Annotated in this window: 43 protein-coding genes, 1 tRNA gene and 4 pseudogenes (1 of these 48 cut by a window edge); 17 read left to right on the top strand and 31 right to left on the bottom strand. The window is 61.6% G+C overall.

Translation table 11 applies throughout. The features are described 5' to 3' along the window. Positions 1-71: 71 nt before the first annotated feature. Positions 72-758, bottom strand: a pseudogene (locus tag NKJ23_RS04940) (sugar phosphate isomerase/epimerase family protein); the annotation flags it as partial. Positions 759-1,523: 765 nt separating this feature from the next. On the opposite strand from NKJ23_RS04940, the gene NKJ23_RS04935 reads away from it, so the two are divergent. From NKJ23_RS04935 to NKJ23_RS04905, 7 genes and pseudogenes are all read left to right on the top strand, one after another. Continuing rightward, entirely contained in the window at positions 1,524-2,711 is a 1,188-nt protein-coding gene (locus tag NKJ23_RS04935; protein WP_352678694.1) for a magnesium transporter, read from the top strand. A gap of 490 nt (positions 2,712-3,201) precedes the next feature. After that, positions 3,202-4,476, top strand: a complete 1,275-nt coding sequence (locus NKJ23_RS04930; RefSeq protein ID WP_352678691.1) for a tetratricopeptide repeat protein — start codon at positions 3,202-3,204, stop codon at positions 4,474-4,476. Beyond that, the gene (locus tag NKJ23_RS04925) at positions 4,473-5,297 is read left to right on the top strand and encodes a FecR family protein (protein ID WP_352678689.1); all 825 of its coding nucleotides are present in this window, start codon (positions 4,473-4,475) and stop codon (positions 5,295-5,297) included. Before NKJ23_RS04930 ends, NKJ23_RS04925 begins: the two co-directional genes overlap by 4 nt. Before the next feature lie 15 nt (positions 5,298-5,312). Further along, positions 5,313-7,361 carry a CHASE2 domain-containing protein gene (locus tag NKJ23_RS04920; RefSeq protein WP_352678687.1) on the top strand — a complete coding sequence of 683 codons (2,049 nt, stop codon included), beginning with the start codon at positions 5,313-5,315 and terminating at the stop codon, positions 7,359-7,361. A 731-nt stretch (positions 7,362-8,092) separates the two neighbouring features. Then, on the top strand, positions 8,093-8,338 hold the full coding sequence (locus NKJ23_RS04915) for a type II toxin-antitoxin system VapB family antitoxin (protein ID WP_023678723.1): 246 nt from the start codon (positions 8,093-8,095) through the stop codon (positions 8,336-8,338). Further along, positions 8,338-8,766: a type II toxin-antitoxin system VapC family toxin gene (locus NKJ23_RS04910; protein WP_352451707.1), complete on the top strand. Its 429-nt coding sequence runs from the start codon at positions 8,338-8,340 to the stop codon at positions 8,764-8,766. Before NKJ23_RS04915 ends, NKJ23_RS04910 begins: the two co-directional genes overlap by 1 nt. A gap of 157 nt (positions 8,767-8,923) precedes the next feature. Further along, a pseudogene (locus NKJ23_RS04905) lies at positions 8,924-9,552 on the top strand (IS5 family transposase); the annotation flags it as partial. Between the two features lie 51 nt (positions 9,553-9,603). Here the strand turns inward: NKJ23_RS04905 and NKJ23_RS04900 are convergent. The 3 genes from NKJ23_RS04900 to NKJ23_RS04890 are packed head-to-tail and all read right to left on the bottom strand — an operon-like array spanning position 9,604 to position 12,074. Beyond that, a complete protein-coding gene (locus NKJ23_RS04900) occupies positions 9,604-10,395 on the bottom strand; it encodes a sugar isomerase domain-containing protein (RefSeq protein ID WP_023722251.1) in 792 nt (263 codons plus the stop codon). Positions 10,396-10,431: 36 nt separating this feature from the next. Next, a complete protein-coding gene (locus tag NKJ23_RS04895) occupies positions 10,432-11,202 on the bottom strand; it encodes a GntR family transcriptional regulator (RefSeq protein ID WP_352678684.1) in 771 nt (256 codons plus the stop codon). Continuing rightward, a complete protein-coding gene (locus tag NKJ23_RS04890) occupies positions 11,199-12,074 on the bottom strand; it encodes an ROK family protein (protein ID WP_352678681.1) in 876 nt (291 codons plus the stop codon). Before NKJ23_RS04890 ends, NKJ23_RS04895 begins: the two co-directional genes overlap by 4 nt. 447 nt (positions 12,075-12,521) lie before the next feature. Between NKJ23_RS04890 and NKJ23_RS04885 the strand changes: the two genes are divergently transcribed. From NKJ23_RS04885 to NKJ23_RS04875, 3 genes are read left to right on the top strand one after another with little or no spacing between them, the layout of a single operon-like run. Beyond that, a complete protein-coding gene (locus NKJ23_RS04885; protein WP_352678679.1) occupies positions 12,522-13,814 on the top strand; it encodes an ABC transporter substrate-binding protein in 1,293 nt (430 codons plus the stop codon). Between the two features lie 42 nt (positions 13,815-13,856). Continuing rightward, positions 13,857-14,747: a carbohydrate ABC transporter permease gene (locus NKJ23_RS04880; RefSeq protein WP_352678677.1), complete on the top strand. Its 891-nt coding sequence runs from the start codon at positions 13,857-13,859 to the stop codon at positions 14,745-14,747. After that, positions 14,744-15,616 (top strand): carbohydrate ABC transporter permease, encoded by an 873-nt coding sequence (locus tag NKJ23_RS04875; protein WP_352451702.1) that lies wholly within the window; start codon positions 14,744-14,746, stop codon positions 15,614-15,616. The genes NKJ23_RS04880 and NKJ23_RS04875 overlap by 4 nt, the downstream gene beginning before the upstream one ends. Before the next feature lie 631 nt (positions 15,617-16,247). Here the strand turns inward: NKJ23_RS04875 and NKJ23_RS04870 are convergent. After that, the gene (locus NKJ23_RS04870) at positions 16,248-16,397 is read right to left on the bottom strand and encodes a hypothetical protein (protein WP_352451701.1); all 150 of its coding nucleotides are present in this window, start codon (positions 16,395-16,397) and stop codon (positions 16,248-16,250) included. Here NKJ23_RS04870 and NKJ23_RS04865 point away from each other — a divergent pair. Further along, a complete protein-coding gene (locus NKJ23_RS04865; protein WP_352451700.1) occupies positions 16,397-16,579 on the top strand; it encodes a hypothetical protein in 183 nt (60 codons plus the stop codon). The two genes, NKJ23_RS04870 and NKJ23_RS04865, sit on opposite strands and share 1 nt — an antisense overlap. A gap of 179 nt (positions 16,580-16,758) precedes the next feature. On the opposite strand, the gene NKJ23_RS04860 is transcribed toward NKJ23_RS04865, so the two are convergent. The 3 genes from NKJ23_RS04860 to NKJ23_RS04850 form a co-directional block, all read right to left on the bottom strand. Continuing rightward, positions 16,759-17,190 (bottom strand): plasmid maintenance toxin (PemK-like), encoded by a 432-nt coding sequence (locus NKJ23_RS04860; RefSeq protein ID WP_352678674.1) that lies wholly within the window; start codon positions 17,188-17,190, stop codon positions 16,759-16,761. 8 nt (positions 17,191-17,198) lie between these two features. Continuing rightward, on the bottom strand, positions 17,199-17,498 hold the full coding sequence (locus tag NKJ23_RS04855) for a type II toxin-antitoxin system Phd/YefM family antitoxin (RefSeq protein ID WP_352678672.1): 300 nt from the start codon (positions 17,496-17,498) through the stop codon (positions 17,199-17,201). Between the two features lie 288 nt (positions 17,499-17,786). Then, entirely contained in the window at positions 17,787-18,689 is a 903-nt protein-coding gene (locus NKJ23_RS04850) for a LysR family transcriptional regulator (protein WP_352678670.1), read from the bottom strand. A gap of 97 nt (positions 18,690-18,786) precedes the next feature. Here NKJ23_RS04850 and NKJ23_RS04845 point away from each other — a divergent pair, with 97 nt between their 5' ends. Both NKJ23_RS04845 and NKJ23_RS04840 read left to right on the top strand, forming a co-directional pair. Continuing rightward, a complete protein-coding gene (locus NKJ23_RS04845; RefSeq protein ID WP_352678667.1) occupies positions 18,787-19,635 on the top strand; it encodes an SDR family oxidoreductase in 849 nt (282 codons plus the stop codon). A 59-nt stretch (positions 19,636-19,694) separates the two neighbouring features. Beyond that, positions 19,695-20,117 (top strand): RidA family protein, encoded by a 423-nt coding sequence (locus tag NKJ23_RS04840; RefSeq protein ID WP_352678726.1) that lies wholly within the window; start codon positions 19,695-19,697, stop codon positions 20,115-20,117. A gap of 186 nt (positions 20,118-20,303) precedes the next feature. Here the strand turns inward: NKJ23_RS04840 and NKJ23_RS34630 are convergent, their stop codons facing one another. The 20 genes and pseudogenes from NKJ23_RS34630 to fdnG form a co-directional block, all read right to left on the bottom strand. Further along, positions 20,304-20,576, bottom strand: coding sequence for a 3-methyl-2-oxobutanoate hydroxymethyltransferase (locus tag NKJ23_RS34630; protein ID WP_502902490.1), 273 nt, complete (start codon positions 20,574-20,576; stop codon positions 20,304-20,306). 207 nt (positions 20,577-20,783) lie between these two features. Continuing rightward, positions 20,784-20,936, bottom strand: a complete 153-nt coding sequence (locus NKJ23_RS34625; RefSeq protein WP_502902494.1) for a hypothetical protein — start codon at positions 20,934-20,936, stop codon at positions 20,784-20,786. Positions 20,937-21,184: 248 nt separating this feature from the next. Then, complete coding sequence (locus NKJ23_RS04830) at positions 21,185-22,417, bottom strand: MalY/PatB family protein (RefSeq protein WP_352678665.1); 1,233 nt, start codon at positions 22,415-22,417, stop codon at positions 21,185-21,187. A 62-nt stretch (positions 22,418-22,479) separates the two neighbouring features. Then, positions 22,480-23,207 (bottom strand): annotated as a pseudogene (locus NKJ23_RS04825) (amino acid ABC transporter ATP-binding protein). A gap of 63 nt (positions 23,208-23,270) precedes the next feature. Beyond that, on the bottom strand, positions 23,271-24,410 hold the full coding sequence (locus NKJ23_RS04820; RefSeq protein ID WP_352678662.1) for an amino acid ABC transporter permease: 1,140 nt from the start codon (positions 24,408-24,410) through the stop codon (positions 23,271-23,273). Positions 24,411-24,413: 3 nt separating this feature from the next. Next, the gene (locus NKJ23_RS04815; RefSeq protein ID WP_352678658.1) at positions 24,414-25,541 is read right to left on the bottom strand and encodes an amino acid ABC transporter permease; all 1,128 of its coding nucleotides are present in this window, start codon (positions 25,539-25,541) and stop codon (positions 24,414-24,416) included. A 130-nt stretch (positions 25,542-25,671) separates the two neighbouring features. Next, on the bottom strand, positions 25,672-26,685 hold the full coding sequence (locus NKJ23_RS04810) for an amino acid ABC transporter substrate-binding protein (RefSeq protein ID WP_352451692.1): 1,014 nt from the start codon (positions 26,683-26,685) through the stop codon (positions 25,672-25,674). A gap of 196 nt (positions 26,686-26,881) precedes the next feature. Beyond that, positions 26,882-27,844, bottom strand: coding sequence for a LysR family transcriptional regulator (locus tag NKJ23_RS04805; protein WP_352678655.1), 963 nt, complete (start codon positions 27,842-27,844; stop codon positions 26,882-26,884). 221 nt (positions 27,845-28,065) lie between these two features. Further along, positions 28,066-28,761, bottom strand: a complete 696-nt coding sequence (gene msuE / locus NKJ23_RS04800; protein ID WP_352678652.1) for an FMN reductase — start codon at positions 28,759-28,761, stop codon at positions 28,066-28,068. Next, positions 28,727-29,206 carry a transposase gene (locus NKJ23_RS04795; RefSeq protein ID WP_502902489.1) on the bottom strand — a complete coding sequence of 160 codons (480 nt, stop codon included), beginning with the start codon at positions 29,204-29,206 and terminating at the stop codon, positions 28,727-28,729. The genes msuE and NKJ23_RS04795 overlap by 35 nt, the downstream gene beginning before the upstream one ends. A gap of 1,097 nt (positions 29,207-30,303) precedes the next feature. After that, positions 30,304-30,771 carry a Ros/MucR family transcriptional regulator gene (locus tag NKJ23_RS04790; RefSeq protein WP_352678649.1) on the bottom strand — a complete coding sequence of 156 codons (468 nt, stop codon included), beginning with the start codon at positions 30,769-30,771 and terminating at the stop codon, positions 30,304-30,306. A 715-nt stretch (positions 30,772-31,486) separates the two neighbouring features. Next, complete coding sequence (locus tag NKJ23_RS04785; protein ID WP_352579372.1) at positions 31,487-31,942, bottom strand: hypothetical protein; 456 nt, start codon at positions 31,940-31,942, stop codon at positions 31,487-31,489. A 15-nt stretch (positions 31,943-31,957) separates the two neighbouring features. Beyond that, positions 31,958-32,053 (bottom strand) — tRNA-Sec (locus NKJ23_RS04780). Positions 32,054-32,176: 123 nt separating this feature from the next. After that, positions 32,177-34,012, bottom strand: a pseudogene (selB, locus tag NKJ23_RS04775) (selenocysteine-specific translation elongation factor); the annotation flags it as partial. Continuing rightward, entirely contained in the window at positions 34,009-34,797 is a 789-nt protein-coding gene (locus NKJ23_RS04770) for a tetratricopeptide repeat protein (RefSeq protein ID WP_352678646.1), read from the bottom strand. The pseudogene selB and the gene NKJ23_RS04770, both read right to left, overlap by 4 nt. Beyond that, positions 34,784-36,205 carry an L-seryl-tRNA(Sec) selenium transferase gene (selA, locus tag NKJ23_RS04765; protein WP_352678643.1) on the bottom strand — a complete coding sequence of 474 codons (1,422 nt, stop codon included), beginning with the start codon at positions 36,203-36,205 and terminating at the stop codon, positions 34,784-34,786. Before selA ends, NKJ23_RS04770 begins: the two co-directional genes overlap by 14 nt. 7 nt (positions 36,206-36,212) lie before the next feature. Beyond that, the gene (gene fdhE, locus NKJ23_RS04760) at positions 36,213-37,133 is read right to left on the bottom strand and encodes a formate dehydrogenase accessory protein FdhE (RefSeq protein ID WP_352678640.1); all 921 of its coding nucleotides are present in this window, start codon (positions 37,131-37,133) and stop codon (positions 36,213-36,215) included. A 114-nt stretch (positions 37,134-37,247) separates the two neighbouring features. After that, a complete protein-coding gene (locus NKJ23_RS04755; RefSeq protein WP_352451684.1) occupies positions 37,248-37,946 on the bottom strand; it encodes a formate dehydrogenase subunit gamma in 699 nt (232 codons plus the stop codon). Next, complete coding sequence (gene fdxH, locus NKJ23_RS04750) at positions 37,933-38,883, bottom strand: formate dehydrogenase subunit beta (protein WP_352644295.1); 951 nt, start codon at positions 38,881-38,883, stop codon at positions 37,933-37,935. The genes NKJ23_RS04755 and fdxH overlap by 14 nt, the downstream gene beginning before the upstream one ends. 12 nt (positions 38,884-38,895) lie before the next feature. Next, positions 38,896-41,982, bottom strand: a complete 3,087-nt coding sequence (gene fdnG / locus NKJ23_RS04745) for a formate dehydrogenase-N subunit alpha (RefSeq protein ID WP_352678636.1) — start codon at positions 41,980-41,982, stop codon at positions 38,896-38,898. 479 nt (positions 41,983-42,461) lie between these two features. Between fdnG and selD the strand changes: the two genes are divergently transcribed. The 4 genes from selD (at position 42,462) to NKJ23_RS04725 (ending at position 46,201) form a co-directional block, all read left to right on the top strand. Next, on the top strand, positions 42,462-43,538 hold the full coding sequence (selD, locus tag NKJ23_RS04740; RefSeq protein ID WP_352678633.1) for a selenide, water dikinase SelD: 1,077 nt from the start codon (positions 42,462-42,464) through the stop codon (positions 43,536-43,538). A gap of 341 nt (positions 43,539-43,879) precedes the next feature. Continuing rightward, positions 43,880-44,041 carry a spore coat protein U domain-containing protein gene (locus NKJ23_RS04735; protein WP_352678630.1) on the top strand — a complete coding sequence of 54 codons (162 nt, stop codon included), beginning with the start codon at positions 43,880-43,882 and terminating at the stop codon, positions 44,039-44,041. Between the two features lie 330 nt (positions 44,042-44,371). After that, positions 44,372-45,061 carry a DUF899 family protein gene (locus NKJ23_RS04730; RefSeq protein WP_352644303.1) on the top strand — a complete coding sequence of 230 codons (690 nt, stop codon included), beginning with the start codon at positions 44,372-44,374 and terminating at the stop codon, positions 45,059-45,061. A gap of 132 nt (positions 45,062-45,193) precedes the next feature. Continuing rightward, entirely contained in the window at positions 45,194-46,201 is a 1,008-nt protein-coding gene (locus NKJ23_RS04725; protein ID WP_352678627.1) for a hypothetical protein, read from the top strand. Here NKJ23_RS04725 and NKJ23_RS04720 read toward each other — a convergent pair. The 3 genes from NKJ23_RS04720 to NKJ23_RS04710 form a co-directional block, all read right to left on the bottom strand. Further along, positions 46,123-47,202, bottom strand: coding sequence for a cysteine desulfurase family protein (locus NKJ23_RS04720; RefSeq protein ID WP_352678624.1), 1,080 nt, complete (start codon positions 47,200-47,202; stop codon positions 46,123-46,125). The two genes, NKJ23_RS04725 and NKJ23_RS04720, sit on opposite strands and share 79 nt — an antisense overlap. 4 nt (positions 47,203-47,206) lie before the next feature. Continuing rightward, positions 47,207-47,560 carry a DsrE/DsrF/TusD sulfur relay family protein gene (locus NKJ23_RS04715; protein WP_352678622.1) on the bottom strand — a complete coding sequence of 118 codons (354 nt, stop codon included), beginning with the start codon at positions 47,558-47,560 and terminating at the stop codon, positions 47,207-47,209. A gap of 493 nt (positions 47,561-48,053) precedes the next feature. Continuing rightward, on the bottom strand, positions 48,054-48,124 hold the 3' end of the coding sequence (locus tag NKJ23_RS04710) for an EF-hand domain-containing protein (RefSeq protein WP_352678619.1). The gene runs 382 nt beyond the window's last position; the window shows 71 of its 453 coding nt (coding positions 383-453); the start codon falls outside the window, past its right edge — the gene reads right to left on this strand; its stop codon occupies positions 48,054-48,056.

Genomic DNA, 48,124 nt, shown 5'->3' with positions numbered 1-48,124 from the left:
CACCACCGTGCCATGGCCGCTCGCCCCTCAGAGCAGGCGCCGTTCTCTCTCCAAAACTTTTTGCAGAACCTTCAGCACACTATCTTTTTTGCCCCGGCCAGGCATCCGGGCTGCCCATTGCAATAACGGGGTCCGATTTCCATGATGAGGACGGTCCCCGGCAAGAATACCAACTCGCTGAAGATGTCATCCATTCGATATCGCCCCAGCCGAGAGGCATGTGCAGGTCACCTATACCCAGCGCTGCATCCTCCTGCGGAAGGTAGGTTCCGTGGAAGCCCTTCCGGCGCCCGAAGAGTCATGGACATGCAGGTGCCCTGCCACCGACGCCATGGCCCGCAGCTGGTCGCGGAAGTTCAGGCCGCGATGGGTGGATAAATCGATGAAAGCCACAAGGTTGGGATGGCCGACCGTCTTCACCCTCTGCGCCACCTCGGCCGGGCTCTGCCGGCACTGACTTGGTTCCATGGCGAAGAGGTTCTCAAAGGCGATATAGGCCTTGCAGAACTCGGCAAGCGCGAACAACGCTTCGCGTTCGCGTTCCTCGAAACCGGCACGATCGAGAACCTGACCGGCGCGAAAATGCCCACTATGCTGGACAAGCACCCGCGCATCGATCCGATCGCACAGTTCGACCAAGGCCTTGGCGGCATCAATCTGGTAGGTCAGCCCGCCGGGTCCATGAGGTTCGATGAGACGACGCCGTGAACCGCATAGAGGAAATCGAATTGGCTGGTCAGCACGACGAGCTTTTCGGCTCACTCAGGGATGAGCGAGACTCTCCGACCCGCCAATGGCAGAGATTGAGTAAAACCTGTGGCGATAATGTTGCTCATATGCGTCCCCGATGACGGGCGGCCAAGAATACCGGGCCGGTCCGGATCACTATAGGTTAGATGGCAATTGCTGAACGGATGTCACTTTCGAAACGAGTCTTCGTTCGCCCCCAGGTGCGATCGAGCGGTCTACCGCTGTGATCAGTGGGCCTACATTAACTCGGATCGGACCGCGACGAGTTCGAGTCTCATAAATCAGACTGCCTGCCCTCAAACCTGCAAGCTCTCAAGAGCACCTCTCGTTCCTGACACACTTCATACAGAGAATCCCTTTCTCAGGCTAAATTACGGTTTCACGCAAATCACCTTGTCATCGTGGCGAATTAATCAGCCTCCAGAGCTGGAGGAACTGGCAAGATGCGCGGCATTAGGCAAATCAATTCGACCGCCGGAGGCCCTGCCGTTGCAGAGTTTCCGGGTTTGAGTTTCATTGCTGCAGCGTGCTCGCAGATCCCAGGAAAAGACCAGTGAAGTTCGCAACACGTTGAATTCTCGGCGACACGCAGAGGTTACAGCCCGCCTTTATGTACGCCGCAACGGCTCAGATCTGTCTGGGTTCGGTCCACTCGGCGCCCGAGAGGCGAAGATTTCGGGATCAAGGCGCTTGAGCCACTGCGCGCCAGACAGAGCGATCCGATCCGTGTCATACTGTCAGGCAAGACACTAGCAAATTGGGGGCGGCGGCAGATGAAAGAAGAGGACGACGTTCAGAAGCTGGTACGCACGCTGCGTGCTCGAGCACCTGATGACGCGGCTGAATTGCTGGCCCGAGAATCTCCCGAGTTCATCCGGGACACACTAAAGTTGTTGCCGGACAGGCACGCCCGTAAGGTGGCGGAGCATTTGCCGCCGCATATGCGGCCTGTCAAGCCTGATGCCGGTGGCAAGGACCTTGCGATCCCGGAGTCGCTCGTGGAACTGATGGACCCGATTCCCGCCAGCGTTCCTGTCGGGACGACGGTTGCTGCCGCAGTGGAGGCCGTCAGACGCACCCAGGTGCCAACCGAGCTCACTTATCTCTATGTTACGGAGAGGGGCGACAAACTGGTTGGCCTGGTGGTCCTGCGCGATCTGATGCTGAGCGAACCGGACGCGACGGTCGATCAGATCATGCTGCCCAGGCCGTTCGCCCTTAATGTCGGTCTCTCTTTGAGCGATGCATGCAAGGCGGCGGTACGCCGTCACTACCCTGTCTATCCTGTGGTAGACGCAGAGAACCGGCTGCTCGGGCAGGTTCGCGGCTGGCGGCTGTTCGAGCAGCAAATCATCGAGATTTCCGCCCAGTCTGGCCAGATGGTGGGCGTCCAGAAGGAGGAGCGTTCTTTTACGCCGCTGTTTTCAGCCTTCTTGAAGCGGCATCCGTGGCTGCAGCTGAACCTGCTGACGGCCTTCATGGCCGCTTTCGTGGTCAGTTCGTTCACAGGCACGATCGAGAAGATCGTCGCACTGGCGGCGTTCCTCCCGGTCTTGGCCGGGCAGAGCGGAAACACCGGCTGCCAGGCACTGGCTATGACGCTGCGTGGCCTTGCCCTGGGGGATGTGGACAAACGACCGAAGCTGCACCTGGTGATGCGGGAGGGCGCGCTCGGGATTGCCAACGGCGTGCTCGTCGGTCTTGTGGCGGCTGCGGCGATGTGGTTCTACGCCTCGCGGCAACCGGAGTCGGCGGGCCAGGCGCCCATGCTGGCACTTGTGATCCTGCTTGCCATGTCCGGATCGTGCCTCATGTCCGGAATCTCCGGCGTGCTGATCCCGTTGGGCCTGCGCCGGGTCGGCGCCGATCCGGCGGTCGCTTCGGCGATCTTCCTCACCACCGTGACCGATATCGTAGGCATGGGCCTGATGCTGGGGCTGGCCACCATGCTCGTGCTGTAGCAAGGGCGGGTCCGGTGACGCGTCCCTGGGGGTCGGGGGCGATAAGCTGACCTCGTCGCGTTCAACGAAATTGCGAAGGCCAGCACGCAATCGCCCAGGCCATTGCGGAAAGCACCTTCCGGCAGCTCTCCGTCCGCTTGCGCAACGCGACGGAAGACCTTTGGATGAGCCGTGGGTGACCTTGAAGCCTCATTCGGTGACCAGATACGCGCAGAATCGCGCAAACAATATTAATCTTGTCGGCTGTGCGATCCGCCACTGATGATGATTTGAGTTAGTTGCCACTGGTGCCGAATACTTAAATTATGTACAGCAACGCTGAGAAGATGTTTTGACAGCCAGCGCAGCCGAAATACGAATTAACCCGATAGTTTGTTGCGCCGCTGCAACAGCTGCTGAGACTCGCATGGTCTGGTGACAGTTCAGTCGCCTTTTTCTTGGAGTCGTGCTAAATCCTTCGCACTAGTCGGGTTTGGGGTGGGTTCTCGGCATGCAATCTTCGTTTCGAACGATCTTCGGCTTCGCCGCGGCGCTGCTTTGTACCGGCGTATTGCCGGCCGGCGCACAAGGTCTTTTTACGGCCTATGACGATGCGTTTTCGGCCCGCATCGCCAGTCCGGCCGACAATGGAACGCTCGCTCAATTCGTCACGGTTGCCGTCAACGCGGGACAATACGATCAGGCGATCTCCTCGATCGAGCAGTATCTGATCAAATATCCCCGCGATGCGCGCGCCCGACTGGCGGCCAGCCGATTGTACTATCATGTCGGCTCCTATGAATTGGCCCGGCGGCAGGTGCAGTACGGCATCGAAGTCGGCGGCCTGAGCGCAAGTGAGCAGCAGGAAGCCGTTCGCCTGCTCGCCCGCATCGAGCGCGCGTTGCGTGGCGTCACCTGGGAACTCGCCCTGACCGGCGGCGTGTTCAGCGCATTTACCGATTTTGAGCCCGGCGGGGCGCAGGACGACGACAGCTTCGTCTCCCCCTATGGGCGGGCGGAAGGCTTTGTCCGGTGGGACCTCGGCACGCCAAGCGCCGACGCTCTCGTTCTTTCAGGGTCGTTGACGGCGACACAGCGCTTTTTCACGGAAGACCTGTCGGTTCCGGGTAGCGAGGAGACCTTCATCCACGGCAACGCCGCGATCACCTGGGACAAGGGGCTGCCGAACAGTGGGATCGATTCGCTGCGCCTGTTGCTTTCGGCGTTCACAGTTACGGATCGTTTCGACAGCGATATCCACGAGACCGGCATCGGCGTCAGTGGGCGCTTTCTTGTGCGCCCGACGGTCGAAATGACGCTTTTCGCAGGCGGCGGCTACATCGATCTAAGCGCCTCGCAAGGCATTTTCGCCGATAGCAGGGTTTTCTATGAGGCGGGCGGCAGCTACCGCTTCCGCAATGGCCAGGCGCTCGGACTGCGGCTGGTCGGCTCGAATGACTTCGCCTCCGGATCTGGCGAAATCGGCCACAGTTACACGGGCGAGGTCCGCTATGGCGGCCTGTTGATGAACGTACCGGATCTTTTCGCATGGTCGCACCAGATCGCCTTTTCGGCCGGCCACAGCAACACTCCAGATCTGTCCGTCGGCATCGGCACAAATATCAAGAGCGACTTCTGGCGCATTGCCTCGGAAAGCGATTTTCAGCTGTCGGAGGCGCAGAAGATCAGCGTCGATCTCGCCTATCGTGAAACCAACTTCGACATCGCCAACCGCGACCGAAAATCGTTCGAAATGCTCATGAGCTATACGTTGACGCTCAATTGAAAGAGGCCGCGATGAGGACCCCGTACCGTCAGATCGCCATTTTTATCGCCTGCCTTGCCTTCGCGGCACCATCCGCCGCTGAGACGGTCGGGTCGATGACGGCCTATCAGACCAACATCGTCCGCAACAACGCCGGGACAATGAACGTGGGTGCCGGCGTCGAACTCGGCGACCAGCTGCGCAGCAATCCCACCGGTCTTGGAATGCTGGTGTTCCGGGATGAATCGAGCGCCAAGATTGGTCCGAACACCAGCCTGACGATCGATGAATTCGTCTACAATCCGGGCTCCGGATCGGGAAAGATCGACATCGGGATGAACAGCGGCCTGGCCCGTTTCTATGGCGGCCAGGTTTCGAAAGGCGGCGTCATGCAGGTCGCGACGCCGCATATGGTGCTCGGGGCCAGAGGCGGCATCATCGAAGTGCTGGTGGCAGCCGGCCAGACCGTGGGCATTCTGCGCGCCGGCCGCATGACCTGCACGATCAATGGCAAACGGCTGGTCATCACAAACCCGGGCTACGCCTGCACATCGGAAGATGGCAAGCTGCTGACCGGCTACGGCGGAATCGACACCTTTCCGATATTGGACAGCATCGACCGGATTGCCGGCACCGGCCTGCCAGGCGCACCGGGTCCGGGACTGGATGTAAGCGCGCTTTGTGCGTCGGCACTCGGCGGCTCGCTCAAAATCTGCGACTCCACCGACGGCGCATTGCCAGGAGTGGTCATGGAGTTCCCCGACACCCCAACGCCACCTGTGGGCGGCGGCGTGAATAAGGGCGAGTGTGAGGGTGAGGGTTGCTGCTACTACTGCGAATAGGCCTGGCCGCACGACATGAGCCTCTTGGTCGGTTGGCGCTGGGCTGATTGGCGGCAAGCTGCCAGGAGTAAAATATCCGGCCTTTTGGTCGTGCTCCTGCTGCTCGCTTGCCATTTGGCTTTTGACGGGCCGCTGTCGCGCCTGCGTGAGCGGACGTACGACTTCTACCAGTTTCTCGCTCCGCGCCAGGCGACGAGCAATCCTGTCGTGATCGTCTCGATAGACGACGCCAGCCTCAAGGCACATGGGCGATGGCCCTGGAACCGGGGCCTCTTGGCCGATCTGGTCGATGGAATCACCAAGTCCGGCGCCGCGGTCATCGGGCTTGCGCTGGTGCTGCCCGAGGCCGACACCTCGCCTGAGGGCATCGCCGGAGACAAGCGCCTGGCAGCGGCGCTGGCCAAAAATCGAACGGCGCTTGCTGTCAGCCTGGGCAACGAGGCGACGGTTTCAGAAGCAGGGCCCAAAGCCGGCTGGTCGATCGTCGGACAGGTACCCGACACACTTCCCGGCTTCGCCGGCCTGACCGGCTCGCTTGCCGAATTCTCCAACGCCGCCGCTGGCCTCGGCGTAATTCGCACCTTGCCCGATCCCGACGGCGTACTGCGCCATGTGCCGCTGCTGTGGCTTCGCAATACCGCTCAAGGCGTGCAGCTGTGGCCGTCCTTCGCGCTCGAGCTTCTGCGCCTTTACGCCGGGCAGGACGGCTACATAGCCCGGATGAATGCCGCCGGGTTCGACGCACTCAGGATGGCCGGCGCCATCGTGCCGCTCGAGCCGGAGGGGAGCATCCGCCTCTGGGAAACCGCCACGGATACGCCCCGTATATCTGCCAGCACTATCCTTTCGGGCGGCAGTGATCCGCGGCTGCGGGACGCCATCGCCATTGTCGATCTGTCGGCCGTGGGACTGACGCAGTACCTGCCCACCCCGACGCGTCCAGCGCGACCAGGCGCGGACATCCACGCCGATGCAATCGCCCAGTTGCTTGCCGGGCGCTACCTGGCAGAGCCAACGCACGCGCGTACGGTGGAGCGGCTCTGGTTTGTCCTCAGTGCCGTCATTTTCATCGGACTTTCCGGAGTGCTCGCCGGGCGTGTCGTGCTTGGTGCCCTGGCTCTCGTGCTGCTTGCCGTCACGCCGTTCGTGTTCGGCGCTCTCGAATACAGCCTGCAGGGTGCACTCTATGACCCGCTGCAGCCGGCGCTTGCGACGATCCTGGTAGCCGGCTTCGAAGGCTATGTTCTCTACAGGCGCAGCGAGCAGCGCCGGTCCACCCTGGCACGGCAGTTCGCCCAGTATCTGTCGCCTTCCGTGGTGCAGCGCCTCGCAAGCTCAGACACCGAAGCGATCCTGTCCGGCGAGAAGCGCGAGATCACAATCCTGCTCAGCGACATACGCGGCTTCACGACGATGAGCGAACAACTCGATACCCAGGAAATCGCAAAGGTGGTCAACCACTTCCTCGGCATTGCGACCGATGAGATCCTCAAGCGCGACGGCACCATCGACAAGTTCATGGGCGACGCGGTGCTCGCTTTCTGGAACGCGCCGCTTGATCAGCCGGACCATCGCGAGCGCGCGCTCGACGCGGGCCTTGCCCTGATCGAACGGGTGAAGCGTGAAGACGCCGCCTTCAGCGCGGACGGCCACCCCTCCATCGCAATCGGCGTCGCCATCGAGACCGGCATTTGCTCGGTAGGCAATTTCGGCTCCGAACGGCGCTTCGATTACACCGCGATCGGTTCGCCGGTGAACCGCACGGCACGGCTCGAGTCGACGACCAAGAAGCTGGGCATCCCCCTGGTGCTTGGTCCCGGCTTTGCGGCAGGAGCGCCGATGCCGGTCGTCCAGGCGGGCGCCTTTGAGCTCCAGGGTTTCAAGGGCGAGGTGCCGGTTTTCACCGTTCCGGAGATGCAAGCTGCTCACCAAAGTATGAGCCGCGAAAAAGAAGAGAGCCAACGTGGTGAGCAATCTGGCGCCCCTGCCGTGGTGGTTGGTTCGCCGCCATCCGTGCAAATGGCACCGCCTGATCTTGCACCCCGAACCCGAAGCACACGCTGACCGGATCCAGCGGATCGCAGGGGTGCCGACCTGCTTTGTGGACTAATACTGCTGGGGAGGCCTAGGTGTCATCAAACGGCCCTTTAATTGCGGGTGGCTGTCAATCCGGATCAGCGCGACAGCCGATGAGACGCGGATAGACGGCGAAGGGATCCGTCGAGGTAACCCCGGCAATGATTGTCGAGGCCGCCGAATTTTCGAGCGAGAAGATAGGCGGTGTTATCCAGTTCACCACGAATGGTTCGCCGGCGCCATCATGTGGAGGCAGCGCGTGGTTCAGATTGTTTATCCTCGCCGCCGGATCATGCTTCGGGATGTTCCCAAGAGCATCCAGCCGTAGCACTCCCCGAGCTGCCCTAACGAGTGAGTTCGCTGGGCCGGGATTATGGCCGTTATGACCTGACGCAATCGATGCAGCTGGCGCTGGCCTCGTCGGGCGCGTGGGCGGTCTATCGACATCAATCGGTCGCCGCGGATGTTGGGATGCGCATGCGTCGGCGCACGCAGCGTCGATACGCCTTGGGCATGTGGGCGTTGACAGTGACATGGCCGGAGCGACGTGTTTCAGACGCCGAGCAATTCCAAGGACTGAGCACCAGAACCGAACCTCCCGACGGATTTTCGCGAGCTGCATTCCTCCATCCCCTCCTTATCAAAACCGCCGCTCGCGAATTCGCTGGCGAGTATATCTCCGGTATGATATACATATATCACTCATGAGGATATACAAAATGCCGCTCTTCATTCGCGATCCCGACGTCGACGCCATGGCCGTCGAGCTGCAGCACATTACCAATGCGCGCAGCAAGACCGAGGCCGTCAGAACCGCCTTGCGCCATGAGATCGAGCGCAACCGCGGCAGCGTCCCGCTGCGCGAGAGACTTGCCAAAGTCAAGGAAATGGCGCGGCGGATCGGGCCGGCCAACCCTGATTTCGATATGAAGAAATTCACCGACCAAATGTGGAGCGACGACTGATGTTCGTCGATGCCTCGGTGATCGTTGCCATCCTGAACGAGGAACCTGGCGCGGAAGAACTGGAAAAGCGGCTCGCGGCCGCGACCAAGCCGCTGTATATCTCCCCGCTCGTCCGGTTCGAGGCAGTCCAGGGTCTCGCGCGAGCATCGGCCGAAGCCATCAAAAAGAACGCCAAGCCCACGGCCGACATGCTGGCGCAAGCCCGTGATACCGTCGACGCCTTTTTGATCGAGATCGCCGGCAAAGAAATCATGATATCCGGCGACATCGGCGACCGGGCGATCGAAGCCAGCATGAAATACGGCAAAGCAGTCGGGCACAAAGCCGATCTCAATTTCGGCGATTGTTTTGCCTATGCTTGCGCGAAGGCTCACCGGCTTGCCCTGCTTTACAAGGGCAATGACTTTTCACAAACTGATCTGGCGTAAGGCTTTCCAGGCCTTGCATCGCGGCGCGAGAGCCGATGGGCCCTTTTGCATGCTCTGGGCGAATCGTCGTCTTTCATGGTTAAACGCAATATTACGAGGAACGTTCGCTGCAGCACTGGTTTTCTTCGGCACGATCACCGTCCAGGCACAGCGGGCAGACGGCATCTTCTGGGTGCTGCGATCGGGTGCGCCATGGCGCGATCTGCCAGGGGGGCGATACGGCCCACGCACCACCTGCTACAATCGCTTCGTTCGATGGCGGAAAGCAGGTGTGTGGGACCGCCTCATGGACGACATTACCAAAGCCCATGACGACAAAGTGCAGATGATCGACACCTCCGTTGTTCGCGTCCATCAGCAAGGCGCCACGGCCGAGATCATTGTCTCGGTCGTTCACGAGACGGGCTTACAACCAAAATCCGTGCTCTTGTCGACGCCCAAGGCAGGCCGATCAAGCTGCCGCTCACGGCAGGTCAATTGAGTGACATCGCCTACGCAGCGGACTTGATCAAGGATTTGCCCGAGGGTGCCATGCTGCTCGCCGACAAGGGCTATGATGCCAACGCCTTGCGCAATGCCGTCACCGAGCAAAAGGCATGGGCCAACATCCCGGCCCAAGGCCAACCGCAAGGACCCGATGTGCTTCAGCCCCTTCCTCTACAGGGCCCGCAACCTCGTCGAACGCTTCTTCAACAAGGCCAAGCAGTTCCGTCGCATCGCAACTCGATATGACAAGCTGGCAGAAACTACCTCGCTGCCCTCAAACTCGTCTCCGCCCGTATCTGGCTACGCGGTGATGAGTCTACGTCCTGGCGTTTTGCGTGCCCTCCCCGGTTGTCATTCGCCGCGCATGGTCGCCTGGAAGGTCGGCAGATGCTTCTTCTGTGCCTCGAGCATTTTCTCGCGATAGACGCCATAGATGACGTCGGTGTCGTGCAGTGTGACGCCGGCAATTGTCGGCGAGGCAAAAACCGGCAGTTCGATGCCGCGTTTCGACAGCGCCTCGGCGGTGCGGGCGATCAGCTCATGCGCCAGGATCATGGCAAGCACGGTCGACGAACCAGAGACCGGCCGGCTCCAGCCCTCGACCGGCACGATGGCATCCTCGATCGGCGAGCAGGTGTCGATGACAAGGTCGGCGGCATCGGCAAGCCGTTTGCCGGAAGAGTGCGTCGCCGGCTTGTCGAGATTGTTCTTGCTAGTTATCGCAACGACGAAGATGCCGCGTTTTTTCGCATAAAGCGCGGTGTCGATGCCGGACGAATTGCGGCCGCTGTGGCCAAAGATGATGATCGAATCGCCTTTGTTCAGCGGCTGGTGGTCGAGGAATTTCTCGGCGTATTTCTCGGTCCGCTCCAGCCACAGAAGTTCGCGCACGCCGCCGGCGCCGAGCACGTTATGCCACATGACACGCGGGTCGGTCAGCGGATTGAAGCCGACATAGCTGCCGTAGCGCGGAAACACTTCCTGGACCGGCAACACCGAGTGGCCCGAGCCGTAAAGATGAACCAACCCGCCGCTCTCGAGCGTGTCGGCAAAGCGGCTGGCCGCTTCGCCAAAGGCTTCGGCATTGGCTTTCGAGGCCTGTTCGATGAGGGCGGCAAGGCGAGGTATGTAAAGATCGGACACGTCGGTACTCCTGTTATGGGTCGGCTTGGGTATGGCTCAGCTTCTTGCGGTTGGCGCGGCGCGACCGGCACGCAGCGTCGAGCGGATTTCGTAGCGGTCGCCCCGCATCACGGAGACGGTGAATTCGAATGGGCCACGCTCGTCGGTGGTGATGCGCTCGACCACGAAAGCGGGGCTCCCCGCAGGCAGATCGAGCAACTCGGCATCCGCCGCCCCGACAGCGCCAACACGGTAGTTTTCGCGCGCCGCGACCGGCACGATGCCGTAATGGCGTTCCAACGCTTCGTAGAGCGAGCCCTGCAACAGGCCGGCATCGAGAAAGCCGGGCACGCGCGCGGCCGAGAGTTGCGCCGTCTGAATACCGATCGGTTCGTTGTTGCCGAGCCTGAGCCGCCGGATGCGCACGACCGGGTCGCCCTCCTCGATCTCCAGCGCTCCGGCCGCAGCGGCATTGGCGGTGGTCAGGCTGCAGTCGAGCAAGCGCGAGCCGGCGACCACGCCCATATTGCCCATTTCCTGCGTGAAGCTGGTGAGTTCGCGGGTGCCGGCGACCAGCGTGGTGGAGCGCACGAAGGTGCCACGGCCATGTTCGCGCCTGAGCAGCCCGTGCTCCTCCAGATTGCGCAGCGCGTGGCGCAGCGTGATGCGGCTCACCCCAAACAGCGCGCACAGTCTGTCTTCGGCCGGAATCTGGTCGCCAGTCGCCCACTCGCCACTCTTGACGATGGCGCGGATGGCCTCTTCCACCTGATACCAGAGCGGCTCGGGCCTTCGGCGGTCGGGCAGCTGGAAACTGACTTGGCTCATCTTATCTGCCTCCACTGTGCTCCGGCGAGACCGGCCAGCGAGGCGCCGACGAGACCGGCGCGGGAGCCGAATTCGCCGGACCGCAGCACGACATCGCGCAGATGCGGCGGCAACTGACGCCGCAATGCCGTAAGCAGCGGCGGCCCTATCACGTCCAGCGCATCGGCAAGCCCGCCGGAAATCAGGATCGCCTGCGGATCGAGCAGCGCGACCGCACCCGCAAGGGCAGTGCCCAGCCGGCGCGCCGGCAGCTCCAAGGCGTCAAGTGCGGCCGTCTTGCCAGCCCGCGCGGCCTCGACAAGCCTGCCGCCATTGGCCAGCCCGATCTGGCGCGCCGCGGCGTCGAACGCCCGCCCGGAAGCGAAGCGCTCCAGCCAGCCGCTGCGGTCCTCGCCTTCATCCTCGATATCGGCGCAGGCCCAGCCGAATGAGCAGGCGCCGCCCCGTGCGCCTGCAACGATGCGGTTGTTGGCCAGAACGGCGGAGCCGATGCCGGTGCCGATCGCCAGCAGGATGGCATCGGACAGGCCTTTTGCGGCACCTTCGACCGACTCGGCCAGCATGGCGATCTGCGCGTCATTGCCAACGGCGACGCGCAGACGAGGAAACAATGCCGCGATGTCGATACCGTCGAGATAGGGCAGGTTCGGAACCCAACGGCAGACGGAGCCCTCGACAAGCCCCGGCACCGCCAGGCCAAGTGCCTCGACCGGACCGGCCTCGGCACGCAACGCGCCGATACGGGCGACGAAGGCATCAAGGCTTGCCGGCGCAGGCTCGCGGCTCAGCATCTCCAGCCAGCGAACATCGCCGCTATGGATTGCGGCGCGCAAATTGGTGCCGCCGAGATCAATGGCGAGAACGCGTGTCATCGAGAGCGGCTCCGACTGGCCACCGCCCGGTCCTCGGAGCACCAGATCCACGACGCCACGGTGTCGTCGGCTCTGGTCGGCAGTGCGGTACAGACCCCGGTGCACGCGGCGCCAAAGCCGATCGGGCTGAGCGCAGCGTGTCGATGAACCATGCTCCGTCTCCCATTCGACATCGGCATTCTTTGCAGCGGCTCATTGTCATTATAACGACATGACTTCGACCGCAAGTGCCTTGCAGTATGTTCGGGCATGGCCAGCAGGGGAGTATCAGCTCGAACTGTATCAGCTAATTAATTGTTTTTGCAATGCAATGTCGCAGGCTTTGTGGACCGCAGTGAGAAAACGTCGCAACACCGGCAGGAGCTCTCGACGAAGATAGCGCTTGCATCGTTGCTTCAAGTTGTCATAACGTCATTGATATCGCTGTGCGGCTATGCGGAGGGTCGGATGTCTTTGGCTTGGATTTCGAAACTGGCACTGGCTGCAGGGTTGGTGGCCTCGCCCACCATTGGTTGGGCCCAATCGGTCAACATCTCCTATCTGACCCACTGGTCGCCCGAAACGGTCGCTTTGCTGGACGCCGCGGCCAAGGACTACGCCAAGAGCAATCCGGATGTGACCGTCACCGTGCGCGCCGTTCCCTTCGGCGATCTCCTGACGACACTGCGTTCCCAGGGCGGCAGTTCGGACGGGCCGACGATCGGCGGCATCTATGATTTGTGGCTGCCCGAACTGGCGCGAGACAAGCTGGTCGCGCCGGCCCCCGATGCGGTTGCCGGCGAGGTCAAGAGTGCGTGGCCGGCCGGTGTCGTCAGTGCGGCCTCTGTTGGCGCCACGCTTTACGGCATTCCAAACGAGATCGACGTCTATGCGCTGAACTACAACAAGGAGCTGTTCAAACGGGCAGGCATCACAGCCGCGCCGAAGACCTGGTCCGAATTGAAGGATGCGGCCCAGAAGCTGACCAGGAAAGATGCCGGCCAGCAAGGCTTCGGCATGATCAATTCCTGGGCGGCGGGCGTCGTCCATCCCTTCGCCTCGCTGCTGGTCTCCAATGGCGGCGAGCTGGTCAAGGACGGCAAACCGATGCTCGACACTCCTCAAGCCGGCGAGACTTTCCAGCTTTATGAGGACCTGATCAAGTCCGGCGCCAGCGATCCGGCGATGGCCACGGCCGACGCCAATACAACCGGCCCCTTCCTAGACAATTTCGTCTCCGGCAAGACCGGCATGATCATCATGGCCAACTGGTGGGAAAGCGCATTGAAGGGCGGCATGGGCGACAAGTTCTCCAATATCGCCACCGCACCCATCCCGGTCGGTCCGAGCGGCGACAAGCCGCACTCGATCTCCTATTCATGGATGACCGTCGTCAACGCCAATGCCGGTCAGGCCGAACAAAAAGCGGCATGGGATTTCCTGGTATGGCTGAACAGTCCGAAGTCCGGCAAGAACGGCGCATCGGCAATGTCGGATATTCTGATGTCGATGGGCATCCTGCCGACGCGGACCTCCGACATCGAAGCCCATAAGGACAAGCTCGGTTCCGAGTTCCTGTCCGGCTATGTCAGCGTGCTTGCCGACGCCAAGCCCTTCCCTGTCGTCCCGGGCGGCCAGGAGTTCAGCGAATCGCTGCAGCAGACGCTCGAGGCGTTGCAGTATGGGCAGCTCTCGGCCAAGGATGCGCAGGCGAACGCGCAGGCCGATGCCGTCTCGATCCTGGAGCGTGCCGCCAAATAGCGAAGGCGCTGTTTCGAGAGCCCGACGCTTGGAAGCAGAGCGATGATCAAGACCTATCGTGCCTCGGCGGGCATCATGCTGGCACCCGCCGTGACACTGATCGGCGTTTTCATCCTGCTGCCGATGCTGCTCACCATCTGGCTGTCATTCCAGGACTGGTCGACGCAGACGCCTTTTTCCAATGCGAGCTTCATCGGCTTCGACAATTTTCGCGAAATATTCGGGCCGACCTCGGTCGGGCGGGATTTCAAGCGAGCGCTGCTCAACACCGCCATCTACACGGCATTGTCGGTGATGCTCATCCTGCCCCTTTCGGTAGTGTTCGGCTCGATCGTCCACCAGCGCGATGTCGCAGGCGGCACGGCGCTGCGGACTGTGTTGTTTTCGACCTACATGGTGCCGATGATCGCCGTGACGCTGGTCTGGTCGAAGCTCTATTCGCCGAGCGAGGGGCCGCTCAACCAGGTGCTCGGTCTCGCCGGCATCGGCCCGCAACTCTGGTTGTCCTCGCCAAGATCGGCGTTGATCTCGATCGTCGTCCTCAATGTCTGGCAGCAGATCGGCTATTTTACGGTGCTGGCCGTTGCCGGGCTGACCCAGATCCCGGGCAGTCTTTACGAGGCGGCGACGCTTGACGGCGCCAACCGGCGCGAACAGTTCCGCTTCATCACCTTGCCGCTATTGAGCCGCACGCTCTTGTTCAGCGCCGTCATTGCCATCATCAACGCCGTGCAGGTGTTCGAGCCGGTGGCGCTGATCACCCAAGGCGGGCCGGTCGGCTCGACCAACGTGCTGACCTACCATATCCGCCGAGTCGGCATCGAGCGGGCACAAGGCGGGCTGGGCTCGGCCATGGCAGTGATGCTGATGCTGGCGCTGATCGTCATTGTATGTGCGCTGTTTGCATTCGCCAACCGGAAGGATGACGAATGAGCGCGCCGGGCCGCTCAGCATCGAGCCAGTTGGCGCGCAAACGCCTGGCGGGCCGCAGAGCGCTGCTCGCCACGCTGATGCTGGTGGTTGCCGTGGCGTCCGCCTTCCCGCTGTTGTGGATGGTGCTCTCCAGCCTGAAAACGCCGGCCGAAACCATGCAGGTGCCGCCGGTGTGGATACCGCGCACGCCGAGCCTCGAAGCGTATGAGAAAGTGTCCGGCGTCATCAATGTCGGCCGCTCGATGTGGAATTCGCTCGTGATCGCCACGATCACCACCGCCGGCATTCTGGTCACCAGCATGATGGCTGGCTACGCCTTCGCCAAGCATCACTTTCCCGGCCGCTCACTGCTGTTTTCGGTGCTGATCGCCACCATGTTCCTGCCGCCGATCGTCACGCTGATCCCGCTTTACCGTCTCGTCGGATCAATCGGCCTGAACGCCAGCCTTGCCGGTATTATCGTGCCAAATCTCGCCAATGCGTTCGGCATTTTCCTGATGCGCCAGTTCATAGCCGGCGTGCCCGACGATCTGATCGACGCAGCGCGGATGGATGGGGCGTCGGAACTCCTGATCCTGTTCAAGATCGTCGCGCCGAGCGTGGCGCCGGCAATCGCGGCACTGGCGCTGTTTGCCTTCGTCTATCACTGGAATAGCTATCTCTGGCCGCTGACCGTTCTACAGGGCAATGCACACGAATATCCGATCGTCATCAGCCTTAGTCGCCTGCTCAGCTACAATCGAGGCGCTCTCAACACGGGACTGGTGATGGCTGGCGCGACGCTTGCCGTGCTTCCGCCACTGGTGCTCTTCGTCTTCCTGCAGCGCTTCTTTGTGGATTCGATCGTCGGCTCGGCGGTCAAGGGATAGCGTCGGCGGCACTGCCGGCATCCGTGTGGCTGTCATCGGGACGCGCTGGTGCGCTGAACGGAGCTAAGCAGATGACCGCGTTCTGAGAGCCATCAGTTCATCAGTAAACTGGCCGCGAATGCCTCCACCGTGTTAGCTGCAACTAGTGAATCTCACGCTTGGTACCCGCCCCAGGCCGTTTTCACAGCTGCCAGAAAAGCGGCGCGGCCCTGCTCGTTTGCAGACGTTCGGAAGGTCACGGGAAGGTAGTGATTGGACGCTGCGTTTAACCGGAGTCGGACCGTCTCGTCAGATCTGGCGAATATTTTCGTACCGCACCTTTTCGACGCAGTGCGTCCTGCTTGCCGAGCAGGCGGTAAGGGAGGCGCTGTTCCAGTGAGCAAGAATGTGATCCCCCACCCTTCGACGACTATCGCGGGAAGGACGTGCTGACCCAGCCGATGGTCGAGCTCTAACGTATCATCGCCGGCATCTACACCGATCTGGCGGCATCGCCCGATGCGGGCGGTGACCTGCCTCATCTCGGGAAGCTAGCCCCGATCGAGGAATTTGCGCCCCCGCGAGAAGCTCTCGCTCGAATAGTTGCTCGAACTCATGCGACGCGAGCTGGGTCAGAGCAGGACCGCGATCTTCAGCTGTTCGCTTCGCCCCGCCTGGCGATCATCGGCCGCTCGACAAGCCTGTCGAGGTGGACGACCCGCATGAGGACGCCGTCTATCGCTCGACCGAGCGCATGCCCCTGCCCGATCCGGCAGACTATCAAAAGCGCATCGATTTTCATTGAATCGCTCGGCGCTCGGCCAGCCTCCCCATCTGATGCGGCTAACCGGACCGGTCATGCCGCTGGTGGTGCCGGCCCAGATCAACCTCGGCGATCGTGACTTGTCGGTGCGCTGGGCGAATGACGGCGTCGAAACCGAACGCGACGTGCTCCCCCAACGCGGACCGCGCTCACCGGCGTAGCGTCAGCCGAAGCCACGCGATGCGTCGCTGCTGGAGGGCGGCTGGCTGCGGGCGTCGGACGACCGGTTCGCGCTGGTGCAGATGGATATCGACGGTGAGGCCTCAACCTGCCTGGAAGATGCCCTGATGGAGACTGCCATTGCCTCACGCTGCTCGGCATGCCGCAGCACCTGCCGACGTCACGCCGTACGCGACGTGCTCGTATGCGCCTGGCCTGTCGCGATGGCGACAAACCGGCGCTTGACCGCGGCAAACAACGCCGGTGGCAGCGGCCCGTAGTAGCCGCTCTCCGTCTCCAGCGGCCGGATGTCAGGCCCCGGCCAGGCGAACCGGTTACTTTCCGTCAAAACGATCCACGACCGCTCACCGTCAAGGCGCAAACGCAGCTTGACCGCAGCCGGAATCTCGATGGCATCATCGGGATCGGACGGCGGCGTATGAGTGATCGGCAGGACCCGGACGACCGGCGAGCCGTCCTCCTGCATGGCGACCAGCGCGAGCACGAGGCAGGGCCGGTCCTTGTCGCCTTCCTCGCGGCCTTCGCGGTGTTGCCAATGCCAGAGGTAGGAGTAACGGAAGACGTAGCCGACCTTGATTTCAGCCGGTAGCATTTTTGCCGTCAGGCCTTTTGCCCCGTGGGGTTTCGACCCGAGGGTTTTGACCCAGAGAGCTCGTCGTTGAGATGGTCGAGATCCGGCTCCATTTCAGAGGCTTCGACCGCGGCGATCTCGTCCGAGCCGAGCTCCGCTGTCAGATCGACCCGCCGGTCGCGCTTCGACAGCCGGACAAAATCCTCATAGGCCAGCAGCACCGTGCGCGGGCGACCGTTCTTGGTGATGATTACCGGGTCGCGGACCGCGGCATCCTGATAGGCGCCAAAATTTTTCGAGACGGCGGCGGCAGTGACGGTGGTGCTCATCGGCGAGACTCCTTTATTCCGGAATATACGGGCTTTCCGGGCTTTCCGCAAATGTCGGGCAACATCTTCGAACTGATGCAGCCAGTCACCGCCTGATTATCGGCCAAGGAGTTAGTGTCAAAGGCGTCCTTTCCTGCGCCATGTCTAACGCAGTGGGTAGGCGCCCACACAGCCCAGCTCAGACGCACGGACTAACTTCAGACGCGCATGGCCAAGGAACCGGTGGCGAGGGCAGCTTTGTCCGGAGAGCGGCTGTTCCGCGCGAGGGCGTCGGCTTCGTTGATCTGGTTAGGGTTCTTTCTTCAGCAGGTCCTTTACAACATCGAGAAAAGCCCGCAGGGCGGGCGGCACGGCTCGATGTCCGGGGTAGTAGACCGCAACTTCTTCCGGTGCTGGCCTCCACGCGGTCAGGACCTTGCGCAGCCGGCCATCGGACAACGCCGCTTCGGCGGCCCAATCCGCCACATAGGCGATGCCCAGACCCTCTATTGCGGCTTCGACCATCAGTTCCTCGTCATCAAGGACGATGGGGCCGTTTGCCCCGATCACCAGTTCCTGGCCTGCGCGTTCGAACTCCCATCTATAGAGCTTGCCGCTGGGCATACGGTGGCCGATGCAATGGTGGCGTTGCAATTCCTCGGGCGTTCCCGGCGCCCCGAAGCGATCGAGATAGGCGGGCGACGCGATACAGATGAACGTCAACGCGCGTGCAAACGGCACGGCGGTCATGTCTTTGGGAATTGATGTGATGAGGCGCACGCCGGCATCGAACCCGCTGGACACGATATCGATGAGCCGTCCCTCCACGACGATGTCCACGGTCACGTTCGGATGGCGCTCCGCCATCCGCGGAAGAACCGCGCGAACGAGAAGCCCGGCCACCAATCGCGGTGCGTTGAGGCGGACCGTTCCTGCGACATTGCCCCGGAACCCCGCGACGCTGTCGAGCGCCTCGTCCAGCGAGGCGAGCGCCGGCTGAAGACGGTCGAGCAACCGGAACCCGGCTTCTGTCGGCGAGACGCTGCGTGTGGTGCGGTTCAGAAGTCGCACGCCCATGCGTTCCTCGAGCGCACGCATCGCATGGCTCAATGTGGAAGGTGCCGTGCCGATCTCGTCCGCTGCGCGGCGGAAGCTGCGGTGTGTGGCAACGGCGACGAAGGCGGTGAGATCGTTGAGCGACGGGCGGGGCATTGATGGGGATTTTGCATTATCCCATGCCGATTTCAACGGCTAATGCGCGCAATGCGATTGCCCTATCTCCTGCTGGGATCAATTGGAGAAATGAGAAATGGAAAAGACCTGGCTCATAACGGGTGTGTCTTCCGGTCTAGGCCGGCTGCTGGCGGAGAAGACCCTGATCAGGGGAGACCGCGCCGTCGGTGCCAGCCGCAGCGAGGACGCACTTCCCGACCTGCGTGCAAGTTACCCCGAACGGCTCCGCATCGTCGCAATGGACCTCAAGGACCAGAGCTCGGTCCGCGCCGCGGTCGACCGGGCCTTCGCGGCATCCGCTCGGATCGACATCGTCGTCAGCAATGCTGGCTATGGCCTGCTCGGCGCGGCTGAAGAGGCTGGCGATGTGCAGGTTCGGGACATCATCGACACCAATCTCATCGGCTCGATCACGCTCATCCAGGCGGCGTTGCCGCATCTGCGCAGCCAGGGTGGTGGTCGGATTCTACAGGTATCGAGCGAGGGAGGCCAGATCGCCTATCCGGCTTTCAGCCTCTATCACGCGACCAAGTGGGGTATCGAGGGGTTCGTCGAGTCCGTGGCGCAGGAGGCTGCTCCCTTCGGCATCGAATTCAGCCTTGTGGAACCCGGGCCGGCGCGGACCGGGTTCGGCGGCAATCTCGCGCGGACCAAGCCGCTCGCGGCCTATGAGGGAACACCCGCCGGTCAGATCCGCGAGGCGCTGGGTGTCTCATGGGTGATCAAGGGCGACCCCGACCGCATGACGGACGCAATGATCAGGCTTGCCGATCAGGATGGTCCGCTCCCGAAACGGCTGGTGCTCGGTGCCGAGGCCTATGCCGGCATCCGCAAGGCACTCGGCGGACGCATCGAGGAGCTCGACCGGCAGAATGACATCGCGGTTGCGGCGGATTTCACAGACGAGGAGTTGGCGCGGCTGTGACCCCCGGCTCCGGCCCGCTGCTCGTGCCCACCTCTTATCAAGACAGAAAGGAACATGAGATGCCTACACGTGACGCCGTCTACCCGGCCAACCGGCACGCGTTATACGATATCCACCGCTATTCCGCAGCCATTCGGTCCGGCGATCTTCTCTTCGTGTCGGGTCAGGTCGGGAGCCGTGAGGACGGCTCGCCTGAGCCCGTATTCGAGGATCAGGTTCGACGGGCCTTCGCCAATCTGCGCGCGGTCTTGGCGGCCGCCGGGTGCAGCTTCGACGACCTCGTCGACGTCACAACGTTCCACACCAACCCGGACGAACAGATCGAGACAGTTCTGGCCGTCCGAGCGGAAGAAATCGGTGCACCTCCCTACCCGAACTGGACCGCAGTGGGCGTCAATTGGCTTGCGGGCTTCGATTTCGAGATCAAGGTCATCGCCCGCATCTCTTCGACGACGAGCAGCCAGCCGGCGGACAAGCGCTGATCGCTCGCCCTGCAGTTCTGTATTGGCTATTTGGGGCCGAAGGCAGCCTGTCAGCTTCTGTGTCCGGAGCGGAGATAGCTGACCTCCACCTGCGAGAACCGAGGTCGTGAACTGACCAAACAGATTAGGTTCGTTTGGTCAGCGTACCGCAAGGGAATCTCGCAGCCTGTTGTGTATCTTGGCTTTCTAAAGTTCGAGAGAGGTGCTGAAGGTCGAGAACTCTTCATCTGTGATCGGGACCACGTGCTGCGGCTCGGGATAAGCGCCCGTCTGCACGTCGGTTATGAGCTCGCGATAGGCGGCAATACGCTCGCGTTGCAGCCGCTCATATTCGGCGGCGAAGTTGCGGTAGGTCTTGGCGTGGCGCAGCCTGTGGCCAGCGATGTGGCCAAGCATGTCCTCGCTGAACAAATACTGCGCGTCGGCATTTGGGCCGGCGCTCATGCCGAGCATGATCATCGGTGTATTCCAGGTGATCAGTTCGGCGACCGGTCGGAGACCACCTCCAGCTCGGCGCCAAAGCAGCCTATGCCTCCACCTTCGCGTATGAGCTCCGAAATTCGTTCGGAGGCACCACTTTCAGATCTCTCCAACTCGAGGACCGGGATGTCGGAGGCAAGCACGCGCCGGAAGCGATGGGAGAACCCGTAACGGCGAATGTTGTCTTCAATCAGTGGCGCGGAAGCGACAGAGTGGCCACGACACAGAAGCTGTGAGCGACAAGGCTGACGGATGAAGCGAAGCCTTGCCTATACCGATGACGGGCTTGGTAGCGATGGCCCTTGCCGCGTCGAGACCCGTATCGTCTAAGCAGGCAATGATATGGCGTCGACATTGTCCATTTCCGCCGCGACCACCTGCTTGAGCAGGCCCGGTACGGAGAGTGCACCGTCAAATGGCCCTTCGATCGCTTCAGGTCCAGCCGTTGGCATGCATGCCCACTATCTCGTCCCTGGGCCTGCCACCGCCATGGCGGCTGCGACGATCCCCCTGGTCATCGAAGCGGTCGTGTTGGGATTGATGATGGCAACTTCGCATTCGGGGCATCCTGGCTTGGTTCCGCTCAGTCACAAGGATGCCAGCGCGCTGGACATCCGCTCCAGCCCTCGGCGTAGCAGAGGACGCGGGCAGCCGACATTCAGGCGGATGAAACCTTCGCCGCCAGGCCCATAGACGCGGCCGTCATACAGATTGACCCCGGCCTGATCGACAAAGAACTTCTGAATTCCACCCACTCTACGATCGAGCGCGCACGCGTCCAACCACACCAGAAACGATGCGTCGGGCCGCATGGGCGTAATGCCTGGAAGGTATTCGCCGGCGAAGTCACAAACCAGATCAATGTTGCTGGCGATGTAGGGTGTGAGTTGATCGAGCCAGGGCGCGCCGGTGCTGTAGGCAACCTCCAGGGCCAGGCGGCCGAAAAAGTTTGCATTCACCATGAATGAGGCCTGCATCGCGGCAAGAAGCTGCTCGCGGCGCTTTTTGCTCGCCACCGCAATGGTTGCCGAAGGCACCCCGGCGAGGTTGAAAGTCTTCGTCGGAGCGGTGCAGATGAACGACTTCTCCGCGGCATCGTCCGAGATGGAGGAGAAGACGATGTGCGGGCGGTCCGACAACCTTATGTCGCAGTGAATGTCGTCGGATATGACCAAAATCCCATGGCGCTCACAAATGTCGTTCAGCGCTGTCAATTCTTCGAGTGTCCAGGCCATTCCGGCAGGATTGTGAGGATTGCACAGCAGGAACACCTTGGCGCCGCCGGCCGCCAGTTTCTCGAAGTCTTCCAGATCGAGTTCATACCTGTTGTTTTGCAGCCTCAGCCGGTTCGTGAGCAGAATCCGCCCATTTCCCTGAACCACTTCGAAATAGGGCGAGTACACGGGTGACTGAACGATGACGCCGTCACCAGGCTTCGTGAAGGTTCGCAGTATCGCAGCGACCGACGGCATGATCGCCGGCGCGGGGAGCAGGGTCTCCAGCATCGGCGACCAGTTGTGCCGGCGTGTGAACCACGATTGCACGATCTCATAGTGGCGCGGATCGCGGCGTGTGTAGCCGTAAATGCCATGGTCCGCGGCCTCGCGCAGCCGCGCGATGACGGTTTCCGGAGCACGGAAATCCATATCTGCCGTCCATAGGGACAGCAGGTCCTGGCCCTCGACCTGCGGAGAGAACTCGTCCCACTGGTTGGCCCATTTGACGGATCCGAATTGCTGGCGGTCGTGGATTTGGTCGAAATCTATCCCCGGGATATCCCGTTGCCCAAGCGCCGATGCGGGCGTGTCTGCACAAGCCATTTGATAATCACCTGAAAAAATCTGTTGCCACGGATACGGCCGCTTTGCCTCCGCGGACGTCTCTATTTGTGGATCTGCGCCAGAAACTGCCGCGCCCTCTCTGATCGTGAGTTGGTGAAGAACTGATGGGGCGTGTCGGTCTCGACGATCTCCCCGCGGTCCATGAACACCACGCGATCGGCCACCTCCCGCGCAAAGCCCATCTCATGCGTCACGCACAGCACCGTCATGCCTTCGTCAGCAAGCGACACCATCGTATCGAGCACCTCCTTGACCATCTCGGGGTCGAGGGCAGAGGTCGGCTCATCGAAGAGCATGATTTTGGGATTCACGCAGAGGGCCCGAGCAATTGCAGCACGTTGCTGCTGGCCACCCGACAGCTGACCCGGGTAGCTGTCCGCCTTTTCCTCAATTCTGACGCGCTCCAGATAATGGCGCGCCAATTCCTCAGCTGCCGTCCGCGGCATCTTCCTCACCCAAACAGGCGCAAGCGTGCAATTCTCAAGCACCGTGAGGGGGGAAACAGATTGAAGTGCTGGAAAACCATCCCGACATTGCTGCGGACTTCATCGATCTTGCGCAGATCCCCGGTTACCGCTTTGCCGTCGACGATGATCTCGCCCGACTGATGCTCCTCGAGATGGTTGACGCACCGGATCGTCGTCGATTTGCCCGACCCCGAGGGGCCGCAGATCACAATGCGCTGCCCCTGTGGCACCGACAGGTTGATGTTCCTGAGCGCATGGTATGAACCGAACCATTTGTTGACGTCACGCAGTTCAATGGCCATCGCCTTGTTGAAGGGCTGTCCCTTCGTCGATGCGTACATTGCTTGTGGCATCATCGTCGCGTCCTAAGATTTGTGGCCGCGCGCCAATTGGCGCTCCATCGATTGCGAGTAACGGGACATGCCGAAGCAAAAGCCCCAGTAGACCAGTCCCGCAAAGAGGTAGCCGGTTGATGAGATCGTCGGGCCTGCCCAGTTCGGATCGACGCGCGCCGTTTCGATGGCTTTCAGGAAATCCGCGATGCCGACGATGGCGACCAGAGTCGTGTCTTTGAACAGACCGATGAAGGTGGAGACGATGCTCGGTATGACGATCGTCAACGCCTGGGGGAGGACGATCAGGCGCATTATGTCGAAGTAGCTGATCCCAAGCGCCTTCGCCGCCTCGTATTGGCCCTTCGGGATCGCCTGAAGGCCGGCCCTCACAACTTCGGCCATATAGGCGGACGAGAACAGCGCTATCGCCATGAGCGGGCGCAGGAGACGATCAGGCGTCAGATAGTCCGGGACGAAGAGCGGCATCATGAAGTTCGCCATGAACAATACCGTGATAAACGGCACCCCCCGGACGACTTCGATGAATGTGACGCAAACCGCCTTGACGAAAGGGAGTTCGGACCTGCGTCCAAGCGCCAGGATAACCCCGATCGGAAGCGAGAAGACGATGCCCACAATCGACATCAGCAGCGTGATCAGGAGACCGCCCCAGAGCGTCGTATCGATGACAGACAAATGGAGCCAGGCGACCCCGCGCACGAGAACGAACGCGGCAACGGGGTAGACAAGGAAGAATAGCAACGCCGCCACTTTGCGCCGCGGAGCCTTCGTCCACAGGAGCCAAACGATGAGGATGGCGCCGATAGCCTGTGCGAGATCAACGCGCCACCGCTCGGAAGCCGGGTACGCGCCGTATCGCAGGTAGTCGAACTTCTCGGCAATGAAAGGCCAGCAAGCTCCTTGGCTGTTCGTGCGGCAAGCCTCGCGACCGCCGCTCCAGACCGCGTCGAAGATCGCAAAGCTCAGAAAGTGACGCAGCAGCCACACGGCGAAGAGGAGAAAGCATATTGTCAGCGCGCCTGAAGACGGCGTCGAAAACAGATTCTTTTTCATCCAGGTCACTGGACCCGGCCAAACGTCAGCGGGGGGCGCCATCGCTGGTATGGGCGCGCTGCTGACAACTGGCGAATGCATGGACTGATCGCTCATGCGTCACCTCTCGACGATCGCAAAATGTCGGTTACACGCGTTCATGGCCAACGACGTGGCAAGGGAGATAACGAGATAGACGGACAAGGTGATCGCCATGACCTGGACGGCGGCGCCGGTCTGGTTGAGTACCGTCCCGGCAAAGATCTGAACGAGGTCGGGATAGCCGATGAACACCGCAAGCGACGAGTTCTTGATTAGATTGAGATACTGGCTTGTCAAAGGCGGGATGATAATACGCAGCGCCTGCGGAACAACGACAAGGCGAAGCGTCTTGCCCGGCGCCAGCCCCAGCGCATACGCAGCCTCGCTCTGGCCCTTTGGCACTGCCTGGATTCCACTCCGGACGATCTCGGCGATGTAAGATGCGGTATAGACCGATAGACCGATCAGGAGAGCGGCAAACTCTGGATAGAGCTGATGCCCGCCTTGAAAATTGAAACCCCGCAGCTGCGGCGCGACAAACGAGACCGGCTCGCCAGCCGCCAGGAACACGATCAGCGGAAATCCTATCAAGGTCGCCAAACTGACCAAAAGCACCGGCAACTGCTTGCCAGTTCGTTTCTGGACACTCTTGGCGCGGAACCAGAATGCAATGCAGCAGAAAACGGCCGCTACCAATGCCAGGCCCACAAGCCCCGCCCCCGGATGCCACTGGATCTCCGGAATGATAAGGCCGCGATTGTTGAGGTAGATGCGGCCGGGGATGGCGATGGACGCCTTCGGGGAAGGCAACGGCTTGAGGACGGCATTGTACCAGAACAGCAACTGCAGCAACAACGGGACGTTGCGCACAAGCTCGACATAGGCGGTCGCCACCTTCGAAACGATCCAGTTCGGTGACAGGCGGGCAACGCCGATGGCGAAGCCAAGCAAGGTGGCCAGCAAGATTGCGAGGAAGCTGACGTAGAGGGTATTGACCACTCCCACCCAGAACGCCTGACCGTAGGTGGATAGTGCATCATACGGTATCAGGGTTTGATTGATGTCGAAGCCGGCAGCCTCACCCCAAAAATCGAATGAGAGCGGAATCCCCCGGACCCGCATATTCGATGCGGTCTGCATGCCGATGCCCAGGGCCAAAGCCAACAGGCAACCTGCGAGCAAGAGCTGGTAGAAAACGCCGCGCACTTTCGTATCGTGCAGCGATAGGCTCCTGCGCGAGGGCGCTGGAAGCGACAAATCGGACATGGCCTGTTCCTATCGGGATCTGTGCGAGGCGCTGGCGGTAACGCGCCAGCGCCTTGCAACCATGCTTTGCCTAGCGAATCGGCGGAGCGTACTGAACGCCGCCTTTGTTCCAGAGCGCGTTCATGCCGCGCTCCATTTTCAGCGGGGAGTCCTTGCCGACATTGCGATCAAACACTTCGCCGTAGTTACCGACCTGTTTGATCACCTCGACCGGCCAGTCGTCGCCGAGCCCGATGTCCTTGCCGATGCTGCCTTCCACGCCAAGCAGACGGCGGATGCTGGGATTGTCCGACGACTTCATCGCATCAACGTTTTTGGAGGTGACCCCGTATTCTTCGGAGGCCACCATGACGTAAAGCGTCCACTTAGCCACATTGAACCACTGGTCGTCTCCCTGCCGCACTGCCGGGCCAAGCGGCTCCTTGGAGATCAGTTCGGGAAGAACGATGCTGTCGTCCGGCTTGGCCATGCGAAGCCGCGATGCGTTCAAGGTGGAGGTGTCCGCCGACAGGACGTCGCAACGCCCCTCCTCGTAAGCCTTCACGACAGCTTCCTCGTCGGCGAAACCAACCGTGGTGTACTTGATCGACTGCGAGCGAAAATAGTCGGCAAGGTTCAACTCGGTCGTGGTGCCCTGGGTGACGCAAATCGATGCGCCCTCGAGCCCCTTGGCTGATGTGATGTTGTCCGCCTTGCGCACCATAAATCCCTGACCGTCATAGAAGTACGTCCCCGCAAACAGGATGCCGAGCGACGTATCGCGCGACGATGTCCATGTTGCGTTGTGTGCAAGAATGTCGATCTCCCCCGACTGCAAGGCGGTGAAGCGATCTTTTGGCGTCAATGGGATGAACTTAACCTTTTGCGCATCCCCGAGCACGGCAGCGGCCACGGCGCGACAATAGTCGACCACAAATCCGGTCCATTTGCCTTCATTATCGGGAAGGCTGAAGCCAGCCGTGGCCGAATTTGTGCCACACGTCAGCACGCCATTTTTCTTGACATTGTCGAGGGTTGCGGACCACGCCGAGGAGGCGGTGCACGCGATAGCGAGGGCAAGAAAGCCCTTGAACATCGATCTCATTTCGGTATTCCCCTGTTTTTGTTGAAGGGAATGTGGCCTCAAGTATGACTATTCGTCAAATTGACTGTTCTCATTGCGAAAATGAGCGTTATTCATAATTGAGGAGGCACTCGCTCTCGGGTGAAAGGGAGCTTGGGTGCTGATCGGGCTAGTTTGCTTGGGGCGGGCTAATCGAATGAGCGACGGCGCGCGCGACCTATGGTGCAGCCAACCCCGGTGCTCCGACAGTTGACCCTTGGTCTCTCTCGGTCCGCGACTCGTTGTAGATGCTCATGATTATTTCCCGGAGCCATTTGGTACCCGGGTCATTCGCCATCTGGCGGTGAACAATGAGCCAGGCATTCACATTCGATACGGGAAGGGGCGGCGGGACCAACGTCACCTCACTCCTCTCGTCCAGCATTTGCAGGATTGCATCGCCGCAATGAGTAATCAGTTCAGTGCCGCGAAGCGCCCAGGGCAGCACCAGATAATTCGAGATGGTCGCAACGACATTGCGCCGGAGACCATGCTGCTTGAGGGCGGCATCCGCGAGGCCTTCTGCCAGACCATCTGCGGAAATCTGCAGGTGAGAACTGGCCAAATATGTTTCCAGTGTCATTGCGTTCCTGGCGATCTTGCTTCCACTCCACACCGCGCAAAACAATCGATCCTGGCCAAGCTCCACCTTCAAGAGACCTGGGTCGTCGCGTATTGCCGCTCCCGTCAGTGCACAGTCGACTTGTCTCAAATAGACCGATGAACCGATTTCGGGTCCGTTTGCGGGAATGACGTTCAGCGTCGCGCCAGGCGCTTGCCTCGAAAATTCTCGAATGAGCCCTGGGATGAATATCATGGCGTGATAGTCAGTGAGTCCCACGCGAAAGTTGCGTCGCGTCGTTGCTGGATTGAAGATCTGATGCCGGTCGATCGACGCGCGGATCGTAGCCAGCGCAGCAGAAATATCTGACAGCAACTCCACTGCCCGAGGGGTTGGTCGCATTTCGCCCCCGTCTCTCGTGAACAATTCATCCTGCAACAGGTAGCGAAGCTTCGATAGGGAATGACTTACAGCTGATTGTGTTCTTCCCAATTCGGCAGCTGCGCGCGTTACGCTCCTTTCACGCATCATCACGTCGAACACTCTCAGCAAATTGAGATCGATATCATCGAAACTCATTAGACCTTCCCCGTTTTCATCATGCCTCGCCCGCATGCTAACATCGCTTCCAACGCGCGAACGATGCCATGGCGAACAAATGCGACCCTTCGACCTGCAGGGTCAACGTTCCCTATTGGGAAATCAATACGTTAGCGGAGGGTTCGCCAACCCATTTCTTCGCATTCTCTCGTATGGTCTGGCGAACCTAAGGACCAGGGACGTCTACGACTCGCTGCCCCTTAGGCTGAGGCCAGACTGACCTGTTGGCGCTTCGGCTGCCGTGCCGAAACCAGGGTGGCGAACTGGTCCACCGCCTGCCCGGCCCGCGCCAGAACCTGCGGGTCCGTGAGCTTCCCGTCGGAAAAGTCGCTGTCACTGCCATAGACGGCGCTTGGCACCGTCAGGGCGGAGTAAAAGCCGAACAGGTGGCGAAGCTGATGCTCGACCACCAGAGCGTGGCGTTGACCGCCGCCTGTTGCGCCGATCAGGACCGGCCGGTCGACGAGCGCCAGCGGATCGATGAGATCGAACAGATGTTTGAAGAGGCCCGCATAGGAGCCGTTGTAGACCGGCGTCGTGACGATCAGCGCGTCAGCCTGCTCGACAGCCCCCAAGACACTCAGCGCCTCCGGCGTCAATTCCTGCCGCGTGAATGCTGCACCCAAACCGCGGCCGGCGTCGACCAGATCGAGGAAATTCACCGTGACGGATAATCTTTCGCGCAGCGCCTCCCCCAGATGATGCGCCAGCGTTCGTGATTTCGACGGCCTGTGGGTGTTGCCTGAAAGCACGACGATGTTCTGCCGCAGCAGCTCAGCTAGAAAAGAGCGGCGTCGAAACTCAGGCGGCACAAGTGCATTCGGCGCCCGACCAACGGCGCAGCTTTCCCCAAGAACCGGCTCAATCAAGCCCGAGCTTCTTCCTGAGATCGGCATTTTCCTTGCGGAGCCGGTCGGCGAGGAGCTTCTTCAGCCGGGCATTCTCCTCTTCAAGCCTCAGCAGATCCTTGAGCTCGTCGCTATGTGGCGCCGCCTGCCCGGCAGCCTTCTTCCAGTGATAGTAGGTCTGTTCCGATATTCCTGCTTTCTTGACAGCGGCCTTGGTGCTCTCCCCCCGGCTTGTCTGCTTCTCGACCTCTCCGAGCTTTTGGGCACGCTCTTCTGCAGAGTATATTTTCCGCGCTTTCCGGACTGTGGCGGAAGCGACCGCTTCTGCTGAAGGCAGCGGCTTGCCCGACTTGGCCGCTCTGGTCCGCACGGCACGCGTCTGCTGCCCGGTTGCTTTCTTCGGCTTCGACGCCGTTTTCTTGGTGCCAGATGTCTGTTCTTTCACCGGCACTTCGGTCGGCGCGGACGATTCGGTTTCCTTGAGATCGGCCATGAGATACTCCACAGCGACGCCAAATATCTATGCTCCAGCACGCAACATCAAGGGCTTACGGGGCTTAGTCAATACGGGCAGAAACCCCTGCTCCCCTGCGCGGTAGCGCAGTGCCTCAAGAAGCAGAGGCTGCAGCCTGGTGCATATCTGTCGTCATCGCCATCGTTGCAGTCGTTCCTGGGCGTCTTCTGGCGCCACCCCTATGGCAGGGCCAGTACCGGAGGCCGCGCTGAGAGACGGTGAACTCCGGGAACCAAAATCGCGGCCACCATCTGCTGCAGGGAGGTTCGGCGTTTTGAGGACCTAGGCAAGCGCAAATGCAAGGACCAGGAAGCCCATCGCTCCGAACCCCAGCGTGTTAACGACCACCGCCCATGTGCTGCGACGCCGCTGTACAATGCAGGGCAGTAGCGACGTGATTGGCACAAGGGCGGCCGCGAGCGGGCGAACTTCCCCCGCGGTCGAAAGTTCGCGTTCCCGAATGATGTGAGGGGGCGGCTCGAACGACCGGATGACGTTGCCCATGTGGCGACAAGTTGACTACTCGCTCACTTCGCTGAAGGACTCCCATCCGATAATAACAGAGTTGCGATCGGTCAAAGAAGGCCCAGCAGAGCCATATCGTAGGGACCCGTCGCTGAGACTGGGGGCAGCTTTTGATCCGTTCGCCGATGTGTCGAAGTCGCGTCTTACTCCCGGTACGCGAATTCGATGAGGACAGTGAATGGACGGGAGCGCTTCGCTCTGGTCTCTCCAGATAACCCGTCGTTCCCATCTGATTTCGATCAAGCGTCGGAAACGAATCATCACCAATTCCTGCCCCCCGGGGATCGCGTTGTTTCGAGCCACTCGCACAAGATGACCTGAAGTAGGTCTGATCCGCCGACTCTCATTTCAGCAGCAATGGACTTCAGAGCCGTCATGAGTTGCCGGTTCCAGCGGCACGCCTGTCATATTTCTGAGCATCAATGCAGCGCGACGCAGAATGATCTGCAGATCCGCGCGCGAAATGTCTGCGATGCGATCGGCCGCGCTTTCAAGCTCTTCGGCAATGATTGGCGTGTCATTGCATTGGTCCGCATGCCTGAGGCTGGGTCTTAGGCCTTCACCCGCTTGGCTGCTACCTTCTTGCCCGGGGGCTTCTTGGCGGGCATTTTTGCGCCCGCCTTGCGACCAAGTCCGATCGACTTCGCCAGCTCCGATCGCTGTGCTGCGTAGCTTGGTGCCACCATAGGATAGTCCCGCGCCAACCCCCACTTGGCTCGATACTCGTCAGGCGTCATGCCAAGCAAGCCCAAGTGCCGTTTCATCGACTTGAACTTGCGCCCGTTTTCCAACGAAATGATGTGGTCGGGAAACACAGATTTTTTGGGATTGACCGCCGGGTTCTGTGTTGGCTGCTGAACTTCAGCTGGCTTGACTAAGCTAACGAGAGCGGAGTTTACCGAAGAAATCAGATCGGGCAGGCTTGCTACGGGCACTGCGTTATTTTGGACAAACGCCGCGACAATATCCGCGGTCAATTCCATCAATTCCGCGTTCTGGCGATTCTTCTCTTCGGTCATTCATCAACTCCTATTGCAAGTCCGCTTTCGTATGGGGGAAACTCGGATCGCGCAAGAAGCAGGTCCACAGAACGAAATGCTCGGGATCATCGACCGGCCGCCAGGGCTGCCCGACCTATACGAAGCTCCCCGGGGACAAAGGCTGCCTCCCTAAATGGCGTGAGTACGAGAAGACGATCCCGCGGGAAGCAGAGTCCGCCTTCAAAGAACTCTGCAACAAGAACCATGGCGGCCTATACGAATTGCGGGATACCTGACAATGAGCACCTTGATTGCTCCTGCCATTATCAAAGAGCCATGATGAAGCCTCGGAGCGGAACAATGCCCAGACGTGGTGGGCCTTTCGCTTCGTCGCAGTTCTGCACCAGCTTTGGTGGGGTGACACCCATGCCCTTCCCTCGAGTCGCGCGCTCCGCGGGCCACCTGCTAATTGCTCTCTGTCTTCTTGCGCGCCGTTCCTGGCGCCGAGCGCCTTTCGTTCTGTCACATATCCCCTGGCTTGAGAGCGCGCGCGATCTCTAGGTAGCCGGCCAACCTCGACGACATAAGGCTCGAATATGGCTCCCATGTCATGGGAGTGAACGCCTTCCGGCGTCCGCGCCCAAGCAGCTGCTTGCGGCGGTAACCGAGGCGCCGGTTACCGCATCGTGTCGTCGGTAAAAAGCGACGTTGCGCTCTCTGCTTTCACATCCGGGTATGCCGAAAAGTCCGTCGGTCAAAAGTCGACCAGCGGCGTGTCCACGATCTGGTGCTCGAATAGCAACCAGAACGACGATCCCCGGGATTCGGAGTACCAATGCTCAAAAATCGCAAGGGCCTCGCCGATATTGGTGGCGGGTTCGTCCTCGGGCAGCTTCGCAGCCTGGAACAACGCAAGCGCAACGGGGCCAAAATGCGTGATCGCTTCCGTGCGCGCCTCGCTGTCCGCATTCCAGCCGAGCCGCAAGCGCAGGACGGCCAAAGCGCTGGCCACGGCGATCTCCTCACTTTCGGCTGAGGCCACGGCGTCCGAGATCGCCTGCATGAGATTGAGCCGCCTGAAGGCGAAAGCGCGCTCCTGTTCCAGAACCGCGATCTGATTGGCCGCTTGTCGCCTGAAGCTTGCCTCGGTTGTCCTGGCGGTCTCAGCCGTCGTTTTCAGGTCATTCAGAAAGGAAGCCGTCGGGTTCATCTTGGCTCACTAGGATGGCGGAAGAGAGTGGGAGTCGAACCCACCAGAGACCGACTCGCGGCCCCTCCCGGATTTGAAGTCCGGACGCCCCACCGGGGACGATGCTCCTCCAGAAATTTGCGCCATCGGCGGCTCACCCTCGCCTGTCAGGCGGAACAGGTCCAGCCTGCGCCTGTTCAGACGGCGCAAGTCTCCCCGCCGCAGCGTCACGCCGTGCCGATCGAGAAATTCGAGGATATGGATGGCGACCTTGCGTCCGCTACCCACGCGATCGCGAAATTGAGCAGCGGTGAACTCGTCTGTGGGCATCGACGCAGCGAGGTCGCGCGCGATCTCCACGATCTGCGCCAACGCCTGGCGCTGGAAGAAGTGGTCATGAGCGACCTCATGGACCTTCCCCATGCGGCCGGCAAGCTTCAGAAGCCGCCGGATTTCTGTCTCCGGCGCGGCCAGCACCTCGGCAATATCCCACACTCTCGGCGGATGGAATCGTTCGGGTCCGCCGATGAGAGGCTGGATCTGCAGCCAGAGAGTTTCATCCTTCGCCGTCAGGTGCGCCTCATGACCGGGCAGCCGCACCCAGGCGCCATCCAAGGCAACTTCTCCAGCGTGCGAAAGGCTCCGCAGAACTGCTATGAAAGAGGGGGCCGCCAGAAGTGGATCAAGCCCAATACGCAATCTCTCCATTCCTACGCCCGGCAAATCCGGATTGTCGGCATGGAAGGTCTCCAGGGTCGCGGCCAAGTCGCGCTTGAATCGCAACCAGCGCTCTGGCGACAGCACGAGAAGCATTTCTCCGACGGCAAAACGGACAAGCCCGAGTTGATCGATCAGGCCTTCCGTCTCGCAGTCACTAAGCGCCCTGTCGCGCGCAAAAGCCTTCAGGTCGAAATAGTGGGGCGGCGCATCAAGGAGTGCGGCGGCGGCCAGTTCGGGCGCCAATAGCGCATGGGCATCGAGTTGGACCAGCCGTTCCGGCGCGCGGCGTTTGCGGCTGGGCGCCCGCAGATCGAGAAAATGTCCGCCGCCGATGGTTCGCTGCGCGGAGGTGTCGCGCACCACGTAAACGTCGCCGGCAGCGGCCGCGATCGGACTGTCCAGCACCAATTGAACATTGGCCGTGCCGCCAGGCCCGATCGGTTCGTCTCCGAGGAGTACAATGCGTGCCCCCACCTCCGTCGCGGCATGGTGGAGCCGCACCGGAAACCATTGGCCGATCGGCTTGCGTTCACCCGGCAGAACGCGAAGGCTTGCATCGATCCGGTCCGACGGCGCGTGAAGCTTCGGATCGACAATTACGTCGCCGCGCCGGATCGCCTCCTTGAAAACCCTTTCGCCGGTCAGATTGAGCGCGCAACGGTCTCCCGCCCGACCACGTTCAGTCGGCCGGTTCTGGGCGTGGATCGATCGGACCCGCGCAAGCAATCCCGACGGGCTTACGACCACGTTGTCCCCAGTACCGAGAGAACCCGAAAGCACGGTGCCCGTCACGACAGTGCCCACGCCGCGCAGCGTGAACGAGCGGTCCACCGCTAATCGAAAACGGCCCGAAACTGCACGCCGGGCAAGATGAGACGCCTCCTCGAACAAGAGATACCTGAGTTCATCGATACCTTCGCCTGTAACGACCGAGACGGGAATCAGGGGGGCCTCGGCAAGCATCGTCCCGGCAATTACTGCGCGGATCTCGCTCGCCACCGCGGTGCGGCGCTCGGGACCGGCCAGATCGCATTTGGTGAGCAGGACGGCGCCGCGCTTGACACCGAGCAGGTCGACGATGGCGAGATGCTCCCGGGTTTGCGGCATGACGCCGTCGTCGGCGGCCACCACGAGCAACACGAAGTCGATGCCGCTGGCGCCGGCGAGCATCGTGTGTACGAAACGCTCGTGCCCGGGAACATCGACGAAACCGATGCTATCCCCACCCGGCACCGGCAAATAGGCGAAGCCGAGATCGATGGTCATGCCGCGTGTCTTTTCCTCCTGCAAACGATCGGTGTTTATACCGGTCAGCGCATGCACCAGCGCAGTTTTGCCATGATCGACATGTCCCGCCGTGCCGACGATCATGATGCGGTCTCCGGCCACGGCGCGGCGGCGCGACGCTCGGCCTCGGCGGCATCGCCCGCGCTCAATTCGGCCCGCACCGCAGCCAGATAGCGGCGGGCAAGGGCGCTGCCGCCTGCCTCGGCACGCAGGAGCCAAACCAGCGCCTCGACCGCGTCAGCCGGCACGCCCGCACCAAGATGGCAGGCGGCGCCGAGCATTGCCTGCCCTTCGGCGTCTCCTCGCATGGCAGCACGGCGCCACCAGCGGACAGCCTCGTCCGGATCGCGCGGCACGCCGAGCGCATTGTGATAAAGCATGCCGATCCGGGTCATCGCGGATGCGATGCCCTGATCGGCCGCGGCAAGCGCCCAGCGTCGCGCCTCGCCGGCATCGGGAGCCATCACGTCGCCCTCCAGCAGCATCCAGCTCAGCATATCCTGCGCCGGCCCGTCGCCAGTTTCCGCTGCGGCCCGATAGAGCTCGGCCGCCCGGCGAAAGTCCTGCTGAACGCCTTCGCCGCGGAAATAGAGCGACGCCAGGTTCCTTTGCCCGACAGGATCTCCTGCCTCGGCGGCGAGCGCCAGCCAGCGAAAGGCCATATCCGCATCACGCTCGACGCCGAGCGCTTCGGCGAAGCAGGCGCCGATATTGTTCTGAGCGCGGGCAACGCCCTGGTGAGCCAGCGGCTCCCATATGGAGAGAGCCACGGCATGATCGCCTCGCCGCGCGGCTTCGAGGGCCTCGGTCATGCGTGCGGCCACAGGCGTCTCGGCTGGGCGGCGCGCAAGGCGGTCAAGCCAGCGCATCGGTTCCTCCCAGATTTAAGCCGGCTAGATTGGCGATGAAGTTCGCCTCGTCTTCCAGGCAGCGGAAATCGAGCACGAGCGCCTGGTTTTCGATGCGCCCGATCACGGGGACGCTCAGCCCACGCAGCGCAGCCGCAAGCGCTTCGAGCGCCCGGCCGCTCCCTGAGCGCGGCTTGAGAGCAAGCCCGGCGCTTGGCACAGTTTCGAGCGGCAGCGCGCCGGATCCGACTTGGCTCCGGCACTCCACCGTGTCGACCGCAAAGGCTTCGCCCACGGCGTCAGCAACCAGGGGAGCAAGGCGCTTTGCCTGCGCTGCAATCTCCCTCACCGAGCGCGAGAGCAGCCTTAGCGTCGGCAGGCGCTCGGCCAGGCGGTCGGGGTCGCGGTAGAGCTTCAACGTCGCCTCGAGCGCGGCCAGACGAAGCTTGTCGACCCTGAGCGCCCGCTTCATCGGGTTGCGGCTGATCGCTGCGAGCAGGTCCCTGCGGCCGACGATGAAACCCGCCTGCGGACCGCCAAGCAGCTTGTCGCCGGAGAATGTGACGAGATCGGCGCCGTCGGCGACCGCCTCGCGCACGGTCGGCTCGCGCCCAAGGCCGTAGCGGGCTAGATCGACCAGCGTGCCCGAACCGAGATCATGGACCAGCGGTATCCCATGCGCCTTGGCGATTGAAGCGAGCTCGGGTGCCCGGATCTCGGCCGTGAATCCTTCGACCCGGTAGTTCGACGTGTGCACCTTGAGGATGAGCCCGGTCTCCGGGCCGATCGCCGCGACATAGTCTTTGCGATGCGTGCGGTTGGTGGTGCCGACCTCGACAAGCCTGGCGCCGGCGCGCGTCATGATCTCGGGCATCCGGAAAGAGCCGCCGATCTCGATCAACTCGCCTCGCGAAACGATCGCTTCGCGACCGAGCGCCAGCGTGTTGAGGACGAGAAGGACGGCAGCCGCGTTGTTGTTGACGACGGTTGCATCCTCGGCTCCGGTCAGCTCGCAAACGAGCGATCGAAGATGATCGTCCCGTTCGCCGCGCTCGCCTTTCTCGACATCGAATTCGAGAGCCACGGCTTCGCGCATCGCCAGCCGAACAGCCTCGACCGCCTCTTTCGCGAGGAGGGCTCGTCCGAGATTGGTATGCAGCACCGTTCCGGTCAGGTTGAAAACGGGGCGCAGGGAAGAGCGTTCGCCGTCCCTGAGCTGCACGAGCGCGTCGCCGGCAAGATCGTTTGCCTCCGGCACGACGGCTGCGGCATTGCGGGAGGCCATTCGTGCATCGGCGACGGCTCGGCGAATGGCCTCCGTCGCGGCCTGCCGTCCGAAGCGCTCGATTGCGGCCGCCGCCAGCGGGGTCCTCAGCACTTGGTCGACCGACGGAAGATTGCGCAAAGGGTTTGCCGATGAAGCGGTCATCGTATCCTCAATAGCCAACAAGGAACGGATTGAACGATCCGCGGCGATGGCCACCCTCGCGGACGAGCAGGTCGAGGCCGAGCGTCGCCACGTCGTCGGCGACCGGATCGAGAGCCGGATCCTTGTGCTGGTACAGGATCTTTACATAGCAGCCGCATGCATCGCAGGTCTCGGCCTTGACCGTGCCAGGGCCTCCCTCGATTTCCTGATAGCCTATCCCCTTGGTCGAGCCGCACAGCGTACATTTGACACGGACGTGGTTCCACAATGTTCCACACAGCGCGCAGACGCAGAACCGCGCCCCGTGTGCGCCGTGCCAACCGACGATGATCGAGGATACGGGCGGCCCACCGCAGGCCGGACAGGCGCCGTCGGCAACCGGAACCAGCTTCGAGCTGTCGAGACATGCCGCGAGGCGGGCAAAGTGAACCTGCAGCGCGGCCGCGACATAGACATGCTCGGCAAGCGCGTTCATTGGGATCGCATCGGTGAGCACATTGCGCACCATGGAGTCGACCCCGGACGCATCGATATTCGCCAGCCTGTCCAAGGCGGCTGCGGCCGCCTTGGGTTTTTCGATCGTGGCTGCCACTTCGAACAGGCGGCCGAGCGTCATTCCAAGGGCGGCATCCGAAGTGGATTGGTTGCGATCGAGCGGCGGCATACCGAAGGTTCGTGCGCGCTCGCGCGCCTCCGCGCTCGGCAATTCGATCTCCGGCAAGCCGTCCTGGATGCGGTGCTGCGCATCCGTCAGTGCAGAGAGGAAGCGGAGATAGGGGCCGAGCTGGTGGTCATCCGCCAACACATCCAATCGCTCGGAGCGGCGAATGAACAAGGTCCGCGGATCAGGCAGGCGCGCAAAGGGTGGGGCCGAGACCTCGCCGATTACAGTCGGGTCAGGGCGTGACGGATCTTGTTGCTTTGGCATTTCAACCTCACGAACCTCACGGGCCACGTGGTCGGCTTGATACTGCTCCAGAGCAATTCCACGAAAAGTGTATAACGGTTTTCCGTCCGGAACTGCGTAAAAACAAATACCCGCTCATTCGGCGGGATTCGATCCCGAACGTCCGTCCGGTTTGCCTGCGATCAGTTCACGCAGCCATTTGCGATGATGCCGCCAAGCCCAGCCGCCGGTCACCCGTCCGCGCGTCATGGCGGGAATGGTGCCGCGTACCCAGATGGCCGAATAGAAATGGATAATCCAGACGCCGATGATCGCCACGGCAGCGATCGAATGAACAAGCAGCGCCACCCGCTGCTGACCGATCGTGGTGTAAGCGGCGAAATATTGTTGCCAGATGACGATGCCGCTCGAAATCAGGATGATGATGAGGATCGACATTGACCAGAAGACGAGCTTCTGGCCGGCATTGTACTTGCCGACGTCGGGGACGTTGTCCTCGTGATTGGACAATACGTCACGGAAGCGTGCGAGCCACGTTCCGTCCTCGGGCCTCCACAAATTGGCCTTCCAGAACCGAAGGAAAAGCCCAAGGAAGCTGAAGAAGAGCAAGACGCCGATCCATGGGTGAATGAAGCGCGTGAACTGGCCGCCGCCAAACAGCCCCGACAGGAAGAACAGGCTCGGGTGAAACATGGCAAGGCCGGACAAGGCGAGCAGGATCAGGCTGGCCGCCGTGATCCAATGGTTGATCCGCGCGCTCACCGTGTAGCGGTCCACGATGACTGGCTTGCCGGGATGTACCTGCTCGTTCGGCTTCACGTCATATGCGGCCATCGTTGTCGCCTTCCGTCAGCTCTTCGGCATGCTCCTCATCCGTCTCGGAGACCCTGTTCGGTCCCATCACCAGATGGTGAAGCAGGCCGACGCCGGCCGCCACGCCGAGAATGGTGAGGCCGGCATATTTGGTCACGCCCTTCCACGCCTCCACGAGCGGACTGATCTTCGGCTCCTTCGGCAGACCAGAATAGAGTTCCGGCTGGTCGGCATGGTGCAGCACATACATCACATGCGTCCCTCCGACGCCGGGCGGATCGTAGAGGCCGGCATTCGAATAGCCGCGCGATTTCAGGTCCTTGATGCGGCCGTCGGCGTGCTGTTTCATCTCGTCTTTTGTACCGAACACGATCGCCTGGGTCGGGCAGGCCTTGGCGCAGGCTGGTCCCTGGCCGACAGCCACGCGGTCGGAGCAGAGCGTGCATTTGTAGGCCGTGTGATCGACTTTGGAGATGCGCGGAATGTTGAACGGGCAACCCTTGATGCAATAGCCGCAGCCGATGCAGTTCTCATGGACGAAATCGACGATGCCGTTCGAATACTGCACTATGGCGCCTGGTGCCGGACAAGCCTTGAGGCAGCCCGGGTCAGCGCAGTGCATACAGCCATCCTTGCGGATCAGCCATTCGAGTTCGTTCGTCTCGGGATTGTCCCATTCGCTGTAGCGCATCAGCGTGAACATGTCCGGCGTGAGATCGGCAGGATTCTCATAGACGCCGGCATTGAAGCCGATCTCCGGATGCGTGTCGTTCCACTCGATGCAGGCCGTCTGGCATGCCTTGCAGCCGATGCATTTCGAAACATCGATGAGCTTGGCGACTTCCGTCAATTGCTGCTCGGGCGCGGGAACCGTCGAGGCAGAGCGGCGGATGAGGTCCTTGTCGGAAAAACGCGGTGCGGTATCCGTCGTCGAAGGATTTGGAAGTGGAGGAAACATCGCTTACTCCTCCTACGCTACCGGCCCGGCGATGGGCTCGATGTTGACAAGGAACGCCTTGTATTCCGGCGTCTCGATGTTGGCGTCGCCGACAAAGGGGGTGAGCATGTTCGGGCCAAAGCCTTTCTTCGCCGCTCCCGTGAAGCCCCAGTGCAGCGGTATTCCGACGATGTGGACGGTCTTGCCATCGCAGGTGAGCGGCCTGATCCGCTTGGTCACCATGGCCTTCGCCACAACGGAACCGCGCTTCGACCAGACGCGCACCCAGCCGCCTTTGGTGATGCCCTTCTCGGCCGCAAGCTGTTCCGAAATTTCCACGAAAAACTCCGGCTGCATCACCGCATTGGTGATGACGTGCTTGGTCCAGAAGTGGAAATGCTCGGTCAGTCGGTAGGAGGTCGCCGCGTAGGGGAACTCCTGCGAAGCCGATTCGGCGAACTGGGCCATATCGCCTTCGAACACCCGCGCTGCGGGGTTGCCGCGGACTTTGGGAGCTATCGGGTTCGCGATGGGCGACTCGAATGGCTCGTAATGCGCCGGGAATGGTCCGTCGCGCATCATGCCCCGGGTAAAGAGGCGCGAGACGCCTTCCGGATTCATGATGAACGGGCCTACTTGATCGGGCTTTGCCGTTGGCAAGATGTCGGGGACATCGTAGCCCGACCATTTCGTGCCGTCCCATTCAATCACCTTGCGGCTTGGATCCCAAGCCTTTCCGGTGAGGTCAGCCGACGCCCTGTTGTAGAGAATGCGGCGGTTGGCAGGCCATGAGAACGCCCATTTGGAATAGGCGCCGGTTTCGTCAGGATCGGTGGTGTCCCGCCTGGCCATGTTGTTGCCGTTTTCGTTGAAGCAGCCGGAATAGATCCAGCAGCCGCAGGAGGTGGAGCCGTCGTCGCGCAGCGCGGCGAAGCCCGGCAAGAGCTTTCCGGCCTCGGCCAGCACCTTTGTCGGGTCGGCCGTGTCGGTTACCCTGGCGAGCGCCCTACCATTGATCTCCTGGGCAAGCTCCTCGGCCTTCGGATCGCCGGGATCGGCATAAGGCCAGTTGAGCTTGACGATCGGATCCGCGAAGGCGCCACCTTCCTTGGTGTAGAGCTCCTTCAGGCGCAGATAGAGCTGCGCCATAATCCAGGTATCGCGTTTGGCCTCGCCGGGGGGCGTGCCGCCGGCCCAATGCCACTGCAGCCAGCGCCCCGAATTGACCAGCGAGCCGTCGTCCTCGGCGAAGCAGGTGGAGGGAAGCTGGTAGACTTCCGTCTGAATCTGCGACGGATCGACATCGTTGTACGGCCCGTGGTTCTCCCAGAACCGGCCCGTCTCCGTGTCCAACGGATCCATGATGACGAGGTATTTGAGCTTCGAGAGGGACTCGATCACCTTCTTCTTGTTCGGAGCTGCCTGTAGCGGGTTGAAGCCCTGGCAGAAATAGCCGTTCATCTTGCCCTGGTGCATCAGCTCGAAAGCCCGCAGCAGATCGTAGCCCGGTAGGTCGAGCTTCGGCAGGTAGTCATAGGCGAAGCCGTTCTCCGGCGTTGCCGCGTTGCCCCACATTGACTTCTGGAAGCTTACGAAGAACTTCCTGTAGTTCTGCCAGTAGCTCATCTGGTTCGGCCGGAGCGGCTTGAAGCCTCGGGTCGACATGTAGACTGCCAGATCGACCTCCTTCTCAGTCGGCAGCGTCAGATAACCAGGCAGCAGGTTCGACATCAGCCCGAGGTCGGTCAGCCCCTGGATGTTGGAGTGACCGCGAAGCGCGTTCATGCCGCCGCCGCGTATACCGATATTGCCGAGAACAAGCTGCAGCATCGCCATGGCGCGGATGTTCTGCGAGCCCTTCGAGTGCTGGGTCCAGCCGAGCGCGTACATCGAGGTCATCGCCTTGGTCGGAGACGATGTCTCGGCGACCATCGCGGCCACCTTCAGGAACCGGTCCTTCGGTGTGCCGCAGATGCGCTCGACCATCTCCGGCGTGTAGACCGCGACATGCTTCTTGAGCAGATTCCAGACGCAGCGGGGATTGGCCAATGTCGCGTCGACAACGGCAAAGCCGTCCGTGCCTATGTCATAGTCCCAACTGGACTTGTCATAGTCTCGCTTCGCCTCGTTATAGCCGGAGAAGAGGCCGTCCTGATAGGTGAAGCCCTCCTTGACGACATACGTCGCGTTGGTGAAGGCCTTCAGATAGTCCCATTGCACGTTATTGTTCTGGATGCAGTAGTTGATCAGCCCGAGCAGGAAGGCGATGTCCGTTCCCTGGCGGATCGGCGCGTAAAGATCCGACACCGAAGCCGAGCGCGTAAAGCGCGGGTCGATGACGATGAGCTTGGCGCCGCGATTGGCCTTCGCCTCCGTGACCCATTTGAAGCCGCAAGGATGCGCTTCCGCGGCATTGCCGCCCATGATGACGACGAGATCCGTGTTCTTGATGTCGTTCCAGGAATTGGTCATTGCGCCGCGGCCGAATGTTGGGGCGAGACTCGCCACCGTCGGGCCGTGTCAGACACGTGCCTGGTTGTCGAACACCAGCATGCCCGCGCTGCGGACCACCTTGTAGGTCGCGAACGCGGTTTCATTGGTCGAAGCCGAGGCGGCGAGGAAGCCGGTGGTGATCCACCGGTTGACCGTCACGCCGTCATTGTTCGTCGCGACGAAGTTCTTGTCGCGATCGTCCTTCATCAGGCGGGCGATGCGGCCGAGCGCGTCTTCCCAGCTTATCGGCTCGAACTTGTCCGAGCCCGGTTTGCGGATCATCGGATGTTGCAGACGGGTCGGCGACTTGACAAATCCGAGCAGGGCCGACCCTTTGGGGCACAAGGTGCCGCGATTGGTCGGATGATCAGTGTCACCCTCGATATGGGTGATCTCGGCCGGCTCGCCCTTTCTGAGATCGCCCTTCGAATACAAGATTATGCCGCAAGCCACCGAGCAGTATGGACAGGTGTTGCGTGTTTCGGTGGTGTTCGCGAGCTTGAAGGGCCGTATAGCCGCCGCGTGTGCGGCCTCGCTATCGCCGAAGCCGAGGGCTCCAAGCGTAGTACCGGCGAGACCCGCGCCTGCTGTTTGCAGGAACGCGCGTCGAGAAAGATCGATGTTCATGGGTTCCTCCCGAAGCCGGTGCCCCACAAGGCAACTCGAACCAACGGTTCAATCCGAGTAACTAGTCTCGGACCAAATAAAATCAATGCCAAAGAACGAGGTGCGTACGGTGCAGCAAAAGTGCCCCTCCGAACCGCCTTCCTGTAACAGGTTTGTGCCCGCAAATCGGCATTGTGTATTATTGTTGAATATTCTTGTCATCTTTTCGTGACCGCGACTGCGATTGACGAAAACGAACGCATTACCATACAGTAAAGCGTGGTGATGAAACAGCTCCCGCGGGTCGGGGCGCCTTTCGATCGATACCCAATGACGGCGCTGCCTCGCACGCCGGATACGGTGCTTGCCTTTCCTAACTTAATGAAATCCGCTGAGAGCAAGCGTGCTCCAAACGCGCCGTGCGTTGGCGCGATCGTATTTTCCATTCCGGTTGACCTTGATCCCTACTAAAGCGTGCCAGCAGAGGAGGCTCGACGACTATGGCAATCGCCCTCTCGCCCGAAATAACCGATGCGCCCGTTGTGCGCCTGACTAGCCTCGCCCATGGCGGCGGTTGCGGCTGTAAGCTGGCACCGTCAGTGCTGCAGCAGCTTCTCGCTAATCCGGCGGCTGCCAGTCCCTATCATCAGCTTCTCGTCGGCACGGAGACCGGCGACGATGCGGCAGTCTGGCAACTCGACGGCGCGACTTGCGTCATCGCGACCACCGACTTCTTCATGCCTATGGTAGATGACCCCTACGATTTCGGCCGGATTGCCGCAACCAACGCCCTGTCCGATATCTATGCGATGGGTGGCCGGCCGATCATGGCGCTGGCGATCCTCGGGATGCCTCTCGACAAGATCCCGATGCTCATGGTCCGCGAAATCCTGAAAGGTGGCGAAGCTGTCTGCGCCGACGCCGGAATCCCGGTTGCAGGTGGCCACTCGATCGACTCGCCGGAGCCGATTTATGGCCTCGCAGTCATCGGCACATGCCGACCCGGAGATATCCGACGCAATTCTGACACCAGGCCGGGTGACGCCTTGATCCTGACGAAAGGGCTCGGCGTCGGCATCTACTCCGCCGCCATCAAGAAGCAGGCGCTTTCCGAGAGCGGCTATCGCGAAATGATCGCCTCCACCACCCTTCTCAACCGGATCGGATCGGAGCTGGCGCAGGACGCGAGCGTCCACGCCGTCACCGACGTGACCGGATTTGGCTTGCTCGGACATGCCCTCGAGATGGCACGCGGTTCCGGGTGCACGCTGATAATTTGCAGCCACGACGTGCCGCTCTTTTCCGAAGCTGCCTCGCTCGCGGTCGACGGCCACGTCACCGGCGCATCGCGGCGCAACTGGGCGAGCTATGGGGACGCGGTAAGCTTACCTCCCGGCATGCCCGAGTGGCGACGCCATCTTCTCACGGATCCACAGACTTCGGGCGGGTTGCTGGTTGCTTGCGAGACCGACCGCGCAGCGGCGCTCGTCGAGAGGATCGTCGCGGACGGTTATCCTTTGGCTCGCATCATCGGCCATGCCAGACCCGGCGCGCCGACAATAGTAGTAGCGGCCTGAACGGCCGCTCCGCTTCCCCGCCAGATGACGCGGCGCGCCCTCCAGTCCGCGGCACTCCACCTCCTGCCACCACTGGATCGGCAGGCAAAGACACCGCCTGCCCTGTCCACGCTGGATTGGCGGCGAACGCTGCGACTGCTTTGGTGACCGGATGATCCGAGCGAGCCTGAGTTCGCCAGATCATAACTGGGCGCCAGGCACGAGCTTGAAACATCAGCTCCTCTATCCGGAGAATCTCGTTCCACTTGGCCATGCGTTGGAACGCGTGATCGAACCACTTTTTCCCGCCAAGTATCGCAGCGCTTGCTCCGATTGTGCTGGCTAGACCGGCGTTTGCCGCCATGGCGACCGGCAACTTGACCGTGCGCAACATGATCCAAGCTGAATGCAAAGTTCAGACTGTCAGCGATCTGGATTTCGGCACGAGGGGTGTCGTCAATATCGATCAGTCCAACACCGTTGGCGTGCAATGCACGACGTGCAAACTTGTAACGTCGGCGTGAGTGCCGGCGACAGCGCCGGCGCTACTATCGCGGCTCGCAAATTGACTGGCCCGCGTCCGCAGTGGTACGACAGCCTTGATGCCTTCCGCCGCGGCAGCGACAAGCACGCCGCGCCCGGGCCGCATCTCCTTGTCCCCGCCGCGGCGAACCTACAGCCGCCGTCGCGGTGTACCTGTGCCCGCCGGGCGAGCCGGGCTACCATCCGTTCGCCCTGTGCGTCCTGCACCTCGAGGACGGACGGGTCGCGGAGGCCGTCGACTTCCAGGTGCCGATGAGATTTCTGCTCCCGCGCGGTTTCAACAAGGACGAGGTCGAACATAGGAAGATCGGATGAAGGTCGCGACTGAGCAGGAGTGGCAGGCCGCCCGCAAGGAGCTGCTGGCGGCCGAGCAGGAGCTGGCGGCGCACGAACAGCGCGTCACCAAGCAGCGGCGTGAGTTGCCCTGGGTTCCGGTCGAGAAGCACTACGCCTTCGCCACCGACGACGGGCCCAAGTCCTTGCCGGAGCTGTTTGATGGCCGCTCGCAGCTCCTCATCTATCACCTGATGTTCGGGGAGGACTGGAAGATGGCGTGCCCGGGCTGCACCTCGGTCGGCGATGGGCTGGGCGGCATGATCACGCACGTGAACGACCGCGACGTGACGCTCATCGCGATGTCGCTGGCGCCGCTGGAGAAGCTGATGGCAACTAAGGCACAGCGCGGGTGGACGATGCCCTACGTGTCGGCCTGCGGCGACGACTTCCTGTTCGACTACGGCTTCGCATTCCGCCGGGAGGAGATGTCCGGAATCGCCCGCGACGAGTTCGACATGGGGCAGCTGCTCCGCGAGGCGCCGCAATGGCTGCAGGATTACCGGGACGACGTCGGTGCGCCGGACCTCCAGTCGGCCGTGTCGGTGAGCGCAGGGTGGAGCGTCTTCGCGATGGAGGACGGAGCGGTCTACAACACCTACCGCCGCTATCCGCCGCTGGTGGGGCCGCCCTACGCGCCGTTGCTCGAGTTCGTGCCAAAGCCGTGACATCCGCAACTTCGGTGCGCACGCCCGCCTGATCGATGCGGTCATGTAATCCCCATAGGACGGAGCTGCTGCCTGATTTGCTTCTAACATCACACTTGCATAATAACACTAACGAGGTTAGCGTGCAGATCAATGTTAGAACGTGACCGGATCAGCACTGAAGGAGCGTTCGCCGAGACGCTTGAGCGCTATCTCGGAGATACGCTTCATGACCAAGTTCGGGTTCAGGAATCTACAGCCCCACAAAACCTTCCTTCATTCCTCGATCGGGCCTACCATTTCTACGAAGCGCGGATAGCGGGAAGACGGTGCGTCTTCCTTGCCGCCTTGGACAGTGCCGCTACCCCTTCCGACATTACCAAGCACGTCGGTTTGGTCCGCAACTCGATTGACGCAATCGTCATATTCGCTGCTCCATCACTGAGTGCACACAACCGCGCACGCCTGATCGGTCAACGCGTCCCATTCGTCGTTCCCGGGAACCAGCTCTACATCCCTGACCTCGCCATGGATTTGCGTGAGCATTTTCGGGCCCCCAGACAGCGGCATGACGACGGTCTATCACCGGCGGCGCAAGCTGTGTTGTTCGACCATCTCTTGCGGCACGCCGACAAGGCGATGATCCCGTCGCTCATTGCCGCGCGACTGCGCTACTCGGCAATGTCGATCGGTCGTGCTTTCGACGATCTGGCTGCATCGGGCCTCGCACGCACCGAAAAGCACGGCAAGGAAAGACACATCCGATTCAAGGCGGAAGGACGCCAGTTGTTCGAGGCAGCGCGCGATCTCCTCCGCAGCCCGGTACGCGCGGTGAAATTCGTCCGAGGCGATCACTCCCAGGCACCGCTCAAGCAGGGGGGCGAATGGGCGCTTGCCGCGCTGACCGATTTGTCCCGGCCGTCGATAATTACCTACGCCGTCGCTGCCGGCAACTGGAAAGCCATCGCGCAAGCCTCCGGCTTCGTTGAAACCTCCCGCGATCAAGCCGATCTCGTCATCGAAACATGGTCGTACGACCCTGCCGCCTTGTCTGATACCGACACCGTGGACCCGCTGTCACTTTATGCGCAGTTCAGGGACCACCGTGACGAGCGTGTCTCCATGGCGGCAGAACATCTGTTGGAGAACATCGCATGGTAACCGGCATCGAGAAGTTCCGGGAGCATTTCGCCCAACATGAGGATCACTACGCGATCATCGGCGGGGCCGCGTGCGACCTGCTCTTCGATGCCCGCAACGAGTGAAGGCGTCGGTTCAATATTCTGGTTCAGCCGGAAGAGATTTGAAGGATCGAAGCGGGCTTTAAGCGCCGCAAGGCGGTTGTATTTTTCTGCGCGATCGCGCAGAGCCTGGACGCGTTCCATTGGCGCGAGGTCCTGCGCCAAGATGCAGGCCGCGCCGAGGCCGACAGCGAGCAGTGCGCTCTCGGTGCCGGCGCGCCGGCCTTGCTCGTGGCCGGCGCCGTGGATCAGGGGCTCCAACTCGACACCTCGGCGGACATAGAGGGCGCCCACACCCTTCGGTGCGTAAAGCTTATGACCGGCGATCGTGAGCAGATCGACGCCGAGTGCATCGACCCTAATCGGAATTTTGCCGACCGATTGCGCGGCGTCCGTATGAACGCGGATGTCGTGCTCCCGGGCGATGGCGCTGATGTCCTCGATCGGCTGGATCGTGCCGACCTCGTTGTTGGCGTGCATCACGCTTATCAGGACGGCGCGCGGGGTGATGGCACGGCGCACGGCTTCGGGATCGACCCCACCCGTCGAGCCGACGGGCAGATAGGTCACCGTCGCGCCAAGGCGCTCGAGAAACCGACAGGGGGGGCGAGAACGGCGGGGTGCTCGACCGGCGGTGGTGATGATGTGCTCGCCCTTGTGCTTGAGCGCGAAGAACGTGCCCTTGATGGCAAGGTTATTGGCCTCGCTGCCGCCGCTTGTGAACACGATCTCGTCGGGCGCCGCGCCGAGCAGCGTGGCGACCTGGCCGCGGGCGCGCTCCAGTGCGGCCTTTGCCGGGGTGCTCGCCCAATGGCCGCTGGACGGATTGCCAAAGGCTTCGTCGAGGAAGGGTTGCATTGCCGTTGCCACCGCCGGATCGATCGGCGTGCTGGCGTTGTAGTCGAGATAGATCTGAGCCATCGGATCAGAACACCAGTACTTTGTCGGCGGCGATGATGGCGGCCGCGAGTTCATTCATTGTACTGCGGCTTGCATCAGCCATGACATCGGCTTCAGTCAGGCCGCGCGCGTCCATGCAAGTGCCACACAGCAAGATCTGCCCCTTGCCGGCAATTGCCCCCTTCAGCATGCACTCGACATTGTAGTAGCCGTCGGCAGTCTTCTGACCCGCCTTTGCGGCCACCACGGCGTCGGCCATCAGGAACACTGTGACTCCGGTTCCGCGCTCGTTCTTGATGAGAGCAAGAGCCAGGCGCAGGCCGTTGTAACACCGCTCGGTGCCATAGGGCGGGTCATTCAGGATGAACAGGATCTGCACAGGTGTCCCTTTCTTCGGTTCTTCGAATGCGCCTCCATCAAAAGGCGACTTCCGCAACCATCAGCCGTGCGACGAGCCCGCCCTATTCGCCGAGAACGCGGCGCCGCTCCTCGAACTCTATTTGTCGATCTCGCCGCGCGCAAAGCGCTCTTTGAGAATGTCGAGCGGCGTGCGGCCCAGCAGCGTGTGATGCGGTGGCGCCGTTGTCTTCACGGGCCGCCGACCCAGCGGACGAGAAGGACCCGGCCGCGATCAGCACAGCGAGAAAGAGGATCATGAACAGCGGCCCGAAAATCATGGGCCAGCCTCCACCCCACCCCATCATATGAGGCCCCCCGTGCGTATCGTTCGGCGTCCGAAAGTGCCTGAGCCCACAGAGCATTTGGCGCGAGGACCGCGCCCGCAGCGACGAATATCGGAACCAGAACCTTCATCATGGATCAGCATTGGATGGGCGGCGCGGCCGCGAAGCTCGCCCGCGCCCGTCGTGCGGCTACTCCCGCATGAAGGTCTGAACCTCCTCGGGCGTCACTTTGCCGTCCTTGTCTGCGTCGACCTTGTCGA

It is taken from the genome of Mesorhizobium sp. M0184, assembly GCF_040322215.1.
Taxonomy (GTDB): Bacteria; Pseudomonadota; Alphaproteobacteria; order Rhizobiales; family Rhizobiaceae; genus Mesorhizobium.
The sequence above is the reverse complement of the archived record's forward strand: the minus strand, read 5'-3'. Positions and strand labels throughout refer to the sequence as shown.

Excerpts from the sequence above, each read along its gene's own strand:
- NKJ23_RS04735 (WP_352678630.1), top strand. The coding sequence starts at position 43,880 with ATGGCGACCGGCAACTTGACCGTGCGCAACATGATCCAAGCTGAATGC.
- NKJ23_RS04920 (WP_352678687.1), top strand. The coding sequence starts at position 5,313 with ATGAGCCTCTTGGTCGGTTGGCGCTGGGCTGATTGGCGGCAAGCTGCC.
- NKJ23_RS04755 (WP_352451684.1), bottom strand. The coding sequence starts at position 37,946 with ATGGCCGCATATGACGTGAAGCCGAACGAGCAGGTACATCCCGGCAAG.
- msuE (WP_352678652.1), bottom strand. The coding sequence starts at position 28,761 with ATGCCGATCTCAGGAAGAAGCTCGGGCTTGATTGAGCCGGTTCTTGGG.
- NKJ23_RS04910 (WP_352451707.1), top strand. The coding sequence starts at position 8,338 with ATGTTCGTCGATGCCTCGGTGATCGTTGCCATCCTGAACGAGGAACCT.
- NKJ23_RS04720 (WP_352678624.1), bottom strand. The coding sequence starts at position 47,202 with ATGGCTCAGATCTATCTCGACTACAACGCCAGCACGCCGATCGATCCG.
- NKJ23_RS04845 (WP_352678667.1), top strand. The coding sequence starts at position 18,787 with ATGGAAAAGACCTGGCTCATAACGGGTGTGTCTTCCGGTCTAGGCCGG.
- NKJ23_RS04805 (WP_352678655.1), bottom strand. The coding sequence starts at position 27,844 with ATGAGTTTCGATGATATCGATCTCAATTTGCTGAGAGTGTTCGACGTG.
- NKJ23_RS04730 (WP_352644303.1), top strand. The coding sequence starts at position 44,372 with ATGAAGGTCGCGACTGAGCAGGAGTGGCAGGCCGCCCGCAAGGAGCTG.
- NKJ23_RS04935 (WP_352678694.1), top strand. The coding sequence starts at position 1,524 with ATGAAAGAAGAGGACGACGTTCAGAAGCTGGTACGCACGCTGCGTGCT.
- NKJ23_RS04930 (WP_352678691.1), top strand. The coding sequence starts at position 3,202 with ATGCAATCTTCGTTTCGAACGATCTTCGGCTTCGCCGCGGCGCTGCTT.
- NKJ23_RS04895 (WP_352678684.1), bottom strand. The coding sequence starts at position 11,202 with ATGAGCCAAGTCAGTTTCCAGCTGCCCGACCGCCGAAGGCCCGAGCCG.
- NKJ23_RS04860 (WP_352678674.1), bottom strand. The coding sequence starts at position 17,190 with ATGCTACCGGCTGAAATCAAGGTCGGCTACGTCTTCCGTTACTCCTAC.
- NKJ23_RS04770 (WP_352678646.1), bottom strand. The coding sequence starts at position 34,797 with ATGCGCTGGCTTGACCGCCTTGCGCGCCGCCCAGCCGAGACGCCTGTG.
- NKJ23_RS04890 (WP_352678681.1), bottom strand. The coding sequence starts at position 12,074 with ATGACACGCGTTCTCGCCATTGATCTCGGCGGCACCAATTTGCGCGCC.
- NKJ23_RS04785 (WP_352579372.1), bottom strand. The coding sequence starts at position 31,942 with ATGAACCCGACGGCTTCCTTTCTGAATGACCTGAAAACGACGGCTGAG.
- NKJ23_RS34630 (WP_502902490.1), bottom strand. The coding sequence starts at position 20,576 with ATGATCATGCTCGGCATGAGCGCCGGCCCAAATGCCGACGCGCAGTAT.
- NKJ23_RS04850 (WP_352678670.1), bottom strand. The coding sequence starts at position 18,689 with ATGCCCCGCCCGTCGCTCAACGATCTCACCGCCTTCGTCGCCGTTGCC.
- selD (WP_352678633.1), top strand. The coding sequence starts at position 42,462 with ATGGCAATCGCCCTCTCGCCCGAAATAACCGATGCGCCCGTTGTGCGC.
- NKJ23_RS04880 (WP_352678677.1), top strand. The coding sequence starts at position 13,857 with ATGATCAAGACCTATCGTGCCTCGGCGGGCATCATGCTGGCACCCGCC.
- NKJ23_RS04915 (WP_023678723.1), top strand. The coding sequence starts at position 8,093 with ATGCCGCTCTTCATTCGCGATCCCGACGTCGACGCCATGGCCGTCGAG.
- NKJ23_RS04795 (WP_502902489.1), bottom strand. The coding sequence starts at position 29,206 with ATGGCCGATCTCAAGGAAACCGAATCGTCCGCGCCGACCGAAGTGCCG.
- selA (WP_352678643.1), bottom strand. The coding sequence starts at position 36,205 with ATGACCGCTTCATCGGCAAACCCTTTGCGCAATCTTCCGTCGGTCGAC.
- NKJ23_RS04840 (WP_352678726.1), top strand. The coding sequence starts at position 19,695 with ATGCCTACACGTGACGCCGTCTACCCGGCCAACCGGCACGCGTTATAC.
- NKJ23_RS04725 (WP_352678627.1), top strand. The coding sequence starts at position 45,194 with ATGTTAGAACGTGACCGGATCAGCACTGAAGGAGCGTTCGCCGAGACG.
- NKJ23_RS04870 (WP_352451701.1), bottom strand. The coding sequence starts at position 16,397 with ATGAAAATCGATGCGCTTTTGATAGTCTGCCGGATCGGGCAGGGGCAT.
- NKJ23_RS04790 (WP_352678649.1), bottom strand. The coding sequence starts at position 30,771 with ATGACCGAAGAGAAGAATCGCCAGAACGCGGAATTGATGGAATTGACC.
- NKJ23_RS04885 (WP_352678679.1), top strand. The coding sequence starts at position 12,522 with ATGTCTTTGGCTTGGATTTCGAAACTGGCACTGGCTGCAGGGTTGGTG.
- NKJ23_RS04830 (WP_352678665.1), bottom strand. The coding sequence starts at position 22,417 with ATGGCTTGTGCAGACACGCCCGCATCGGCGCTTGGGCAACGGGATATC.
- NKJ23_RS04855 (WP_352678672.1), bottom strand. The coding sequence starts at position 17,498 with ATGAGCACCACCGTCACTGCCGCCGCCGTCTCGAAAAATTTTGGCGCC.
- NKJ23_RS04875 (WP_352451702.1), top strand. The coding sequence starts at position 14,744 with ATGAGCGCGCCGGGCCGCTCAGCATCGAGCCAGTTGGCGCGCAAACGC.
- NKJ23_RS04820 (WP_352678662.1), bottom strand. The coding sequence starts at position 24,410 with ATGAGCGATCAGTCCATGCATTCGCCAGTTGTCAGCAGCGCGCCCATA.
- NKJ23_RS04810 (WP_352451692.1), bottom strand. The coding sequence starts at position 26,685 with ATGAGATCGATGTTCAAGGGCTTTCTTGCCCTCGCTATCGCGTGCACC.
- fdhE (WP_352678640.1), bottom strand. The coding sequence starts at position 37,133 with ATGCCAAAGCAACAAGATCCGTCACGCCCTGACCCGACTGTAATCGGC.
- fdxH (WP_352644295.1), bottom strand. The coding sequence starts at position 38,883 with ATGTTTCCTCCACTTCCAAATCCTTCGACGACGGATACCGCACCGCGT.